Raw genomic sequence first — 57,671 nt, forward strand, 5'->3', positions numbered from 1 at the left:
ATATACAATGCTGTTTTTCTAATGGCGGTCATTAGAAAATGACAAGAAGCTTTTTCTAATGACCGATTTGGGTTAAATATTTTCTTTTCGCACGCATTATTGCCATCTTTGGGCGGCTAAAGCATTAAGATAAGCCTGTAATTTGCATGCTTTAATGCTGCTGAAGCATGCGAATAATACCTCTAATACATGTTTCCAAGACCGTTAAGTTAATGTTTCAGCTTGAAAAGACGTTTATTTTGCCAAAATCAGCCCATTTTTGAAGGGCATTTGCCTATTGATTTTTTCTATTTTGAAGATTTTCAATGGCTGATTTTTGGTAAAATAATAAGACAGAAACAATAAATTCTTTTGCTAAAAATGATATGAAAACAACATCATCACTTACTACACCAAAGTAATCGTATTTTTGTTACAGTAAGGACAAGCTGCTCATGTCTCCGTTCAAGGAAATATGAGACGGAGGACTCATCTTGCGTTAGTAGTCGCGCGAACCGTGCTTTTCCTCGAAAGACCGCTTGCATACCAGCGGACAGAAAGCCTTGTATCCCACCTTTGTCAATCGTGGCAACAACTTCTTGCTGGATGAGGGCGACCCCAAGCTCTTCATCATCAAGTTCCATGCGAAGAAGTCGGGCAAGCTGAACCTGAAGATGCGCGACGGCATGTTGGTTGACCGCAACTTAGGCGTGAGCAACTTCTAACCGCGCATGGAGCCGTGGGGTGGTGAGCCACGAGAAAAACCTGATGAAACCAATTCTTCTATCTTATGGTAAGACAGATCTTTTGGTTTCATCAGGTTTTATTTATGGTTCAAACAAACCTCGCGGTTCAATTAAGCACCGTGGAAGAGATATTCGGCTTGAATGTCTTTGGTGAGCTCTGTGAATAACCGCTCTTGCAGCTTGTCGGCTACGCATAGCGCACGAGTCAACACCTTGTCAGAAAATTCTTGCAACATGTCTTTTGCACGTAGCGGCTGTGTTTTGTATATACGCAAATACTCTTCTTCCATTTCACGTTGCCGTTGGTCGGTTTCCTCCTCAAATTTGCGGTACGTCTCTTTAATCATTGGCGCATATTTGTTGTAGTCCACCATGCCCAGCGCCATCACCTTACGGAATTTCCAATAAGCAGAATCGGCACTCGACTGGTCGGTTCCCTGCGTATATTCAACTGGATATGAGCTGATGCCCTGATACAGCGGCAAGAACAAACCTAAGTCGGCCATACCCATGGCAACGTAAGCAACGCAGCCAATGGCCTGAGGCAGTTCAGGACGCACCTGTAGGATGTGGGTCTGTGTGGTCCTGAAGATAGATACTGGGCGATAAGGTTCTTTTGGATTGCTATGTAGATAAGGGTCGTGTTCGGTATTGTCGTAGTGGAAACGGAATGCCGTACGTAAGTCTGTTATGCTGATAGGCTTCTCGGCTTTGGCGTAAACAGGGAATGTATTTTTAGTGACGTCATTCTTTATCGCTGGCGAAAACATCTGTTGCAGACCCCATACGCGCGGATAGTTATAGGTGGTGTCGAGCTTGACGTCGCGCGCATACGATACATGGAAATCAAATTCGCCCTTCTTCGGGTCGTGTAATCCATGTTTCTCTGCAAACTCAATCAAGTCGGCGGATGCCAAATAGTTTTCTTTATCGTTAGGGTCGTACTGGCGGAAACGGCTCTGGTTGCCCGTGACGAAATATTGCTCTTTCGGCATTCTGCAAGCCAACCAACGATGTCCGCAGGCCGTTTCCAAGTACCATATTTCTTGTGCGTCTACGAATCCGATGCCGAAACCTTCTGCAATACCATGTTTCTCGATGAGCATGCCCAAGCGCTCTACGCCTTCGCGTGCAGTGTGAACGTAAGGCAGTACGACATTGAACACGGCATTCTCTGCCAACCCCGTTTCTACCAAGGGGTCATGTTTTAACACCTCATCGCTGCTGAAAATACTTTCAGTCGCACTCATGCCCACGCCGGCGGTGTTGAATCCTGCGCTTCCCCAGTGGCGTGGTAAGTTGAAGGGTGCCAATGCACTGTAACCCAATGCTTCGTTTGGCAGTTCACAGCGGAACGGACTGTCAAGGGCGATAAATTCTTTTGGTCCCTCTTTCGTATCTTCGTACAGTTCGTAGTTTTTGGCTTCCATGGCATCCCAGTCTTCCGAACGGGCTACAATCATGGAACCGTCGGCTGTCATCTCTTTTCCTACTATAATGGTAGTACACTCTGATGGTAATTCACTTACTTGGTTTTTCTTTTTTTTCATAGGTTGTTGTGTGTGATATGATGTTTAAAATATAATGTTGTGCGGTATTAGACTCCGCCATTTGCAAATTTAATGAATATTTTTTAGATGATGTATCAATAGGGTTGTAAAATTTTCAAGAATTACACGGCTTTTTCATTTAATAATGTTGGTTTGTGTATGCATCCTATCAAACGGAACGTTCTTCGTTAAAATGGCTTCTGCTGCAGCGACTTTTTAACACAAATGCTGGGTGTTTTTTCAACCAACTTGCTCACTCGGTGAAAATATGCGAAAAATAGAGGTGTTTTGTTATTTTGCTGATTGTTAGATGATTATGCGATTTGAAAACCTAAAACACCATGAAAAGGTGAAGTGGTTTGAATGTGAGATACCTTCTTTTAGTACAAAAAGGCTGGCTATAGGATGTAAATTGGGACTTAAAAGCATGCACATTAAGCGCCAAGAGCATACCTATTGTAAGGAAAAAGCATGCATATTGCCGATTTGGTCTGTGTGAATGTGGTAAAAAATGATGATTTCAAGGCTTTGAACACCTAAATTACCCTCCCAGTTTATCTATTTCGCAATTTTGTTTTGTCAAAGAAAATGAATTGATTTAACAAACGAAAGGTTTATTAACGCATGCGGGTAGCGATGGCTACATCTATAACATCATCCACAATGACACAACAGGGGAGCTTGCCAAGCACACAAGGCATAAGATGAAGTATAGGCTTCGTCCCAAGGGCAGACATCTTCCAATCAAGGACAGGGTGAGTATCCATGAAAGAAGTAAGGAAGTTGACGGGAAGAGATTCGGAGATTTTGAGATGGACTTAATCGTAGACCCTGACCAGCACGCCATACTCACGCTGGTGGAAAAGTCCACCAATATGCTGCTTATGCAGAAACTGCCATTTGGAAAGCAGTCAAAGCCTCTGGCAAAGGTAGTTAGGAAACTGCTGCTACCATACAAGGACATTCTGAAGACCATTACAACAGACAACGGACCTGAATTTGCGGCACATAAGGACCTTACCAAGTTTTTAGGTGTGCCAGTGTACTTCGCCGATCCATATTGCTCATGGCAAAAGGGAGCGGTTGAGAATACAAATAAACTAATCAGACAATATATACCGAAAAAGGAGTCGTTTGAACGTTATACGGACAAGAGAATTATGTCGATACAAAAGAAATTGAACGAAAGACCGAGAGAAAAATTAAACTTTTCTACACCAAAACGAGAGTTCTTCAAACATGTTTTATAATTTTGCACTTGCTGGTTGACTCTACAAGGCACTTTCTTTGTCTTACTGGCATATAAATCACCGTTTTTATGTACATTTGTGACAGTTATTGCATTTAACTTGTTCAACAACATCCATTTTAATTATTCTTCTCATGAAAATATTTGCCGTTGGAATGAATTATGAGGAGCACAATAAAGAGCTCCACGAACCGTTATCTAAAACAACAAGCCCTGTCATTTTTATAATGCCAGATTCGGCTTTATCCAAAGATCACAAGCCATTTTTCATTCCAGATGACTTGGGTGTGATAGAATATGAAACAGAAGTTGTGGTGAGAATCTGCCGCTTAGGCAAAACAATTTCATCCCGATTTGCGCATCGTTACTATGATGCGGTGACGGTAGGAATTGACTTTACGGCTCGAGAGTTGCAACAGCAGTTGCGTGCCAAAGGGCTTCCTTGGGAGCTTTGTAAAAGCTTTGATGGTGCTGCAACGATAGGAGATTGGATAGATATTGATAAGTTTCAGGACATTCAGCGGCTTCAGTTTCACTTAGATGTGAATGGAACTACAGTACAAAAGGGGTTTACGGGTGATATGTTCTATAAAATAGACGAATTGATAGCTTATATCAGTCGTTACTTTACGCTAAAAACTGGTGATTTGCTCTTTACGGGTACGCCTGCGGGAGTTGGACCCGTACATATAGACGACCATCTTGAAGGGTATCTCGAGGATTATAAGGTTCTTGATTTCAATTGCAAATAATAGTGGAGTAGTAAAACGTGTTGCGAAGGATTAAATATATATGCATTGTTTGGATGCTCTTGACAAGTCCGTTTTTAATGGCTCAAGCGCATTTTTTTAACTTGACAGCTAACGATGTCAAGATAGATAGTGTCTTACCCTATTTCTCTCATTCGTTTGAGTTGAATGAGTGCTATGCCGATTCTATCTACACAGTCTCCATTCTTTATCCTGAATTTATCGACATGACAACAGCGGATGTTGCACGCTATCAACAGCTTTCAGGCGCACCCCTACCCGCTCTTCCCATTCCTCAGCACAAGATAGCAGTAAACAGAAAGAGAGGTTTGCTGCAGGTTGGCTTCTCTCCTTTGGTTTATCGAAATCACCGTTACCAAATTTTGGTGAGCTTCATGCTGCGCATCGAAGCCAAACCGCTCATGTCTTCGATGAAAAGAGACGCGGCGAAAACCCGAGCAAGCAGCACCAATCGGTATGCCGACCATTCTGTTTTGGCATCAGGGAAGTGGGCAAAAATACGTGTACCTTCAACGGGTGTGTACCAACTTACGGACGAGTTGATAAGACAAGCAGGCTTTACAGACCTTCAGAAGGTAAAAGTTTATGGCTATGGAGGACGACTTCAGAATGAGCAATTGGTATCTGAGGAGCTCATTGCAACAGACGATTTGAAAGAAGTTCCTACTTGTTGGGTCGATGGGCGTAAGCTCTTCTATGCCTATGGCACCGTGTCATGGGATTCAAACACAGCCACTCGACGCACTCGCAATCCTTATTCGGATACTGGCTATTATTTCTTAACCCAGTCAGAAGATACGCCTGTTGTCCTTGATTCCACCGCTTTTATCCACTCTTTTTATCCCTCGCCCGACTATTATCACACCTTATATGAAGTTGACGGCTATTCATGGTATCATGGTGGGCGCAATCTGTTTCATCCAAAAGCGATAGATGTAGCGGAAAGTGCTACTTACACCATCCCCTCTTTGGCATCTAAAGGAAAGGCGAAAATGGCAGTCAACGTGTCGGCTGGCAGTGCTTCGCGAATATCTGTCATGCACAATGGAAAGCAGTTGGGTGAACTCGCCATTGCTCTAAGCAAGAATGACAAGGGTAATGAGACGTCGGGCATTTATCAGATAGAGCGAACTTCCACGACCGACACCGTGAAACTAACCACTCGGTCGGGTTCTCCTTCACGATTGGATTACATTTCTTTTATATGGCCGGAGCCCCTTCCTGCTCCTCATCTCAAAGGAGGCAGCTTCCCAGTACCCGAATTTGTACAAGCTGTTACCAATCAAGACTTGCACGCTCACGGCTTTGCAGATATGGTTATTATCATTCCTTCCAGTCAGAAGTTGAAAGCACAGGCAGAGCGTCTCAAGGCTTTTCATGAGAAACATGACGGTTTGCGTGTACAAATTGTTTCTGCAAACCAGCTGTATAACGAATTTTCGAGTGGCACGCCCGATGCAAATGCCTACCGCAGGTATCTTAAGATGTTGTACGACCGTGCCACGACAGCGGCAGACATGCCTAAGTATCTTTTGCTCTTTGGTGATTGTGTGTGGGACAACCGTATGCTTACTGCGCAGTGCCAGTCGTTACATCCAGACGATTATTTACTCTGTTTTGAGAGTGAGAACTCTTTTAATGAGGTCGATTGCTTTGTAGACGATGGCTTCTTTTGCGCCCTTGACGACGGCGAAGGACTGAACAAGGACTTTAGCGACCAACAAGATATTGCCGTGGGGCGTTTCCCTGTAACGACCGAAGCAGATGCCAAGGTCATGGTAGATAAAGTAATCGCCTATGTTACGAACAAAGATGCAGGTGCATGGCAAAACACTTTAGTCTTTATGGGCGATGACGGAGATAACAATTTGCACATGCAAGACATTGACAAGACGGCAAACGCTATTTCAAGTCAATATCCGAGTTATCTTGTGAAGAAAATTATGTGGGATGCGTATCAACGCGAAACATCATCTTCAGGGAACACTTATCCCGAAGTCTCGAGAATCATAAAACAGCAACAAGCGGCAGGTGCGCTCATCATGGATTACGGTGGACATGGCATGGCGACCCAAATTTCGCACGAAAAAGTATTAAACTTGCACGACTTCCAAACATTCCAACATCCTCATCTTCCACTTTGGATTACAGCGTCTTGCGACATTATGCCTTTTGATGGTGAAACTCCAACCATTGGCGAAGTGGCTGTTCGGAATCCACGAGGTGGGGCAATCTCGTTTTTTGGTACCACACGTACGGTGATAGCCCATTACAATGCGCGTATCAACACATCGTTTTTGCAATATGTGTTGAGTAAAAATGCCCATGGCAACCCTGTGACGATAGGAGAAGCACAACGTTTGGCGAAGAATGAAATGATTACCGGCAGGAAAGACCTTACGTGCAACAAGTTGCAATATGCACTTTTAGGCGACCCTGCTGTTGCACTTCATCAACCCTCTTACAGCATTGTCGTAGATTCTATCAATGGCAAAGCATTGGCTTCAACGCCAACTGTGGCATTGCAGGCAGGAAGTACGGTAACGGTGAAGGGACACATCGAGGGCGTATCCGATTTCCAAGGTCTTGTTTTTGCTACCGTTCGTGATAATGAAGAAAAAATCGTGTGCCGTCGCAACGATCAAAAAGAAACCAAGGAGGCACTCACCTTTATGGATCGGCCAAGGACCTTGTATAATGGAGCAAATAAGGTGGAGAATGGTAAGTTTAGCTTTGTGTTTGCTGTGCCGAGTGATATCAATTACTCCGAAGGCTCTGGTAAACTCAATCTTTATGCCATCAGTGACAATCACCAAATGCGAGCAAGCGGTGTGAGCGAAGCCTTTACGTTAGGAGGTGGTGCAGAATTGACGACAGACTCGCTTGGTCCATCGATTTATTGTTATCTCAACAGTCCCTCTTTTGTCAATGGCGGCAATGTCAATAGCACCCCTTATTTCGTAGCAGAGATTAAAGATGACGATGGAATTAACGTATCGGGAAGCGGTATCGGTCACGATTTGCAGTTAATCATTGATGGAGATATGTCGAAGAGCTATAATTTGAACGCTAACTTTACGTACAATTTTGGCAGTTATACGGCTGGCTCAACCTTCTATCAGTTGCCCGAATTAGCACCCGGTCCTCATCAATTACTCTTCCGAGCATGGGATGTGCTTAACAATCCTTCAACGACCAAGCTCTCCTTCAATGTCGTACGAGGCATGGAACCGCAGTTGTTCTCTATCGATTGTACCAACAATCCTGCTCGCGAAGCCACCACATTTATCCTTGAGCACGATCGTGCAGGAGCAGTGGTTGATGTGGAAATTGAGGTTTTTGACTTGAGTGGCAGACTGTTGTGGCATCATCAAGAAAGCAGTGTGAGTTCAACCAATACGCAAACTGTCAACTGGAATCTTACGGTTGAGAATGGAAATCGCCTACAAACTGGCGTTTATCTATATCGTGCCCGCATCTCTTCCGAAGGGAGTGCCAAGGTTTCCAAGGCAAAGAAACTCATTGTGGTAAGCAATAATTAGCAATTATTTTCGTTAGGAAAATACCAATCGCATAGAATCGCAATAGAATGAATAGATTTTCAAAAATAAGTGTCCTCTTCGTATTTATCTTGTCGGCGCTCTCCTTATCCGCCCAAGACAAACGAAACATGTTTAATCCAGTGAACTACTCGGTCACCTCACAGATGATTGCACCTGATGCACGTGCGGCAGGTTTAGGTGATGTAGGTGCTGCCACCGACCCCGATGTGGTTTCGCAGTTCTGGAATCCTGCCAAATATCCTTTTACCATTAGTCGTGCAGGGGTGGCATTGAACTACACTCCTTGGCTCAGACAGTTGGTGAATGATATTGACTTGGCTTATTTGGCTGGTTATTATCGCATTGGCGACTACAGTGCAATCTCTGGTTCTTTTCGTTATTTCTCTCTTGGCGAAGTAAACACGTACGTTGGGCAAACCAAAGACGGAGGAATGACAATTAATCCTTATGAAATGTCCGCAGACATTGCGTACTCTTTGATGTTGAGTGAACACTTCTCGTTGGGAGCTGCCGTTCGTTGGATTTATTCAGATTTAACGTACGATTTTAAGGAAGAAACTACTCCCGGTTCGGCTTTTGCTGCCGATATTGCTGCCTATTATCAGAATTATATCAACCTCGGAGCACGCGAAAGTCAGTTAGGCATTGGGTTGAATATCTCTAATATCGGAAGTAAAATTACTTTTGGAGGCAGTGACAACAGTGAGTTTATCCCCACCAACCTACGTTTGGGTGCTTCTCTCATGGTGCCTGTTGATGAGTATAACCGTTTTACAATAGCGGCAGATGCGAATAAGTTGTTGGTTCCGACCTATCCTAAACAGGACGAAGGCGAATCAACCGAAGCTTATCAAGAGCGGGTGCAAAAAGACTATTATGATGTTTCGAGCATTGGAGGCATCTTTAAGAGCTTCGGTGACGCACCAAACGGTGCAAAAGAGGAGTTACAGGAAATCCAATGGAGTGTTGGAGCAGAGTATGTTTATCATGACCAATTCTCCCTTCGAGCAGGTTATCATCACCAATCGGAGAATAAGGGTAATCTAAAATATTTTACTGTGGGAGCAGGTTTCAAGATGAGCGTGTTCTCATTGGATGCAGGTTATGTCATTGCTATGGCAAAGAGTAATCCGTTGGATCAAACCCTTCGCTTCTCTTTAAGTTTCGACATGGACGGTATCAAAGACTTGCTGAAGAGGTAAACCGTCCTACTCTTATTCCTCACCAAAAGGGAGGGAGCCGTTACATTATTTGTAGAGACGTCCTCTCAACTTGTCAACTCGTCAACTTGTCACCTTGTAAACTAAAAAAACTTATCAACTCATCAACTCAAAAACTCGTCAACTCGTTAACTCGTAAACTTTAACCATATGTCTTTTCCTTCATTTCGCATTGGCTTTGGGTATGACGTTCACCAATTGGTAGAAGGTCGCGCCCTTTGGTTGGGTGGTATCAAGATTAGCCACGACAAGGGATTGCTGGGACACAGCGATGCCGATGTATTGATTCATGCTATTTGTGATGCACTCTTGGGTGCAGCAAATCTACGTGATATAGGGTATCACTTTCCCGACACAGCCCACGAAACCTTAAATATGGATAGCAAAGTTATTTTGCAAAAAACAATGCAGCTCCTTGCTTCCAAGGGATATCAACTGGGTAATATAGACGCCACCATATGCGCCGAACAACCTAAGATAAACCCGCACATCCCAGCAATGAAGACCTGTTTGGCACAAGTCATGAATACCGATGAAGACAATATCTCTATCAAAGCTACAACCAGCGAACGCATGGGATTTGTTGGGAGGCAAGAAGGAATGGCGGCTTATGCAACCGTACTTATTGTGAAACAGAACTAATGTTTGATAGTTGAACTTCTCTTTACATCATCCTCCAACACTCGCATCCTTGGAATCAATTGCTCGACTTCATCGCAAATAGGAGCAAAATGCAATCGTTTGAGCCACAGCGAGTCCACTTTTCAACACTTGTTCATCTAAGTATCAAAAAAAGAGGTGCACATTCACTTAAGAATTGTACACCCCTCTTCATATTGTTTGGCAGTATTTCTTATATCACTGCGGTCTGTTCTATAAGTTGTACCTTATAAATATGTAGTCATGAGAATACGTTCAAAAGGTCTATCTCTTACAGTCGGCTGTCCAAGTTTCGCCACCTTTCACCATTAAGATGTGGAGTTCGGAAGCTGTAATCTTTATACCTTTTAGACCATCTGAACCAAGACTAACAAATGTATTGTCATCTTTTTTCTCAAACTTGATGCCTGTCAAATCAGGGATACCATTGTCAAATCTGAACGAATAGGTGTCACCTAACTTGCTAACGATAACCTTGCCATCGTCTGCACTAACTTTCTTACCTGACCCAATATTGAGATAAGTAATCTTCCCCTTATACGAGTCTACAAAAATGGTTTGGTCTGTGGGGTCTGTATCATCGCTACATGCGACAAACCCTGTTGTTAGAAACAGCGAAAAAAGGAAAAGTGTGAATAGCTTTAATTTCGATTTCATATTAATAATGTTTTTGTTACAATTCGCAAGGTACGGAAAAATTGTTACAATTACGAATACAGAAACAAATTATTGATAAATAATTGTCATTATTCATCTAAATTAATATTTTGTAAAAAATATTCACTGTGAACAACTATGCTAAGAACTTTACCTTATCATCACGGCTCTTTCATTGAAAAGTCATGAAAGAGACATCAGTAATTTGTTACTTGATTCAAAATTAGGACATAGATACTACAATCACACAAAAGAGAGGTTTCATAAAATTTACTCACAATATACGGCGGTATTTTATAGAATAAGTCCTAAAAAAGCAGCAATATTGTCCAACGATATTTACATGGGATCGACATCGTAATACATTTGTAGGGCTGCATACCGTTTGTCTTGCAAGAGTTGTTGTTGCACACTTCGCAAATATTGCCGCACAGCTTGATAGTCGATACCATTCTCCAACTTGATAACGATTTTGCGGATATACAAGTTTTTAACACGTGCTATCGAAGGTTTGTCTGGTCCTAAAATACGCTCACCCAATCCTTGTCGTAGCCTGCTTCCCAATTCTACTGCCGCAGTTTCTACCACTTGTTCGTAACGATGCCTCAAAAACACATACACCAAGCGATAAAAAGGAGGATAGGAAAACATCTTACGTTCGTCTAACAGTGCCTTAAAAAAGCCTTCATAATCATTCTCTACCACCTGTCTTATCACGGGCAAGTCTTTATTTTTAGTTTGCAGCAACACCTTGCCACGTGCGCCTTTCCTGCCTGCCCTACCGCTTACCTGCGCCATCATCATGAAGGCATGCTCGTAAGCGCGAAAGTCTGGATAATTCAGCATGGTATCCGCATTCAGTATTCCCACCACACTAACACGATCGAAATCCAAGCCTTTGCTCACCATTTGCGTACCAATGAGCAAATTAGTGTGTCCACAAGAGAAGTCGTCAATCAATCGTTCGTACGCATTACGTGTGCGAGTGGTGTCTAAGTCCATACGGGCAACACGAGCTTCAGGAAACAGTTGCCCTACATACTCTTCCACCTTTTCGGTTCCATAGCCTCTGCCACGCAAATCGGTTGCGCCACATGCAGGACATACCGTAGGAACCTGATAAGTATAACCGCAGTAATGACAAGTCAATAAGTTCATGCGTTTGTGCATGGTGAGCGATACATCACAATTGGTACACTTAGGAACCCAACCACAAGTGCGGCACTCTATCATGGGTGCAAAGCCACGTCGGTTTTGAAATAAAATCACCTGCTGGTCGTTTTGCAAAGCTTCGTTAATGGCAGCAATGAGTGTGGGCGAAAATGGTCCCGTCATCATCTTGCGTCGCTGCAAGTCTTTCGTGTCAATGACTTGTATTTCGGGTAATTCTATTCCTTGATAACGAGTGGTCAAACTCACCAAACCATATTTGCCCTGTGTCGCATTATAATAGCTTTCTGCCGAAGGTGTAGCCGTCCCCAATAAAGTCTTGGCACCATACATTTGAGCCAACATGATAGCTACCGACCGTGCATGATAGCGTGGCGAAGGGTCTTGTTGCTTGAAAGAGGTTTCGTGTTCTTCATCGATAATCACCAATCCAAGCTGCTGAAAGGGCAAGAATACGGCACTACGTGCACCCAATATCACCTCATAGGGATGAGATGAAAGCTGTTTCTTCCATATTTCAACTCGTTCGGCATCACTATATTTAGAATGATAGATACCCAATTTGTTGCCAAACACGTGTCTTAGCCTACTGGTAATTTGCACTGTGAGAGCAATCTCTGGTAACAAATACAACACCTGCTTTTTCTCATCGAGTGCCTTTTTAATAAGGTGTATATAAATTTCTGTTTTGCCACTCGAGGTTACTCCATGCAATAAAACGACATTCTTTTTAAGGAACTGAAAAACAATTTGGTTATAAGCATCTTGCTGCGCTTGGTTCAGACGCTTGATATTTTCTACATGTTCTTCGCCCGCATCGCCGATCCGTCCTACCTCTCGCTCGTAAGTGAACAAGATTTTACGCTCTACCAACCGCTTCATCACCGCATACGAACAGCGTGCCACATTCATTAATTCCTCACGAGTAATGTCCACGACAGGCTCGCTCATTACGGTTCCTTGTAAAGTCTCCCAATGCGAAATGCGCAAAAAGTGCGTCAACACCTCTTGTTGGTTTTGCGCTCGCTTCAATAAGTCGAAAGCTACACTCAACGCTTGCTCCGAACGATAAGGCGGACACAAGTCGATATACGTCTCCAAGCGAGGCTTATAATTCTCTTCTACCTTCAAACCTGCGGGTAATGCTGCATTATAGACATCCCCAAGGGGTGCCATATAGTAAGCCGATAGCCATTTCCACAGTTGGTATTGCTGCGTTAAGAGCATCGGTTGGTCGTCTATAACATCAATAATCGCCTTCACCTTAAAATCAGGCACATTGTCATGTACGTGAACAACGATAGCCGTATGCACCTTTGAGGTGCCGAACGTTACGGCAACACGTACCCCAAACCGCACCCTATCCCTTAAGTTTTCGGGTACAGCATAAGTAAAAGAGCCTTCTAATGGCAACGGAACGATAACATCTACATATTTCATGAGCCGACCACAAAGTTAAAAGAAAGTAAGGAATACCCCAAGAAACAAACACAGATATTTCTTCCAACGAAATTGTGCCTTACAGATTCGTGTACCAAAGCGAGCCTAAAATATAGTTAGTAACAGTCACTTTAGGCATGAGGTAAGTGTGAGGAGTGGTATTGATACAAGCGATAACTACCTTAAGAAATTATCATAATAATCCGTTCGAGAATGCAAAAGAACCCTGTATCTTTGCTTTGGATATCAGTTATTTACAGGACTGGTAATTATTTACAGCGTTGACACAACACTACTGTTACAGTCTCAGAAAACCACAGTTAAAATTAAAAAATAAAAAAGATGATGACCATTTATTGTATTGCAGCCGAGATTATCGTGTGTACCTTATTATGTGTTGGAATTGTGAAATGGAACGATCGCCATTAGTCGTCCCTATTGCAACACATCTTTTAAGGTAAAGTTTGTCAAGATGCTGGTAGACTGACACAGCATCTTGATAAACTCTTGCGCAGAATGCTTCATATAAGCATCCTTCAAGAAGTGTATGCACCCTTCCATTTGATTGTCTGGCGTATCCAGAGGAAGCGCTTTCAATCCTTCCTCATGTACTACCGTGGACTCTGCCAAGATAGAAATATAATTGGAACGATGCAACAGCTGGAATATCAAGTCGATAGTATTCACTTCAACCTTAACTTTTAACTCTAAATCTTGATGACTTATCAGTCGCTCAAAGGCATGGCGAGCCAAGAGGCCACGTGCAGGCAACACCAGTCCAAAGCGTTCCAATTCCTTTAAGTGGATACGCTGCTGATTTGCCAAGGGATGATTTTGGTTAACGATGGCTGCCAGACGGTTAGTAAAGATAATGCGACTATCAATTTCTTTGTCTGACTGAAGCGGTAAAAAGGCTAAAACAAAATCTACCTTCCTGCTCTTTAACATCTCCAAGAGTTCGTCCATCGAATGATAAAAGATATTGAGCTTCACACCGGGATAGTCTTTCATAAAATCTACCATCGTATCCATCATGATAGTACTAAACGAGTAAGTCACACCGATGTTCAACTCACCCGTTACCATTTGCTTTAAGTCTTCTATGTGGGCGATGCAAGAATCGGTGGCAACAACGGCTTTCATGGCATAAGGTAACAGTTCTTTGCCGGGTTCTGTGAGATAAACCTCATGACTATTTCGCTCAAACAGTGGCAAACCAATCTCCTGTTCCAGATGACTGATTTGCTGAGAAAGCGTACTCTGCGTTATAAATAACCGCCGACTTGCTTCAGAAAAATTGAGCGTTTCGGCTACTTTGAGAAAGTATTTCAACTGTCTAATTTCCATATCATCTTTTTACCATGAATGTAAAGGTATGTCTTGATTTACAATCCATGCCCACACACTTAATCAAACTATTGTATCTTGACATCGATATTCTCAATGTCCATGTGTTTGCGTTGTATCAATAAACGATATAATTTTATTTTTCGTCGACTGTACAGCATACTATGTACAAAGATGTTCGGAATAGCCACCCCAATGGCAATAACCAAAATAACCAAAGAAGCAAGCATGAAGTTGTGCATACCAACCGTTACTTCGCCCACTACTCCTTGCATATCTACAAAAGCGAACACTGCTCTGTACATTAAAACTCCTGGTACCATAGGGATAACACTGGGTATGGACAGGCATTGATGAGGCGTATGAAACCAGTGCATTGCCATGGTACATATCAAACTGATTAACGTTGAGCCTGCCAACGAGCCTATTATAAGCCCTTGATCCAATCCTATATTACCCGTACTGGGACCCAAGTTGACAAAATTACGATTGCACACTGCGATAATACCTCCTATGGCTATCATCGGCAAAAGGCGTTTGGGGGTATTAAATATGGTAGAGAATCCCATGGCAGAAATAGCAGCCGCAATAGCAAACTCCCAATAAGTGTGGTGAGGCGTCATTGACAAATCGCGCACAAAGTTATCAATTCCGCAAACCTTAATAGCAAAACCGATACCAAAGACCATGGCTACAATCATGAGAAAAACGTTAAGTGCACGGATTAACCCTGTCTGTATGTGTCCACCAAGCATGTCGCTCACGAAATTGATGAGCGGAACACCTGGCACAATGAACAAAGCACACGCCAACAATGGATGCCAAGGAGTGTTGGTAAGCATGAACGATGGTAACAAAGAGGCTATGCTTGCATTTAGCGAAAGGAACGAGCTGAGCCATGCCACAATCGTGGAAATGAATGCACCCACGCAAATACAAATGTATGTGTTGGCACCCTTCGCTCCCAAAAACATACGCAATCGGAAACCAAGGATAGCCGCCAATGATGCATAAAAGAAGGCCGGCCAATCACAACCAAACTGTATACAGAAACCACCACAGGCAAAGCCTGCGGCAGTGGCTACCTGCCAAGGCGTGTAATAACGTGGTCTCTTCTTGATTGCATCTAATTTTTCCTGATACTCATCTAAGCTGTAATTATACCGAATCGCATCCCATGTAAGATGACTTACTCGAGTAATCCCAGCCATATCAATGGCATGGCGATCGCATTTGCGAAATCTTGTATAGGAAGTACTTTCATCACTGTAGTTCACCAAAATAACATTATAGTTGATATACACGTGAAGAAACTGGCTCTCTAACCCCAAATATGCCTCTACACGCTTCATATCTCGAACTATCAAGGTAGTATCAGCAGAACAATCCATCAAGTAGCACCCTACTTGTAACAATAAATCCAGTTTACGATGCACCAGCTGTGCATCTGTCGTTATTTGTTTATTCTTAGTCATCTATCAAGAAACTTTATCCAAACACAAAAATCATCATCTGTATTGTCAGAATTCTTAGGAACATGGCAAACGGATATACGGTGGAATAACCTACCGACGGAGAATCGCTCTGTGTCATATCATTGACATAAGCCAATGCAGGAGGGTTGGTATGAGCACCCGCCAGTACTCCCACCAGCGTGAAATAATTAATGTGGAATACATATCTACCTATGATTCCCCCGAAGAGGATGGGCAACATTGTTATCAACAAACCGTATAAAATCCATTGCATACCCGACTGTGATACAATGGTTTGGACAAAGTCCTCACCTGTTCCGAGTCCCACACAAGCCAAGAATATACACAATCCGAAGCGGCGCAACATGAGGTTGGCACTGATGGTGTTGTAAGTCACCAAATTGTATTTAGGACCAAAATAACCAATCAAAATAGCCACAATGAGAGGACCACCCGTCAAACCTAAGCGTAGACTTGCCGAAATACCCGGAATAAAGAAAGGTACATTTGCCAAGATACATCCTAAAACGATACCCAAGAAGATAGGAATTAAGTTAGGACTGTTGAGACGCTTCATAGAGTTGCCCAACACTTGTTCTACATGACTGATGGAAAGTTCATTGCCCACCACCGTCAGTTTATCACCCATTTGCAGTTTCAATTGTCCTGTTGCCACCAAGTCAACACCCGAACGATTAACACGTGTCACGTTCACACCAAAGGTGTTTGGTATTTTCATCTGCTCTAATGTCTTGCCATTGACCGATGATTTGGTGATTAAGATGCGACGAGATACCATTTGTTTCCCGAACTTCTTCCAGTCTATTTCCTCTTTTGCGCCCAACAAAGCACAAATTGGTTCTTCATCTTTCGGTCGACTGACGATGAGTAGGCTATCTCCGAGCTGAATCGTTGTCTGTGCACTGACGATATTTTGATGTATCTGAGTTCCCTCGCGATAAATGCGAGAAACCATAAAATTGCGTTTCAACAGCTCTCTGAGGTGCTTTACCGTCACCCCTTGCATCATCTCGTTGCTCACTATCACCGCAAAAGTATTAACCGTCACCTCTTCTAAGTGTCCCACACCGACCAAAGCGGCAGCCTCTTCTTTTTTCACATTAATCCGAAGCACCCACTTCAAAATAATGAACGAAATGATAACTCCCAATACACCCATGGGATAGGTCACAGCATAACCGCTGGCAATGGTAGGAGCATCAATGTGACGCAGGTCACTGTAAGCCTGTTGTGCAGTACCCAAGCCAGGCGTATTCGTTACAGCACCCGACAAAATTCCGGCGATAGTGGTAATCGGTGTATCCGATATGTAATAAATGGAAATGGCGATAACCAAGCTCATGGCTATCACTATTGTCACCAACCCAATGAGCGTATTGCTGCCTCGTCTGAAAGAAGAAAAGAAACCAGGTCCTACTTCAAGCCCAATCGAATAGACAAACAATATCAAGCCAAATTCTTTGAGAAAGTGAAGTAAATGTTCGTCCAAATTAAACTGGAAATGCCCGAACAGCAAACCTGCAAACAATATCCAAGCCAAGCCCAGCGACACCCCGTGTACCTTCAGCTTGCCTAATGACAAACCAATCGTGATAACCAACGATAATATCATCACCGAATGGGCAACTCCTCCGCCCCAGAGTTCAGGAAATCCCCTGAAAAGATTCTCTATTACCTCCATTGCATATATTATAGTATTCGCTTACAAAGGTATCGAAATTAATAAACGCCACCAAATGGCAGCCATAAATTTTAACGATGTTCGTTATCATACTTTTCAATACCAACTTTTCGTCGTGAAGACAGCTGCTGTTTTTGTCCAATCATTTTACCAAAAAACGACCATCTAAAATCTTCAAAATAGAAAAATTTAATAGGCAAACGCCCTACAAAAATGGGCTGATTTTAACAAAATAAGCGCATTTTTAAGCTGAAACATTGAGTTTACGCTCTTGGAAACATGTATTAAAGGTGTTATTCACATACAGTAGCAGCATTAAAGTATGCAAATAGCAGGCTTATCTCAATGCTTCAATCGCCAAAAGGTGGTAAAAACACGAATGAAAAGAGACGACATAAGTATAACACATTAAATAACAACAAGTTAAGAAAGTCGCTCAAAATTCGCGTATTTGCGACCAACTTTGCCGTTGGTTGTTTTTACGCGAGTTATGAGAGGCACTTTGTAAAGAAAATTCAGCATTAATTATCCTTCAATCCTGCGTGTTGTCAATCTTACTATATGCTGTTTTATGGATGCTTTTCTTTATAAAAACATCAGTCCAAAATGATAGAGCTGTGGCTGATTCTTATCATAAGAAAACCGTTGCTTGTCTCTCTATCTCACGGAAGATGAACAAATGTGGCATGATAAATATTCGATACGAAAGGAGCAGCGGAAAAGAGGAATACATTTATAAATATGTTAAAATCGAAGAAAAAGCTATAATTATGGTTATTATTTGCATTATTATGGCTAAGAATTGATTGCATTTACAGATTTATTAGTAATTTTGTAATGTTTACAAACGAAACAAATCGTTTGTTCATTACATTACATAATCATAAAATAAAAACAATAAAAATGGAAACAATTATCAACGCACAAGTACCTGAGTTTAAGGTTCAGGCATTCCAAAAAGGAGAGTTTAAGACAGTTTCAAACGAAGATATCAAGGGCAAATGGGCAATCTTCTTCTTCTACCCAGCCGACTTCACCTTTGTATGCCCTACAGAGTTGGTTGACTTGGCAGGCAAATACGAAGAATTAAAGAAGATGGGCGTAGAGGTATTCTCTGTCAGCTGCGATACCCACTTTGTACACAAAGCATGGTATGACACATCTGACAGCATCAAGAAGATTAACTACACCATGCTTGCCGACCCATTGGCAGTATTGGCAAAGGGCTTTAGCGTGTACAAAGAGGATGAAGGTGTAGCTTATCGCGGTACGTTCTTAGTAGATCCAGAGGGCAAGATTAAGATTGCAGAGATTCAAGACAACAGTATTGGCCGCAACGCAGACGAGTTGGTACGTAAGGTATCAGCAGCACAGTTCGTAGAATCTCACCCCGGTGAAGTTTGTCCAGCGAAGTGGAAGCAGGGCGAAGAGACACTGAAACCAAGTATCGACTTGGTAGGAAAACTATAAAAAGACACAAGAACCAAACTTGACTGGTAGCTGAAAGAAAATACCTACGAACCAAGTATCGTTGTTGTTTTCTCCAGCTACCTTTTTTTATTCCTTTTGCATTTCCGCAAGAAACGCAAAGAAAAACAAACTACCCTCACATAATAAGTTATAGCACAATGTTAGATACAACCATCCTACAACAGGTTAAAGATGTCTTCAAAGACATAACCCACCAATATACTTTCAAAGTAACGGCGCATCCGCAACATGAAAAAGCCGCAGAACTAAAAGAATTTATCAACGACTTTGTTTCCACATCCCAGCTTTTTAAGGCACAATTTGTGGAGACCGATGACATGACTATTCAGTTCTCTCTGCTGAAAGACAATGAAGAAACAGGAGTAATGTTTCGTGGCATACCCAACGGTCATGAGTTTACGTCACTTCTTTTGGCTGTCCTAAATGCCGATGGCAAGGGTAAGAACCTGCCCGATGAGGCGATTTGCAAGCGCATCCAACGTCTCAAAGGAAACATCAAACTGCAAACATACGTCTCGTTAACCTGCACCAACTGTCCCGACATCGTACAGGCGTTGAACGTCATGGCGCTAATCAGTCCAAAAATTACGCACGAAATGATAGATGGCGCCTTGTTTCAAGACGAGGTAGAGCGCTTGAATATTCAAGCGGTGCCAACGGTATATGCCAACGGAGAGTTATTGCACATTGGACGAGGTAGCTTGGGAGAGCTGCTCACCAAATTAGAAGACATGATTGGTAGCGAAGAAGATGAGAACGAAGAACCAGTGAAACGCCATTACGATGTTGTAATTGTGGGAGGTGGTCCTGCTGGAGCGTCCGCAGCTATTTATTCTGCACGCAAGGGTTTGCATGTAGCTATCATTGCAAATAACATCGGTGGGCAGATGAAAGATACGGTTGGCATAGAAAACTTTATCTCTGTTCCCAAGACAACGGGAGCGAAGATGGCTGACAACCTCCTTACCCACCTCAAGGAATATTCTATTGATGTGTTTGACAACAGAAGGGTTGACAAGGCATTTTTCGACGAAGAACTAAAGAAGATACACATAAAAGGCGGTGAAATATTTATCTCACCTGCGGTTATCATTGCCACAGGTGCAAGTTGGAGAAAGCTCAACGTACAAGACGAAGCTAAATATATGGGGCATGGCGTACACTTCTGTCCCCACTGCGACGGTCCTTTTTATAAGGACAAGCATGTGGCAGTGGTCGGAGGAGGTAACTCTGGCGTAGAAGCGGCTATCGATTTGGCAGGCATCTGCAAACAGGTAACCTTGCTTGAATTTGGTGAGACCTTACGAGCTGACACCGTTTTACAAGACAAAGCGAAGAGCTTGGATAACGTGGAAATATTCACCATGGCACAAACTACAGCTATCGTGGGCGACGGACAGAAAGTAACAGCCATTCGTGTGAAGGACCGCAACAACGATGAAGAGCGTGATATAGCGGTAGACGGCATCTTTGTACAGATAGGATTGGCTGCTAATGCCGACCCTTTCCGTGAGGCGCTTCCGTTAAATCAACGTCACGAGATAGAGGTGGACAACTATTGTAGGACGTCCGTATCTGGTGTTTATGCCGCTGGAGACGTGACCAACGTACCTTATAAACAAATCATGATTGCCATGGGCGAAGGCGCCAAAGCTGCTCTTTCAGCCTTTGACGATAGGATTAGGGGCGTAATACCACGTCTTCAAGAATAATGCACGTTATCTCCATTCATGCAAATTGACATGAATGCTATAGATTGAACATTGTGAACAAGATTGACGAGAGCGATTGGTGGCATTGCACAACCCCAATCGCTCTTCTTGTTTCGTCATATATTTTATGGAAAGCTGCTCGGTTATATCACAGAAAAATTATTTTGGAATGAACTTTCCATACCTATCTATATACCCATCTTCATTGCCACGAATAGCCTCAAAATAAGGATATTCATCTCGCAAAGAAATATCATCATACTCAAAAGGAGCGATGATAGTATCCTTTCCATCGGGAAGTATCAGTCCCATCTTGTCCCCTTTTTGCACAATTACAGGCATAGTCATGAGGTCATCAACATAAACATAACACGTACGAACAAAATCATATATGGGGTGAACCATGATTTCTCCCTGATAATTCTTGAGACCAAATTTGCCTTGCTCCTCAATTACCTCATGATACCGAATGTATTTACTCTTCACACGCTCCAAATAAAACGCCATTTTACGTTCATCATGCATCAATGTGAGCAAATAGCTGAATGTATCACAGTAATTAGCCATGGCACGTGCCACCACTATTTGCCAGTCTAACCCGCTCAACACCTTGCGGTTTAAGTCAATATAACGAGCAATGGCTTCTTCTTTTTGCGGAATAGTCAGCGTAGACAAATTTGCTTCAAACTTTTCCATCATGGTCTTTGAGCCAGACATTGCTTTGATATAGCGGTGTATCTGGCGTGACATCTCATCACAAACAAACTTATCTATTTGTCGCAACTCAATGCTGTCTACGTATTTATCTGATAAATTATCTTGTGTTTTCTTTTCCATGGTTTGCTCTCCTTTCGGTCCAAAGATACTCAAAAAAAATAAATTGTACCACGAATGTCATATTATTTTGGTTTTTTTGAGCAGATAATCACTAACTTTGCAATCTATAAATGTGAACATTTAACAGGTGTCATTCCGAAAAATGGTATATGTTCATTGAACGAAAACTCATATTATCAAAGTTATGAAGAAAATATTAATCAGTTGTGTTTTATGTTTATGTGCCTTAATTACTCAGGCACAAGTAGAAAGACCCAAATTAGTTATCGGATTAGCAGTAGACCAAATGCGATGGGACTACCTGTATTATTATTACAATGAATTTGGAGAAGGCGGCTTCAAAAGACTTCTCAACGAAGGTTTCAGCTGTGAGAAAACGCTTATCAACTACACACCAACGGTCACAGCTATTGGACATACAAGCATTTATACAGGAAGTGTTCCCGCACTTCACGGTATTGCAGGCAACAATTTCAGACTGAATGGACAACCCGTGTATTGTTGTTTTGATAAAAATGTCAAGAGTGTGGGAAGCAATAATAGTGCAGGGCAGATGTCACCTCATAATCTACTTGCCACAACAATAGGCGACCAGCTAAGGATTGCCACCAACTATCAATCAAAAGTGATTGGCATTGCATTAAAAGATCGCGCTGCAATACTTCCAGCAGGACACGCTGCGAATGCTGCCTATTGGTGGGACAAGAAAGCTGGACACTTTGTTACAAGCTCGTTTTATATGGATAAGTTGCCTAAATGGGTGACCAAATTCAACAAAGACAATCAGACAGAACCAGGATTCGATATGCTTGCCGACACGAAAGGAATTACCATGACCTTTAAGATGGCAGAAGCTGCACTCCAAAACGAACAGCTTGGCAAGGGAAATACTACGGATATGTTATGCGTTAGTGTGTCCCCAACGGATATTATCAGTCATATTTATGGCACTCGACGCCCTGAAGTAAAGGCTGCTTATCTGCAATTAGACAAAGAATTGGCACAATTTCTAAAGACATTAGATGCACAAGTTGGTCGTGGCAACTATCTTCTTTTCTTATCTGCTGACCATGGTGGTGCTCACAACCCTAATGAGATGAAGGCTCAGCGCATACCAGCAGGTGGATACGATGCAAATGCCACCATGGATAAGTTAAACGCTCATTTACAACAAAAGTTTGGCGTAGACAGCTTATTTAATTGGTTTTACGCTTATTCCCTGCACATTAACCAAGGAGCTATTGCAAAAGCAAATCTTCAAATTGACAAAGTTAAGCAAGAAGCTGTCAACTTTTTAAGCAAAGATCCACAATTCGCATTTGTTGTAGATATGCAAAATTTGAATGCGACCACTTTGCCTTCCAAACTAAAAGAACAATTAGCAAACGGTTATCATCTTCATCGTAGCGGAGACATTCAAGTTGTTTGCAACCCAAACGTAGTGGCTGCTAAGGTAGATGAGAAGTACATTGGCACCACACACAGTGCTTGGAATCCATACGATGCACACATTCCTCTCATCTTTATGGGCTGGAAAGTTGAACATGGACAAACAGCAGAGACTACACACATTGTAGATATAGCCCCCACAGTCTGCTCCATGCTCCACATACAAGAGCCGAATGCTTGCATTGGAGAGGCGATTGAAGAAGTTGCCGACAATGATTAAAGCTTTGTAAAGGATGATAGTGCGTTACATAAAACGCCACATTAGCACCATTATAGCAAAAGGCTTGATAAGGAAATCCTTGTCAAGCCTTTTGCTGTAAGTGTTTATCTCTCCACGAAAGGAAAAGGGATTGAGAACAAAGGTAGGGTTAGTACCTGAAAGAACTACCACCTAAAAACTCCCGAATAAGACTTGTAGGAGGCAAATCTCTGTGAGAAATCGGTTTGATGTACGCTAAGAACTTCCGCAATCTGTAAGCCTCCGCATATTCTTCGCAATTCTCTGGCACCTGCTCTAACAATGGGACAGCTTGCGACTTGATGACGGCAAGCTCGTAAAGCATGGCAGTATTAAACATGATGTCCGCATTCTCTTGATAAGGAAAAATCCATTTTGTCTCGCCAGCTCTTACACTTGGCCATCGTTTAATGGTCTCTTGCGCACTCACGCCACGATATTTATTATCCCGAATGATACGCCTCAACAACCGATTGTCTGTGGTTGGAATATAATTATGGTCATCTAAAAGAATCGTTGTCAATGCAGATATATATACTTTAAACTTCTGTTCGTCGGGAATTTGAGCGGTCAATTCAGGATTCAAAGCATGGATTCCCTCAACCACCAGTACCTGTCGCTCCTCCAAACGCATTTTCTTTCCACTCTTTTCGCTTTTTCCTGTCAGGAAATTATATTTGGGTAATTCCACTTCATCTCCACGGAAAAGCGCACTAAACTGCTCGTTGATGAGTTGAAGATCCAAAGCATAGAGACTTTCATAATCAAAATTTCCATTGCTGTCTAACGGTGTTCGATGACGATCTACAAAATAGTCGTCAAGCGAAATCTGCACAGGACGAATGCCATTGGCTAATAATTGGATGCTCAATCGCTTGCAGAATGTTGTCTTCCCTGAAGAAGAAGGACCAGCGATGAGCACCATTCGAACATCTGGATGCATGGCAATGCGGTCAGCTATCTGTGAGATTTTCTTTTCCTGGAGTGCCTCACTGATGTTTATCATATCGGTAGCATGTCCCTGTTGCACAGCTTCGTTAAAATCGCCAACGGTACTTACCCCTAATATGTGCTGTCTTCGATGCTGCTCCAAGAATACTTCAAACATTTTGTCTTGTCGTATCAATTCGCCTAACTTTGCTGGGTTTTCTTTAGAAGGAATACGCAGCAACAGTCCCTCGTAATATTTTTCCAGTCCAAAGAGATAGATGTCTCCCGTGTTTGGCAATAAGGAACCATAATAATAGTCCACATAATCATCAATCTGATGATACACTGTGTACAACGAGCCGATGCTCCGCAACAGTTTCACCTTAGCCTCATCCCCTTTTTGTTCAAACATCTCGATGGCATCTTCTGTAGGAACTTGATAGCGCACAATGGGGATTTTAGCATCAATAATCTGTTGCATGCGCTCACGTACACGCACAGCATCCTCTTCACTCACCTCATGTCCTACCTTTAGATTAATGTAATAACCATTCGATACAGGGATATCAATCACTACTTCCGACCCTGGATATAAGTCGTGTACAGCCTTACAAAGTATAAAAAACAAAGTTCGCGTATAGTTACGTTGTGCAGAACTACTGTGCATATCCAAGAACTCAACATCCTTGTTATGATATAGACACAAGTTCATCCCGCAAACTTTATTATTCACCTTTGCACAGATGGGTCCAAAGGGCATTTCTAATTTAAATTCATCAAAAACTTCAGAAAGTGTGCTTCCGATGGCTACATCTTTAATTTTTTTATTATTTTTGCAACGTATATGCAGCATCTGTTTCATTTGGTCTACTGATTTAAGTTCGTGAAAGTTATACGATGTAAAGTTAATCATTTTTCTCGAAGTACAAAAATATATCGCATTACAATACAATTATGATGACAACGAGTGAGTACTTAGCTATTTTTTTTAAGATTATTGGTTCTCTATCCCTGCTCATTTATGGCATGAAAGTCATGAGTGAGGCATTACAAAAAATGGCGGGCGCACAGTTACGTCACATCTTAGGAGCCATGACCACCAATCGATTCACTGGAATGCTCACTGGAACATTCATTACCTGTGCCGTTCAGTCGTCTTCGGCTACCACGGTCATGACGGTTTCGTTTGTAAATGCAGGCTTGCTCACCTTGGCACAAGCTATATCAGTCATCATGGGTGCGAATATTGGTACCACGCTCACCGCATGGATTATGTCGTTGGGCTACTCCGTAGACTTGACAAGTTTTGTGTTTCCTGCCTTTTTGGTCGGCATTATCCTCATCTACAGCCGTAAGATGCGCTATATAGGTGATTTCCTCTTCGGACTTTCCTTCATGTTTTTCAGTCTTGTACTACTTAGTGTCGCTGGGAAAGAACTACAATTAGAGAACAATCCAGCAATCATCGATTTCTTCAAGTCGTTTGATGTAGATTCCTATCTTACCATTCTTTCCTTTTTATTGATTGGTACTGTTATTACCTGTTTAGTCCAATCTTCTGCTGCCGTCATGGCGATTACCATCTTATTATGCTCCACTGGCGTACTACCGATTTATCTCGGAATAGCCTTGGTGATGGGTGAAAACATTGGTACTACAGCCACTGCCAACCTTGCAGCCTTAGGGGCAAACACACAAGCTCGGCGTACAGCCTTGGCACATTTGGTGTTTAATGTCCTCGGAGTGATTTGGGTACTTTGTGTTTTCTATCCTTTTGTAAATGGCGTTTGTAGTCTTGTTCATTACGATCCCACCAATCATGTCCTGACACAAGAGCAATTAGCCGTGAAACTTCCTATTGTTTTGGCTGCTTTTCACACCTCTTTTAATGTGTTGAACACCTCTGTTCTCATTTGGTTCATTCCACAAATTGAGAAATTAGTATGTGCAATGATTAAACCAAGCAAAAAAGATGATGAAGAAGACTTCCGCTTACGCTTCATTCAGATGGGCATTATGAAGACTCCAGAGCTATCTGTTTTGGAAGCACATAAAGAGATTCAATCCTTTGCCGAACGTATCCAGCGCATGTTCAACATGGTCAGAGAGTTGTTAGGAATAGAGGATGAAAACAAGTTTGCAAAACTTTTTGACAGAATAGAGAAGTATGAGGGCATCAGTGACAACATGGAAATAGAGATTGCCAACTATTTAGATCAGATTGGAACGGCACATCTCAGCGATGACACCAAGTTGAAAATCCGTTCCATGCTGCGACAAATTACCGAGATAGAAAGCATCGGGGACAGCTGTTACAATATTGCTCGTTCATTGAAACGTAAACGTGCAGGTAAAGAAGAGTTCACGGAGAAACAATATGAGCAGATGCATCAGATGTTTGAGTTGACAGATGACGCACTTACTCAAATGAATGTGTTGTTATCTGGGCGCAAATCTAACCTTGACGTCAATCGCTCTTTCAATATCGAAACCGAGATTAACAACTATCGCAATCAACTCAAAACAAAAAATATCACAGATATCAATAACCACCTATACACTTATGCTATTGGTACTATCTACATGGATATTATCCAAGAATGCGAAAAACTCGGTGACTATGTCGTGAACGTGGTTGAAGCGCGCATGGGTATTCGCCAGCACAATGTGTAGTGATTCAAGGCACCTTAGCTGTCGAATACTCGTAAAAGCCAAAACTACAAGTTGAAAGTGAAACTTTAATCCTTGATTTCTCCCATCTCCGCCCATATTTTCAAAAAGCGTTGATGGTCTACTTTCTTTTCACAATTCACTTTCACACCAGCGTCTTCCAGCCATGCATAAGCCTCTTGACTCATCACATCGGCATAGACTTCTACCACGCCCCCTTCGGTCATGGCACGTGCGGCTGTTTTTCCTACCGCCTTCACAGCTATCTTAGATTTTAAGAGAGATTCGGGTGCATCGTTCAAAAGGTGGTAGAGCGTCCGAACCCCACGCCCCTTAAAAGTGCGAATATTCCCCTCGTGTAGCAACACCATTGAGCAATCCTCGGTGTGTAACATATCAATTAATTCACTCATCATAAGCATTCCCCCTCCTGTTGATTGAACTCTTGAGTCGTGTAATGAAGTTTCTTTGTCTACATCATTATGATGTCTATCGCAAATATACGAATTATTTTGGAGAACATCAAACTTTTCACCGTTATTTAAGGCTGGTTCTATAAATTACCACCACACATAGTCATCAAATGTTTATGAAATACGTTTTGTTATCTTTTGGCTTCTTTTTGGTTCAAAATGTAAGTTCGTTCAGTCGTGTAGCTCGCTACACTCCTTCACTCTCTTGCATTTTGGCCTCAAAAATAAACTCAAAATCTAACAAAGCTAATTTATAGAACCAGCCTTAACAGACTGTTTTGGTAAGGAAAACAGTCTGTTTTGCGCTCCAAAATAGACTGTTTTACCGAACTCATGCGTATCTTTAAGCAGACGAGAGGATGCAATTAGATTGTACACCTCATCGTTTGTCCCACTTCCACTCGCCCACAAGAAGCGGCTAATCCAATATCCGAAGCAAGTCTTTCATCCCCTCGCTCGCCCCTTTTTGAATGTGTTCGAGGCGAGCAATACCACTGGTTCCGACATGATCGGGATCAATTAAATAAATTGGACAACCTGATTTTGTATATCTCACCAATCCAGCAGCAGGATAAACATTAAGAGAGGTTCCTATGATGACAAAGATATCAGCTTGTTGAACATACTGTGCAGCTACAGAAATCATGGGCACACTCTCACCAAAGAAAACGATGAAAGGACGCAAAAGAGAACCGTCATCGGCTTTTGCACCGGGAGTAACCTCCGCATTTTCTTTCGTAAGTTCGCGAATGTAAGCCTCATTATAAGGCTCACGACTGGAGCAGACCTTTGTCAATTCACCATGTAGATGAACAACCCGTGACGAACCAGCTCGTTCATGCAGATTGTCGACATTCTGTGTGATAACAGTTACATCATACTTCTCTTCCAACTGTTGTATCAATCGATGCCCTTCGTTGGGCTGAGCATCATACAGCTTTTTACGAAGCATGTTGTAAAAGTTAGTTACCAGCGTAGGATTGGCTTCCCAACCTTCATGAGAAGCCACCTGCTCTACAGGATAATTCTCCCAAAGTCCATCACTACCTCGAAAGGTCTTAAACCCACTCTCCACTGACATTCCAGCGCCTGTTAAAAACACTATCTTTTTCATGATTATATTGTTGTCTATAAATTTATTTTCCCAAAAATAGACATTATTGTGCCATTTCATCATCATAAAAGTAAACCGACCGAACACAAACAAGTTTACTTAGTTTGTTGAGGCGCAGTTTAATTTTTACAAAAATAGTATTTTTTTGATAAATAAATCCCGTCTATGATAGTTTTTTGTTATCTTTGTCCCTGTTTTAAAACAATACATACCAACTATAATTAATTGAATATGGACAAAGTAAGTTACGCTTTGGGGCTCGGTATCGGTCAACAGTTATCTGATATGGGTGCCAAGGGGCTTAATATAGACGATTTTTCACAAGCCATTAAGGATGTAATCGCAGGTACAAAACCACAAATTAGCAACGAGGAAGCACAAACCTTGGTACAAACTTTCTTCCAAGAACAAGAGGCCAAGCAGCGTGCGGCTGCCGCAGAAAAAGGAAAAGTAGCCATGACAGAAGGACAAAACTTCCTTAACGAAAATGCAAAAAAAGAGGGAGTGATTACTTTACCATCAGGCTTACAATATCAAGTGCTTTCAGAAGGTACTGGTAAAAAACCTAAAGCTACCGACCAAGTGAAATGTCATTACGAAGGAATGTTGGTAGACGGAACCCTTTTCGACAGTAGCATTCAGCGTGGAGAGCCAGCTACATTTGGGTTAAACCAAGTCATTGCAGGTTGGACAGAAGGCTTACAACTGATGAAAGAGGGTGCCAAATACCGCTTCTTCATTCCCTACCACTTAGGTTATGGCGAGCATGGTGCAGGTTCTTCTATTCCTCCTTTCGCAGCACTCATATTTGACGTAGAACTCATCGAAGTAATTTAATAAAACAATAAACAATGAAAAAACTAACTTTTGTAGCCGCTTTGGCTATTGCTGCTGCAACATTTACAGGTTGTGGCAATTCAACTCCTAAAGCAGATCTAAAGACCGATATTGACACCCTGAGCTATGCCATGGGTATGTCACAGACACAAGGTCTGAAAGACTTCTTGGTAGCTCGTATGAACATCGATACCACTTATATGGATCAGTTCATCAAAGGCTTAAACGAGGGTGCTAATGCAGGCGATGATAAAGCTCGCGCTGCTTATTATGCAGGTATCCAAATTGGACAACAGATTAGCAACCAAATGATTACTGGTATCAATCAAGAAGTATTTGGTAGTGACTCTACCAAGAGTATCTCCTTGAAAAACTTCATGGCTGGTTTCATTACAGGAACAACTGGCAAGAAGGGTTTGATGACCATTGAACAGGCTGGCGAGACAGCTCAAAAGAAGATGGTTGCCATTCGCAGCAAGATGATGGAAAAAGAATACGGCCCCAACAAGGCAGCTGGTGAGAAATTCCTTGCTGAAAACAAGAATAAGAAAGATGTAAAGACCTTACCAAGCGGTGTACAGTACAAAGTTATCAAAGCTGGTAACGGTGCAATGCCATCTGATACCTCTATGGTAAAGGTTCACTATGAAGGAAGAACCTTGGATGGGAAAGTGTTTGACAGCTCATACAAGAGTGGAAACCCTGTGACCTTGCGTGCCAATCAGGTCATCAAAGGCTGGACAGATGCACTCGTTCACATGCCAGTAGGTTCTGTTTGGGAAGTGTATATCCCTCAAGACTTAGCTTACGGAGAGCGTGAACAGGGACAGATTAAGCCATTCTCTGTACTCATCTTTAAGATTGAATTACTAAGCATAGAAAAATAAGTTGCTGTTCGCAACATTATCACATTTACAAAGGCTCACCCTGTATGTGCTGGTTTCTGATACAAATAGGAAACAGAGCAATTCATATAAGGTGAGTCTTTCTTAATTTTACCATTAAATTATGAAGAAAATCATTCTCTTTTCGCTATGCTTCTTAGCCATATCCATCAATTCATGGGGTACAACTGACAAAAAGAAGCATCAAAAAAAACAGACTAAAAGTACAGCACAAGCCATCTTAACCCCGCAAGATTCGTTGAGCTTTGCTACAGGTATGGCAGCAACCAACGGACTACTTCCTTTTTTACAACACGAGTATGGGGTTGATGAAGCACACATGAACGAGTTCTTAACCGCTTTTCAAGAAGCATTGGAGCAGGTAGATACGCCTGAGTTTAAGGCTCGTCATGCAGGTCAAGCCATCGCACGAATGGTAAAAAGCCGCATTCTTCCACAAACTACTGAGGCTTTCAAAGGAACTCCAGAAGAGATAAATACCAAAATCTTTGAACAAGGATTTATGGCAGGAATACAGAACGATACAACCATATACACTGTGAACCAAGCCTCTGAACTGTTCCGTGAGCGTGCAACTGCTGCCAAAGAGGCTAAAGAGAAAGCTTATAAGGATGCAAACACGGCATGGTTGAAAAATAATTCAACACAACCAGGCGTTAAGACAACCCAAAGTGGATTGCAATATAAAATCATCACTGCTGGAACAGGAGAAGTGCCACAGAAAGAAGATAAGGTAACGGTGAAGTACGAAGGCAAGACTATTGACGGAAAGATATTCGATAGTTCTTACCAACGCAATCCACAAACCACTTCGTTTCGCTGCGATCAGGTGATTAAAGGTTGGACAGAAGCCCTCTCTATGATGCCAGTAGGTAGTAAATGGGAATTGTATATTCCACAAGAATTGGCATATGGCGCTCGTCAAGCAGGACAGATACAGCCATATTCCACTTTGATTTTCACAGTAGAACTTATCAGTGTGGAAAAAACAACAAAGCCAGAAAGTAAGAAATAACTGTCTTTTTTCGTATTCGCCATACGCCCCAAAGGGTGTAACAACGCTGAATACAGACCATACATATGAACCTATTGTCCAAAAAGTATAAGTATTTTTGGCAATAGGTTTTTTACTTTTTACAACAATAGTTCCTACTTAAGGCTGGTTCTATAAATTAGCTTTGTTAGATTTTGAGCTTATTTTTGAGGTCAAAATGCAAGAGCGTGAAGGAGTGTAGCGAGCTACACGACTGAACAATCTTGCATTTTGAGCCAAAAAGAAGCCAAAAGATAACAAAACGTATTTCATAAAATTTTAATGACTATATGCGGTGGTAATTTATAGAACCAGCCTTAATTCTTCTCATCCACAGGTTATAATGAGCGGTAAGTGTTATTTTTATAGACCATTTGTTGATTTTTTCAATTAAAATTCTTATTTTTGCTATCACATTAACTTAAACATAACAATAACAAATGGGAAAAGACTCAGAAAAAATTGATAATCTTGACAAGAAGATTTTAAGCATCTTGGCAAATAACGCACGCATGCCATTCAAAGATGTTGCAGCAGAATGTGGCGTTTCTCGTGCAGCTGTTCACCAACGTGTGCAACATCTCATAGAGAATGGAGTCATTACTGGTAGTAGTTTCAACGTGAACCCTAAGAGTTTAGGCTATTCTACATGCACCTATATTGGGCTCAATCTGGAACGTGGAAGCATGTACAAAAAGGTGGTTGAGCAACTCCAAGGAATCCCAGAGGTAGTAGAATGTCACTTTACCACAGGTTCTTACACGATGCTACTCAAGTTGTATGCTCGCGACAACGAACAGCTGATGGACTTACTCAACAATCACATACAGACGATTGCAGGTGTAATGAGTACCGAAACCTTGATTTCATTAGATCAAAGTATTAAACGTGAAGTTCCAGCTAACGTGGACGAACTATGATAGATTTCGATCTTCGTGCTGATTTAGACCGTATTCATTCATCTTTTCCACCCGCCAAGCACCGTCCCATCATTGGCATTACCACCAATTATGCCGATGGCGATGCTTCTATACGCGAACGTTACTACCAGCAAGTAACCGAGGCTGGAGGCACGCCATTGCTCATTCCACCGATAGAGAATGTCGATGTAATGATCAATACTCTTGAAAATATCGATGCGTTGATACTTTCGGGCGGGGCTGACCACAACCCTTTGTGGTTGGGTAAGGAGCCAGAAAAAGGATTGGGGCATATCAATGCCACCAGAGATTTACCTGAATTGCGGCTTGCTGTATTGGCTTATCATCGACAAATCCCAATGCTTGGCATTTGCAGAGGAATGCAAACGCTTGCCATTGCCTTGGGAGGAGAGGTGACACAAGACATCCACACGCAAATTAAACACGATCAGGATGCCGATAAAAACGAACCGACACACAGCATTTCGATTGAAAAAAACAGCACGCTCTATCATATCTATCCATCTGAAAAGCTATTTGTTAACTCTTTTCATCACCAAGCGGTAAGCAATACGGGAGACAGATTTGTTGCCACAGCTACTGCTCCAGACGGCATTATTGAAGCAATGGAGAGTACTGAATATAAATCTATCTTGGGCGTTCAGTGGCATCCAGAATGGCTGGAAAAGGCAGGTCTTCCTCTTTTCGAGTGGCTTGTCAAGCGTGCAACAGAATTTGCAACTGCCAAAACCCTACACCAACGCATCCTCACCCTCGATTCACACTGCGACACACCTATGTTTTTTCCGCAAGGCATACACTTTGAGCAGCGTGACAGTCGTATCCTTGTAGACCTGCACAAAATGTCTGAAGGTCACCAAGATGCTGTGACCATGGTGGCTTACCTGCCGCAAACCATGCCCGGAGAGACATTTGCAGACATCGCACCTTTTAAGGTTGAAGGTCCTAAGGCATACGCTGACCTTATCTTTGACAAGATAGAAGAAATAGTAAAATCAAACAACAAGTACCTTGCACTTGCTCGTCATCCTGAACAACTCTACGAAAACAAGCAGCAGGGGAAAAAGAGTATCGTGCTTGGCATTGAGAATGGCCTTGCCATAGAAAACGATATTCGTAACGTACAACATTTTGCGCAGCGGGGTATTACCTACATTACACTGTGTCACAATGGTGACAATGCCATCTGTGACAGTGCTCGCAAGAGCACGAACACGCATCACGGTGTGTCCGATTTTGGTGAGAAAGTGATTCAAGAAATGAACAATTGTGGCATTATGGTCGACCTCTCGCATGGTGGCGAACAGAGTTTTTACGATGCGATAGACATCAGTAAGTCGCCTATTGTATGCAGCCACAGCAACTGCAAGGCTCTCTGTGATGTCCCACGCAATCTCACCGATGACCAACTGCGTGCTATCGCCAAGGTGGGAGGTGTGGTACAGACGACTTTCTACCATGGATTTTTGCGCTCCGACAGCGTTAAAGCCAGCATCCTTGACGGTGTACGTCACTTGGAACATGCTATTGAAATCATGGGAATTGACCACGTTGGCATAGGAACTGACTTTGACGGAGACGGTGGGGTGTGCGGTATGGCTGATTCATCGTATATGATCAACTTCACTATTCAGTTGTTGCGTCGCCGTTACAGCGATGAAGATATTGCCAAGATATGGGGCGGCAACTGGCTCAGAGTCATGCGACAGGCACAAGAACTGAAAATAAAATAGACGCACAGGCTGGCACATCACAACGAATAACCAAGCATAGAAATGAAGAAAAAGAAAATAATCATGGGAGTAGGAACAGGAATCCTTTTGGCTGCTGTTGCTTTTTGGGGGTGGCATTCCACACAAGCAACTTCGACAGAAATAACAAATGAAATGGAAAGCGCCATGCACAACGAACCTGTTGGTCCTGCTTTTGAAGCCGATTCTGCATACCATTATATTGAAGCACAATGCAGTTTCGGGCCTCGCACCATGAACAGCGAAGCACACGAACAATGTGCGGAGTGGATTATTGAAAAGTTCAAGGCATTTGGTTGTCAAGTAAGTACTCAAAAAGCCGAACTGAAAGGCTACGATGGTACCTTGCTAAAGGCTACCAATATCATGGCACAATACAAACCAGAAGCACAAAAGCGCATCTTGCTATGCGCTCACTGGGACAGTAGACCATGGGCGGATAACGACCCAGATAGTACCAATTGGCACAAACCTGTAATGGCTGCTAACGACGGAGCCAGCGGAATAGCGGTGATGTTGGAGATAGCCCGACTACTTAGCAAAGACTCTACGCTGAATTACGGGATTGACTTCGTTTGCTTTGATGCTGAAGACTGGGGTACTCCGCAATGGGCAGAGCAACAGGACGGAGAAGATGCATGGGCATTGGGGGCACAGTATTGGTCGAAAAACCTCCCTGACAACTACCGACCCCTCTATGGCATTTTGTTGGATATGGTGGGGGGTCAAGGAGCAAAGTTCTACCAAGAATTGGCATCCAAACGATATGCGCCAGAGATTATAAATAAGGTGTGGTCGGCTGCAAGTGCTGCTGGCTATGGAAGTTATTTTATAAAACAAGATGGAGGTTATATTACCGACGACCATATCCCTTTGAACGAAAATGCCAAAATACCTACCATTGACATCATCCCCTATTATCCCGACTGTGCGCAAAGCAGCTTTGGTCCCACTTGGCACACCATCTACGACACGATAGAGCATATTGACAAGAATACGCTCAAGGCTGTAGGACAAACCATTATCCAAGTACTGTTTAGCGAAGAAAACTGAACTTCGACATGTGCTATCGACAAACAGCTTGAATAGGCGTTGTCATCAAGCCAATAAATCTCACAACCCATAAGAACCACTACATACGACTGGTGGTTCTTTTTGTTTGTCATTTGTAAAAAATATATTTAATATTTTTTATTAATTAAATACTCCAAAAAGCGCACTGCTTACGATAAAAAGCTATAAATTTGCTACCTGTTAACCTTTTGACTTTACATTTTTACAATGATTGTTCATTAATATTAACCAATAACCTTATCAAAAAATGTGTAACCTAATGACTATTGACGCTAAAGCAAGAAGCTTGTTGCTCGTCTGTGCCATTGCTTTACCATGTTTGGTCTTTGCTAATCATGGGCAGATGGTACTTCCAAAACAAACAATCGCAGCCTCTACCCAACAAAATGGAGTGAGAGGAAAGGTAGTAGACAAGGCAGGTGAGCCTCTCATAGGTGTAACTATTACCGAAGTAGGTACTGCTAACAAAACCATAAGCGATGCTGATGGTAATTTTACTCTCACGCTCAGCAAGAAAAACAATCGCATCACTTTGTCGTATGTCGGTTTTACCGACCAGACGGTAGTGGCTACTGACGGCATGATAGTCACCTTGCAACCACAGGAAACTGAACTTTCAGAAGTAGTAGTGGTAGGCTATGGAACTCAACGCAAAGAGAGTTTGACGGGTGCCATGGCTAACATTAAGAGTGAAAAGCTCAAAGATATCACATCTGCCTCTGTAGAAAACATGCTTAATGGAAAAGCTGCAGGAGTCTATGTTGCACCAGGAAGCGGTCGACCTGGGACTTCGGGAGCAATTGTGATACGTGGGCAAACCTCTATCAACGGTGCTACAGCCCCATTATGGGTCATCGATGGCATCATCGTTGGTAACAGTCCTGGAGAATTGAACCCTGCAGATATTGAGAGCTTAACTGTCTTGAAAGATGCTGCCTCAACAGCCATATATGGTTCGGAAGGTGCCAATGGTGTAATAGTTGTAACCACAAAAAAGGCTAAAAGTGGTCGAACAGCCTTCAATATCACAGCGAAAACAGGTATCAGCACGCTGAGTCGCGGTCACATGCAAATGATGGACGGTGCCGAGTTCTACGATTTCTACAAGTCGTTTGCCAATGTAGACCAAGTTAAGTTCAAGAGATGGACGCCAGACCTTAGAAACCAAAACTTCGATTGGTTTAAGTTGGCTACACAAACAGGCTTCACACAAGACTACAACCTGACTGTTTCAGGTGGAGATGATAAGTTGAAATCATTTTTCTCCTTAGGGTATTACAATGAAGAGGGTGCGATAAAAGGCTACGATTACGATCGATATTCGGCTCGTATGAGCCTGTCGTACCAGCCAGCTCGTTGGCTTAGCATCACACCTTCGTTCAGTGGCTCGCTTCGCAACGTTTCCGACAAGCAACACGATGTAGGCTCAATGTTCTACATGATGCCTTGGGATAGTCCTTATGACGAGCAAGGAAACTTGGTACCTAACCAATATTCGGGTTGGGTAAACAGCAAGGGAACCAACTATCTATACGATTTACAGTGGAACCACAACGAAGAGAAACAATACGAAGTGGTAGGTGGATTGGATTTCAAGGTAGATTTTACCGATTGGTTGTCGTTCACATCGTCTAACAACTATCGCTATAGTAACCTTGAAAATCATGGATACTACGACCCACGTTCGAGCGCAGCAGGAGGAGATACACATGGACGTATCACTGAATGGAGAGAAAGTTGGGTTCGCAGATACTCCAGCCAAATCTTAAGATTTGAAAAAATGTTTGAGGCACATCGTGTTTCCGGTATGCTCGCATACGAGTTCAACGACTACGAGCATAATTATATTGACGCATACGGTACAGGATTTGTACAAGGGTTTGAATCTCTCAGCACAACCTCTAAGCCTGAAAAACTGAAAGGCGCACCAACAGCATGGGCAAAGCAGTCTTTGTTCACACAATGGAAGTATTCATACGATGACAAGTTGTTTGCAGAACTTTCGCTGCGTCGCGACGGTAGATCCAATTTCGGTATCAACAATCGCTATGGCAACTTCTTCTCCGTCAGTGGAGCGTGGAGTATTAACCGCGAAAAATGGTTCACATTAGAATGTGTGGACTTGCTGAAGCTGCGTGCATCTTACGGTTCTGTTGGTAACGTTCCAATTGAGTTGTATCCCTCTTATTCGCTTTACTCGGTAGGTGTAAACTACGATAGTATGCCTGGTGCACTCATTAGTCAGGTTGGAAACCCCAATCTTACATGGGAAAAGACATTCACCTCAGGCATTGGCGTAGACTTGTCGCTTTTCAAAAACCGTATTCGCCTGACGTTAGACGGATATGTTAAGAATACCAGCAACATTCTCTACAAGGTACCCGTCACTGGATTGACTGGCGTGACCAGCATTTGGAAGAACATAGGTAAGATGCGCAATACAGGAGTAGAGCTAACCTTAGGTGGTGACATCATCAGAACCAAAGATCTTACATGGGCTGTTGACTTGAACCTTACACACAACGCCAACGAATTGCGTGACCTTTACAAACAGTTGGATAAGAACGGTAACTACATTGTAAAGCCTGTTTTGATTAGCGATGGAACAACCATTGCTGGTACAGCACAGCGTATTTTGGAAATTGGAGAGCCTGTTGATACATATTATATGAAAGAGTGGGCAGGCGTAAACAAGGAAGACGGACGCCCTATGTGGTACACTACAGACAAAAACGGCAATAAGGTAACCACCTCGAACTATGCCAAGGCATCGGATTTCAAATGCGGTAAAGCCTCGCCCGACTTATTCGGAAGCGTCTCAACAGCTCTTTCTTATAAGAACTTTGACTTGCATGCCAACTTTGGTTATTCCATTGGAGGACAGATATACAGCTACTATCGACAAGAATTCGACTCGGATGGAGCATACGCTGGCGACCGCAATCAGATGAAATTACAAAGCGGATGGACACGTTGGCAAAAGCCCAACGATGAAGCTACGCACCCAAGAGCCTTGTACAACAACCAAGATAAAGGTAACCAAGCTTCATCTCGATATCTTGAGAGTAGCGACTACTTAAAGTTGCGCTCACTCACATTAGGTTATAATGTAGACATGAACCGCTTTGGCATTAAGAATATGCGCATATCACTAACGGGAGAAAACCTATTTACCATTACCAATTATTCTGGAGTAGATCCTGAATTACCTGCAGGAACTAACGACAAGGGTGTACTGAGCGTGATGAATACTGGAGGAACCTATGTATATCCCATGGTACGGAAATTTATGCTGGGACTTAATCTAACATTCTAAAGACACTTATCTACAATGAAAAAAATATGGATTATATGGCTGGCAGCCATTTCACTGACAGCTTGCGACCTCGAAAGGTTGCCTGCAACACAGATGCAGTCTAAACAAGTAGAAGAAAATCCGAGTGAAAATCTCGACGCCTTAGTAACAGGCATGTACGCACAACTCAAGTCGTGGTCAGACCCCATGCACAGGTGTGGCGAATATGCGGGCGACAACATGATGATACGTGGTTCTTCTACAGATGCTTTCTTTGAGTTTATTTCCTTCTCAAGAACCCCCAACAACTACCGCTTGCAAAGCTTCTGGGATCAGGGATACAAAGCCATAGCACAGGCTTCGAATATCCTCAAAATGGTAAAGGAAGGACAAGGAAAAGAGATAGACAACCAGTTAGGGGAATGTTATTTCGTGCGAGGCATGATGTACTTCTATCTTTGTCGCGCATACGGTAGACCTTATTATCAAGCACCCGACAAGAATTTGGGCGTTCCCATCGTCAACGGTACACCCGATGACGTATTAGAAAACCTTCATCTTGACAACCGTGCCACTGTAAAGGCTACCTATGAACAAGCTATCAATGACCTGAAACAAGCCGAAAAGCTAATGACTATTGACAAAGGTCCTGCCTATGCATCAAAGGAAGCAGCGCAAGCGTTACTGTCGAGGGTTTATCTCTATATGAGCGGTACCTATGAAAACCCAAACCGAGAGTATGCCAAGTTGGCGGTAGAATACGCTGATAAGGTCATCAACTCAAAGAAGTACCAACTGCTGTCACGCGATAATTTTATGAAATATAACACCTTTGCACCAGAAAATAACAAGGAGTCTATCTTTGTAGTTAAGCGAGTAGCATCTGAATTCTCTGGCTACGACCACTATTACGGCATTGGTGGAATGTACGCCAACATAGGTGGAATGGGTTGGGGTGAAATGTATGCCAGTGCCAAATATATTGACCTGCTCAACGAAACAGGTCGAAATGACTGGCGTCCTGGTCACTCTCGCATCATAGATGCACGCGCCGCCTTCATTGAGCCTACCTACGGGGATAAGAAGACTGAAGTTTTTCGGTTTGTTTACCAAAACGAGAAAGGCGATCGCAACTATGCGCAGTTTGATATTCAGCGTAATGGAAAAGATGTAAAATGTATTGAAAAGACTGAAAAGGAGAGCACAATCACTTATGACCTGAAGCCAATAGACGAGCAACAGGAAACGTATAAGATTGTGTATCACGGAAAAGAATATGCTGGTATGATTGATTATTACATCAATCTAAATCGTGCCTACCCTCAATTCTACATCGTGAAATGTTCACGTGAGGGTGAAGATTCACACCTTCATTCACCTATCATCAGTCGACTGGGCGAAATATACTTGAATCGAGCTGAAGCTTATGCGAAGTTAGGGGAATACGAAAAGGCACGCATTGACCTTAACACCATTAGAGAACGTTCTATACCTAATGCTGGGTATCCATCGCTTGATGCTTCGAATGCTGGTATGAGAATAGACAAAGAACGGCAGTTAGAACTGGCCTTCCAAGCCGAACGCAGCTATGACGTGTTCAGAAACGGAAAATCCTTGACGCGCCATTACCCTGGACCACATCGACAACAGGAAGACATTCCCGCTACCGACTACAGAGTAACCTATTACATACCACAAAAGGCGATTAACGCATATCCTGGTACACTGACCCAAAACCCTACGGACAATAGTGGTGTAGTGCTGAAATAATCGATACATGTAAATGCTACAACCTTCTTAAATAGGATAAGCTCATTAGAGAAATTCGATAATGGGCTTATCCCTTGTGTTTTCGCTTTCAATAGTCCTTGCTTCTATTATAGGGAAATTCAGCTAATTCCCTATGTACCTACAATATTCTTTTTTGCGCTTTTTGTCAACATTTCTGACACTTTTTAGGGGTCTCCAAAAATGCTAAAATAGAAAAGAATAGACGGTTTTTTGTCAAGTTTTAAGCCTTATAAACAGCAAAAATATGTCTTCACGGACTTAAAGCATGCAAATAACGCTCCTAACATAAAGAGTTAAGGACACTAACCCATGCGAATAAGCACCTTATCCCATTACTTTTGTGGCGTTATCTCATTGCTTTATCAGCACACTTTTGCACACTTTTTTCATACACTATTGTGTATCAGGAAGATAGAAACTTTGTCAAAACTCGCGTATTTGCAAGCAATCTATAAGTTGGTGAAAAATACGAGGAATATGAGAGGGGTCGTGTAAAGATATTTCAGCATTCAGAGAAAGCAAAAATATCGTGCAAACTGAAAGCGTAGAGGGATGAAATATCGTGAGAAAAATGAACTATAAAGCACTGCGTTCTTCACAAAAAATCTGATACAAGTTGATAGTCGCCCTCGTTTTTATCAAATCTTTAGAGCCAAAAATGAACATTACAGTTGCCCCGCCTCCACTTGCAACACAATGCGTTCGGTGAGACGATCTACGCCCTCGGCATCGTATTTCTTGGTAAGACTTGCTCCGAAAGCCCAGGCAAATGCCTGCCAAAAGCCAGCGCGAATAGGTCCCATAAACGCTTGTATCAGCTGATAAGAAGACGAGTCACACTCACGATACACCAACTTGATGAGCAGTTTGCCTTGTTGGTAACTGAGTTTTTTCATGCGTGGCGTGTACTGCTCCTTGATACCCTGTTCCACTCGCTTCATATGTTCGTCTCTTGCCTTCTTGTTGGGCAATGTCTGAAGGTAGTCACCTGTCTCGATAATGATGCGATTTACTTCCTTGGCAATGGGCAATACCTTCTTGATATTGCGCACCAATCTGTTATATGCCATGCGTTGCTGTGCACTCTTGAACACTGGTTGCGGATACACATAGATATTATTAAACTCCATGTATTGAATAGAGTCACGCCCACGGAGCACTTTTCCTACCTTGACCATCGGTTCAAAAGTTGGGCTATCCATATCTACCTCACGCTCTTCGGGGTGAAGGGGCGTACTTGGAAGTGGATTCTGTGCACGTGCTTGCAAAGCTGCCAACAACATGACTATCAATATAACCGTGATGTTTCTATTCATAAAGCACAGCAAATGTAATGATAATTTCGGACTGCAAGAAATAATTTTATTTTTATTTGCGTTATTAAGTTTTTCACATTATTTTTGTTGAACTATTGGAAAACAGCCTTCAACCATGAAAAAGAAATTACTCTTTGGCTTGTTTTGGTTTTGCTGTACATGGCTTTACGCCCAAGATATTCCATCTTGGCAAACTTATTTAGAGCAACTTAGTGATGTAGAAGGTATTGAATCGGGTGACTTGGAAGAGATGTATGAGATGCTGAGCGAGCAAGCTGCACATCCCATTGACTTGAATCACGCCACTCGAGAGGACTTGGCACAGCTGCCATTCTTGACCAAACAGCAAATAGAGGAGCTCGTGGAATATATTGACCAATACGCCCCACTGCGGAGTGTTGGTGAATTGGCGATGATTGAATCATTGGACTTGACTCGGAGAAAGCTGCTTTCCTACTTCGTCACCATTAACCCTTCCCCCACTTCTGCCTTTCCTTCTATGAAAGACCTCTTGCAATATGGGCGCAATGAATTGATTGCAACGGGCAAGATTCCTTTTTATAGGCGCAAAGGAGATGATAATGGCTACCTTGGTTACCCATACAAACACTGGTTGCGCTACCAGCTATCGTATGGACCGTATGGCAAGATGGGCTTCGTTGCCTCGCAAGATGCTGGCGAACCCTGGTTTGCAGGGCGCAACAAATGGGGCTACGACTATTATTCTTTCTATGCGCAGGCTAATAAGTTAGGCAAGATAAAGTCGTTGGTCATAGGGAGATACCGCGCTAAATTTGGACTTGGCGTGGCTATGAATCGTGATTTCATGCTCGGGAAACTCACCACCTTGGCATCATTGGGTAACCAGTACAATACTATTCGTGCGCACTCGTCACGTTCGGAAGCCAATTATTTGCAAGGAGTCGCTGCTACGGTGCAGGTAGCGAATGGACTTGACCTCACTGGTTTCGCATCCTATCGATACATAGACGGTACACTGAACAAAGACAGTACCACCATAGCCACCATTGTCACATCGGGCTATCATCGCACAATGCGAGAGATGAGCCGCAAACACAACACTTCTGAGTTTGTAGCAGGAGGACATTTGCAGTATTTCAGTCATGGCTTTCATGTCGGAGCAACCGCATTTTCAACGACTTTGGACAAGGAGTTGCAGCCCAATATTAAACAAACGTATCGGCAATATGCTCCTCAAGGCAAGTCATTTTGGAACGCCAGTATCGATTATGGATACATTAGCAGGCGACTTTCCATACAGGGAGAAACCGCAACCGGTAACCACAAAGCACTCGCAACCATTAACAGCATTAGCTACCAATGCCTCCCCAATTGGTCGGTGATAGCCATTCAGCGATTTTATTCCTACCGATATTACGCTCTTTTGGGGCGAAGTTTTAGCGAAGGTGGGCATTGTCAAAACGAAAGTGGCATCTTTCTCGGCACCAATTGGCAGCCTTTTCGCCATTTATCGATGATGACTTACGTTGATTTTGCCTATTTTCCATGGGCTCGGTATCAAGCATCACAGTCAAGTCATGCTTGGGATGCAATGACACTTGCCACTTATCAACATAGACAATGGAACTTGCAGGTGCGCTACCGATACAAGATGAAACAAAAAGACACCGCAGACAAGTCGGCTCTCCTCAATACCTACACGCACCGAGCACGTATCGCTGCCATGTTCACCCACAGCGCATGGTTTACAAAAACACAGATTGACGGGGTGTATTATCAAGGTGCAAAACACAGCACTGGATACATGGTGACAGAAAATGTGGGTGGAAAGTTCAAACGGTTACAGGCATTTGCCACACTGGCTTATTTCCACACCGATGATTTCAACAGTCGTCTGTATTCTTACGAACGTGGCATGCTCTACACCTTTGCATTCCCTATGTTTGCTGGCAAGGGCGTTCGTGGGGCTTTCAACACACGCTTCAACCTCAACGAACAGCTAATGGCGGCTGTCAAGATAGGAGCTACACATTATTTGGATCGTCAGAAGATGGGCACTGGGTATCAAGAAATCAACGGCAACACACAGACCGACTTGGAAATGCAGTTGCGTTGGAGATTTTAAGACAAATAACCAGACGGTTTGCGCAAAAGAAATAAATAATTTGTTACTTTTGCAAATACTATACGAAAAGGCAATGTCATGATATTATTGAGTTTCGACACCGAAGAATTTGATGTACCCAAAGAACACGGCGTGAACATCTCGTTAGAAGAAGGGATGCGTATTTCTGTTGAAGGCACAAACAAGATATTAGACTGCTTACAACAAAATGGAGTACACGCTACTTTCTTTTGTACGGCAAACTTTGCCGAACAGTCGCCTCAAACCATTAGGCGCATTATGCAAGAGGGGCACGAGGTGGCTTGTCATGGTGTGGACCATTGGCAACCTAAACCTACAGACGTGTTTGAATCCAAACGCATCGTAGAAAGCGTGGCAGGTACACAGGTGCATGGCTATCGACAACCAAGGATGTTTCCCGTGTCAGACAAGGACATTGAAAAGGCGGGCTATCTGTACAACTCTTCCCTAAATCCTGCCTTTATTCCTGGCAGATACATGCACCTCACAACGCCTCGTACATGGTTTATGCGCGGAGAAGTGATGCAGATACCAGCATCGGTAACACCTTGGGTACGCTTTCCGCTGTTCTGGCTGTCGTTACATCTCTTACCACAGCAACTCTATCACTGGATGACAAGGCGAGTACTGCGACACGATGGCTATTTTGTAACCTACTTTCATCCATGGGAATTCTACGACCTCAACGCACACCGTGAATACAAGATGCCGTATATCATCCGCAAAAATAGTGGCGACAAAATGGTTCAACGATTGAGCAACCTCATCAAGATGCTGAAAAAAGAAGAGGAAGTGTTTGTTACCTTTACCGAATTTGCAAAAAGTAAATTGAACAAAGCATGATGAGATTAGCCACCATATCCCCCTGCTATAACGAAGAAGAGGTGCTGGAAAACTCGGTAGCCCGATTGACAACCCTCTTTAACGACCTCATACAACAGGGACACATCAGTGCAGACAGCATGATGGTATTTGTCAACGACGGCAGCAAAGACCGTACTTGGGAGCTTATTTGCAAGTTGCAACAAACCAACAAGTTTGTGAGAGGCATCAACTTGGCAAGCAACGTGGGACATCAAAACGCCATGATGGCTGGCATGATGACGGCTCGAACATGGGCAGATGCGGTCATTACGATTGATGCCGACATGCAAGACGACCTGAATGCCATTCCGCTGATGATTCACGAATACACTCACAATAATTGCGAAGTGGTGTATGGCGTGAAGACTTCACGACAGGCAGACCCGCTATTGAAACGACTGAGTGCCACCGCCTTTTACCGATTGCAGGACAAACTGGGCGTGAAAAGTGTGTTCAATCATGCAGATTTCCGCTTAATGAGCCGCCTTGCACTTGACATCCTATCCACTTATCAGGAACGCAATTTGTATTTGCGCGGATTAATACCTATGCTGGGACTGCCATCGGCATGTGTCGACGACCCCATCAGCGAGCGACAGGCAGGTAAATCCAAATACACACTGCGCAAAATGCTAAGCTTGGCACTCGATGGCATCACCTCGTTTACCGTACATCCCATATACTTCATACTGTATGCTGGTTTGCTTTTCATCTTTCTAAGCATCGGCATTGGCATCTATGTCATTCATGCATTAGTCGTGGGAACAGCCTATCCGGGTTGGGCATCAATCATAATGAGCATTTGGCTCGTAGGAGGATTCATCTTGCTGTCAATAGGTATTGTGGGCGTTTATATCGGAAAAATTTATACCGAAGTGAAAAACAGACCGCTATACCATGTGACCAAAATTGTTGGAGCGGATGAAGAATAGCTTCAAAGCATACGGAGAAAGACACCCCAAACTGCGAAAAGATGCAGGACGCATCGTTCGTTTTGGGTTAGTAGGTACGCTCTGTTCGCTGATTCATTATGGCATTTATTGCCTGTTCTTGATGTTTACCAATGCGAATGTTTCCTACACGGCAGGCTATGGGGTGGGATTGGTGTGCAACTATGTACTCACTACTTATTTTACCTTCCACAAAAAGCCCACAAAGTCCAATGCAGCGGGCTTTGTGGGGAGTCATATTGTCAACTATCTTATGGAGATTGGCTTGCTGAATGTCTTTCTTTGGTTGGACGTGAGCAAATGGCTTTCGCCCATATTGGTGATGGTTGTGGCTGTTCCTATCAACTTTTTAATGCTTCACTTTGTGTATCTACATCAACGGAAGCATAATTCTTGAACATCATTTCATAACATAGTTTCAGCCAAACCAAAGTACATGGTAGGGCTTTCAACGAATATACTTGTATCAAGTCGTGCCGTATACAACGAGGATAGAGGTCGGACGAGCCAAATCCTGATATCATTAACACCAACACCATGAAGATTATATCCCAACGATTGCGTTGCCACGGAGCAGACAGATACCATATACAAGCCCCACTAATGGCAATAATGTACGAACTACTCTCACTGCCTGTGCTGAAAAGCACGACGAACAGCAACACCGATGCAAGATAGGTTTGGCGAAACATCGCATTTCTGTATTGCGAAAAGCGAAAATAAGGGATGAAAAACAACACCAACGCTGGAGCGATAAGCCACAAATCGGAATAAAAAAGATTGCCCGTAATGCGGCGAACCATACCCAACAAAGAGATATTTTGAGCAATAGATTGGAGGTTTTCTCCATTCTTTTCCAACAAGGTGACATACCATTCGTGATATTGCCCTATCACATAGTCGGCATTGCTTATCAGCATAGGCGCAACGAACAGCACAACAGCCCACAATAACAACGACAAAACGAACCGTCCTTTGTGCTTGGAGAAGAAGAAAAAAGCCAGTCCTACCACCCCATATAGCTTGACAAACGTTCCTAACACAATGAGGAATGCCGCCCAAAAGTCACGCTCTCGCTCTATCAAAAAGTACGAAGCAATGATAATGGCAGCAATGGCAATGTTGAATTGCTGCATGAACAAGGACGTTAGCAACGTCTCTGCACAAAACCAATAAATAAAGATTTGCTGTTTGTACTTGAGTTGCGACCTGCTAATGGCAACATACAAGCAGAGCGAGAGTGCTACATTCCAAAACAACATGCCTAACCATACGGGCATTACAGCAAAGGGAGCGACAACCAAAGCGAACAAAGGTCCATAATGATTTACATCAAAATATTCGTTGGGGTACGCCTCATACAGCGACGTTTGGTTCACTGTATGCCAAAAAACGCCACGGAATATCAGATAATTATTGTTGCGATGCAACTTGAAAACAGTGGCGACAATGGGCAAAAGTGTCCACAGCCACAACAATGTTCGCTTGTCGTGAAAGAAAGGTTTGGCTAAGAATGCCCTGCATTTGCATTGGATTGAGTTCTTCATGCTTAATTATTATAACTTATAATTGCTGCAAAAGTAAAAAAAATATATAATAGTTTTATATGATATTACTAAAAAAACATATCTTTGCAAATAGATACATCATATTCACATTATGCAAGCCGAAAATCAATTTATGTATCCACAAGACATAAGTAGAAGTAAAAAAATATGGAATGGGATTGTAAATTTCATACAACAACATTTTCGCTTCATCATGTTTATGCTGTTTATCAATATTCCATACCTATTTAATATGTCATCGTTTGGTCGTGGCATACACCATTTTTTATATATGTGCTTTGCCATTGTTTGCTTAACTCTCATAATATCACTTATTCCATATAAAAGAGTTATGCGTATAACCAAAAGCATCATTGAGTTATTATCGGTTTTATTACTATTTCTCTTTTTGCATTTTCTATATTATTATCGCAGCTTGCCAGATAGTGCAATTTTCGAAATCCTTTTAGCTACTAATTATACCGAAGCAATAGAATACCTGCAAGCCAACGTATTAAACATACGGTTGTATGGAAGCATTTGTGCAGTCATCTTTGTTTTATCGGCATATATCCTGTTAATACTAAAATTAGAATATAAGCGTTCAGCTATTTTATTCGTATCAGCATGGCTTACTTTTGCATCATTTTTCACAGTAGTCAACCTTATAAAAGATATTATAAAACAGAAAACAACTACACGAGATAGGTTATTACACCAATGCTGTTCTGTCGTTTCTACCGTTTTCCTTACACGTGACGCTATCAACGACATGCAACAGTTAAAGCAAATGAGACAGAAGGGGAATACACACCCTAAGCTGTTAAAGAACAATAGTACCATACCTTATGTTGTTTTTATATTAGGAGAATCTACCACAAGGAATCATATGGGGATATACGGATACCATCTCCAGACAACACCTTATCTAAGTAGTCTTGAAAAGACTGGCGATTTAGTCAAATTTACCGATGTTATCAGTCCAAATGGACACACAATTAAGGTGTTAGAGAAATTATTTACATTTTATAGACAAGGTGCAAAGGAGAAGTGGTATGAATATACCGACCTATTTAGTATCTTAAATCAAGCTGGTTATTATACCACTTGGTTGTCAAATCAAGAATCTTCAGGCATATACGGTAATAATGGAAGATTCTACGCAGAGCGATGCAAATCAAATTCTTTTGTGTGCATTAGAGATACCAAAAGTGACTTTACAGAGCCTTACGATGAGCATTTGCTACCCTTATTAGACCAAACCTTAAAGCAAACAAAGCCTAAAAGATTTATTGTACTTCATCTTATTGGTACTCACATGGCATACGAAAACCGCTATCCAAAAACATTTAAGGCTTTTAGTACAAATGTAGAACAAGGCGAGAATAACAAAATAAAAGAAACAAAAGCAACTTACGATACCGCTGTGCGCTACAATGATAGTATCGTCAACGCTATTATTAACCGTTTTAAAGACAAAAACGCACTGATTATCTACACCTCTGACCACGGTGAAGATGTGATGGAAATCAACAAAAAAATAGCTGGACACGGTGACATTGATATCAATAATCAGAAAGTAGAAATCCCCATGTTGGTGTATATGTCTAAAACTTTCCAGAAAAACTATCCAAATATTACAAATAGAATTCGTCTATCGGCACACCATCCATTCATGACAGATGATATGATACATAGCATTCTTGATCTTATGGAGATACAAACCAAAGAATATCGTCCTTCACTTAGCATTTTTAACAAACAATTTAACTATAAGAGGAAACGTATTTGTGCAGAAAGACTTTACCCTATAAAGTAGATTTATGAGCCACACTAATTTGGAAAAGAAAATTTCTGTTGTCATCAACACCTATAATGCCGAGAAACATTTGGCACAAGTAATAGACTCTGTAAAGCACTTTGACGAGATTATTGTGTGCGACATGGAGAGCACCGACGATACAATAACGATAGCGAAATCAATGGGTTGCAAGGTTATTACCTTTCCAAAAGGCAATTACAATATTGTAGAACCAGCTCGACAGTTTGCTATTGACCACGCAACTCACCCTTGGATACTGGTTGTAGATGCCGACGAACTGATTAGCGAGCAGTTAAGAGCGTACCTATATCGCCACATTGCTACCCCAAATTGTGCAGACGGCTTATATATTCCACGCAAAAATTATTTCATGGGACAGTTCTTGCATGCCCATTATCCCGACTATATCCTCCGCTTCTTTCGCAAAGAGGTGGCTCATTGGCCTGCTGTCATCCATGCAGTACCGCAGATAAACGGTACTATCTCTTATATTCCCAAGCGCAACCACGCTTTGGCGATAGAGCATTTGGCAAACGACAGCATTGCTACCTTATTCAAGAAGACAGATACTTACTCCGACTACGAGGTGCCACGTCGTCGCCATAAGAATTATGGAGCAGGCAGTTTGTTAACACGTCCTGCATTCAGATTTTTCAAAAGCTATATTCTCAAGGGTGGTTTTCGTGATGGTGCGCCCGGTTTTATCCATGCCGTATGGGATGCGTTCTATCAATTTGCGGTCGTTGCCAAATTGATAGAAGAGCGACAAAACAAGTCATAACACCCCTGCAGTTACTTACTTTCCAAGAGTTTGCAAAAAGCCTCTCTGTTTGCTTCGAATGTAAATAAACGTTTGTGTGCTGCTCTTCCTTCAGCAAACTGCTGCTGCATTTTTTTATCTGTCAATGCTTCATGCATGGCTTTGGCTAATGCTTCTATATCGCCAACAGGGGTTAGAATACCCGCTTTACCACCATTTAAGATTTCTCGAGGACCAGTTGGACAATCGGTGGCTACTATCATTTTATCCAACAACAACGCTTCTATCATAACTGTTGGTAATCCTTCGTACTGAGAGCTATGCACAAATATCTCACACCGTTTTATATAGGGGTAGGGATTCGACATAAAACCTAAGAAATGTACATGGTCTTGAACACCACACTCTATTGTTTTTTGTTGAAGTTGCTGTAAAGACGGACCTTTACCTATTATATACAATTCTTCTGTATGTCCGTAATATTTTCGCAAAAGTGCGTAAGCAGCAATTAAAGTAGAGAAGTCTTTTGGATATTCCTCTAAGCGTGAAATGCTCAAAATATAAGGTTTTTCCATACGCTCATCTGCGACAAACTCTTCTGAAGCTCGTTGCAACTCGTCTGTATCTACCGAATTATAAATCATACAAATACGGTCTTTCACCTCAGGATAAAATCTACAAGCCTCTTGATACATGGCTTTAGAAATAGTTACAATATGATTGTAAGTGGGTATTTTTCGCTTTTGTTTTTCTCCTTCCTTCGGATCGCGCTTGTAATTTTCTTCTATCGCACTATGTATGAAAACAATTTTATTGGTTTTTTCTTTTCTTAAAAAACTACCTTGTGAACTAATAAAATCAACAACAGCATCTGCTTTTTTTACCAATTTATGTAAATTGCGTGATTGCACATAACGCCTAATGGGATTGATGAAAATCTCATCCGTTAGTTTAATTATCTTATTAGCGGGTTTACGGCACTTGTATTTTAGCAAAATGGGATTAGTTACCAAATATACCACTTTCACTTCTTTGGGTATTCTGTTGTGATATACTTCTACCTCATCTATCTTATAAGCTATTGCTAACGTTAAATCATAAGCTTTTGTCTTTAATAAATTTCTAAGATATTCTATCAATACGGTTTCTACTCCACCATCTAAGAAATAACTAATTACAAAAAGTATTTTCTTTTTCTTCATCTTTTTATATTTCATACTTGTCCAAACCATTCTTACACCATGTCAGTCGTTCTCGCTGCACACGCTCCAATTCTGCCAAATGTCGTCCCTCGTTGCTCTTAGACGCCTCTGGATGATAGAGATGATACACATTACCACCCATTTTCAAGGCTCGCTTGTGCACACCAGCATAATGCAATCGGAAAGCCAACTCGCTGTCTTCGTGTCCCCATTGCAACAGGTCTTCGTTATAACCATTTACCTTGAACAGATCTGAACGCCAAAAAGCCATGTTGCATCCTCGCAGGTGGTCTATCTTGCGTGCATATCTATCTGCCAAAAAGGCGCGCAAGCGTCTTGACCGAAAACTATTAAGAACAAAACTGAAAGGCAACTTCCAAGGACTCAACTCAAACTTCTGATGAGACAAGAGCCGCCAAGTCAACACTATTCCAAGCTTCACTCGAGAGCCACACACGAAGCAATTGGGTTGGCAGACCTCTAAGTGGTCACTCACAAAGTAAGGCGACAGAATAACATCACCATCCACTTGTAACAAATAGTCGCCCGAAGCAGCCACGATAGCTTTGTTCATGATTTCTGTTCGTCGAAACCCTTTGTCTTCATGCCACACGTGTATCACAGGCACACTACTTTCCTTTTGCAGCTGTTCTATCACTGCCCGCGTATCTTCTCCTGACCCATCATCGGCTATAATGATTTCATCTGGCAGTACGGTTTGGGCAAAAATGCTGCGTACACATAGGTTCAATGCTTCCTTCCAATTATAGGTAGAAACAAGGAGAGATACTTTGGGATTGGTTGTTTCCATGTTGTTATTCACAAAGTTATTGATAAAACATCTTTCATGAAGGCTTCACACGCTCATATATACATCTTCAAAATGAACGAAGTCATTGTTTTCCAACGTCTTATTTGCATCCATAATCCAATATAGGGGGATGTCGCGATAGAACGATGCCCACAGAGAGAAGGTGCTCTTAACGCCCATGAGATAGTCGCACTGGCTAAGCAACTGCAAATCTTCGATACCAGAACCTTTTGAAAGATACACATTCGGGCAGGCCTGGCGATACTTGTTGATGTCCAACCGTGCATCGTTAGTACAGATAAACACATTGATTTTCTGTTGGGGATGTAAAGCTTGAAATTCTTGGATAAGTCGCACATATACCTCATCTCCAAAAAAATACTTCCCTCCCTGCCACGTTTTATAGTCACCTCGACGTATATGGACGCCCAAGTTGATATCGGCTTTTGGATGCTCTTGCATCCAGTTGTTCACCTTCTGCTGAATGGCAGGTTTGATACAGAATAGTTGTGCTATCTCCGACCGATACTTCCGAAACAATTCGTCATACCTACAACCCCAGCCGCCACACGCAATGAGAGGGACTTGTGCAAACTTGCGGTCTATCTCTGGAGTGTTAACGCCCATGATACAGTCCACCAAACGCAGCCGTATCAACAGCTTTGCCAGCAGATAAGTCATCGGACGGTGATACCACTTCTTGCAAATCGCGAAATAACGATATTTATACGAGAAACGCATGGATATGACTTTTACCCCATGCTCACGCCCAAAAGCGTACAAATGCGCATATTGCAGAATGTTATTGCACATCTGCCCATAACCCTTTACCAATATCATGGCTTTGACTCCTTCTCTCTTTTTTCAGACATAATCGTTTCTAAATCACGCAAATCCACCCTCCCTGTCTGCGCATCATACCGTAAGTTGAACTCTTCTCTGGTTCGCTTCCAACGGTTATGGCTCCATAAATAGAGGTCTGGGTCATGCTCTATACTGGCTTGCAAACATTCAAAATAGCGATCGGTTAGCTGGAAATCAGCCCATGTCTGTGGTGTTGTAGTGATTAACTTAAACTCACAGGTATAGTATCCACGCCGTTCACGTCGCACATCGGCATAAAATACGGCTTGTCCCAATCGTTTTATCATGCGCTCCGTACCTGTCAGCACGGGCGTATCCTGATGCATGAAGTCAACCCAATGGTGTATGTTGTTCCAGAAAGGCACCTGATCGGAAATATATCCCAAGACGAGCGGAATATTTTTCTGTCGATATTCCACCACTTTTCTCAACGATTCTGACATCGAAATGCACACGGCTCCTCGCTTTTCACGCATGTGCTTCACCATTTTGTCAAACCATTTATTCTCTAAGGGATGGTATATCTGGGCACATTGTGCTTCATTAGAAACCCAAAAAGGGAGCGAAGTGATCCATTCCCACTGACCATAATGCCCCAAATAGATAGCCGCAGACTGCCCTTTTGCTATCACTTTGTTGACTTCCTCTGTACCGATAAATTGCATTCTTCGCTGCATTTGCCGCTTGCTCATTGACATCATTTTGAGCGTCTCCACAAAGTAATCGCACAACCAATGATAAAATCCTCGTATCATAGCCTCTTGTTCCGCCGCTGAAGAATGCGGAAACGATGCCATGACATTACGATGTATCACCTCATACCTATAATGCATCAAACGATAGAGTATGAGATAAATGATATCAGATGCCACATAAAGCACCCTCAACGGTAGCATGGACAGCAGATAGGAGATGCCAAAGCCTAACCTGTAAAGTAGATTCATGCAAAGATATTTGGTGACAAATATACGCATTTCACCCCTTTCCTCCAAGTTTTTGTTTCGTTTAGTTGTTTCATTGGCTATTTTCATCTATCTTTGAAGTTCAAACAGCTTGTCATGAACCACTCAAAATTACTGCACATAGGCTTTGATGCCAAACGAATTGTACGCAACAAAACAGGATTGGGCAACTACAGTAGAACCTTGGTAAAAAACCTTCTTCACGCCCAAGACCTTGACTTGGACATCCGTCTGTATGCGCCCAACGCAGGAAACGAAGAGTTGCGCAACCAAATTCCTGCGCAACCATGTGTGCGCTATGTTTACCCCACGGGCAAAAAACATCCACTGGCGCAAGCTTGGTGGCGATTTACGGGCATCGTTGATGACCTGAAGCGCGACCACATCGACCTCTATCATGGGCTTTCCAACGAGCTGCCACGTGGCATCAAGGCATCGGGTGTAAAGGGTATCGTAACCATTCACGATCTTATTTTCCTACGTTTTCCAAAATATTATCATTGGTGGGATGTGCTGATTTATCGTTATAAGTTTCGCATGACCTGTCGCGAAGCCACACATATTATTGCCATTAGCGAGTGTACCAAGCGAGACATCGTGAAATATGGACACGTTTCGCCCGACAAGATTACGGTCATCTACCAAGACTGTGACGAGGTTTTCAAACGCCCTTGCACCGAAAGACAACTGCAAGAAGTTCGGGAGAAGTACCATTTGCCCACTCGTTTCATCCTCAACGTAGGCAGTATTGAAGAGCGCAAGAACGTACTGCTGGCAGTAAAGGCACTCAAAGACATGCCTACCGACATTCATTTGGTGGTGGTGGGCAAGTCTACACCCTACACAGAGAAGGTGAAAAATTACATTGCACAACACCATCTGCAAAGTCGCATCACCCTGTTGCACCATGTTCCCTTTGTCGATTTGCCTGCTATCTATCAGCTGGCTGGGTGTTTTGTCTATCCCTCTCGCTACGAAGGTTTCGGCATTCCTATCATTGAGGCTATACACAGTGGACTACCTGTCGTGGCTTGTACAGGGTCGTGTCTCGAAGAAGCTGGAGGAGCAGAGTGCTTATATGTTCATCCCGATGACGTTCAAGCCATGCGAGAAGCATTGCTAACTTTGCTGAACGATACGGAAAGGAAGGGTCGCATAGCTCGAGCCAAGGCATATGTGCAACGATTTGACACCGAAAACGTAACTCGCCAGCTAATCAATCTATATAGGCTGGTTCTATAAATTACCACCGCATATAGTCATTAAAATTTTATGACATACGTTTTGTTATCTTTTGGCTTCTTTTTGGTTAAAAATGTAAGATTGTTCAGTCGTGTAGCTCGCTACACTCCTTCACACTCTTGCATTTTTAACTCAAAAATAAGCTCAAAATCTAACAAAGCTAATTTATAGAACCAGCCTACAAAAAGTGCATGGAATAAATGCCCTTTTTTGTCCTAAAAAAATACCAAAAAACAGTCAGAAAAAATCTTCAAAATAGACGAAGATACGCCCCATTTTTGTTCACAAATGTTGCTAAAACAGCTCAAAATATGCGTTGATTTTGTTAAAGCAATGGGTGAATGCCCTTAAAGTAATACTTTTGGAGTGCTGTAAACATGGGATAAGGGGCTTATCAACATGACTTAACGCCCTTAAAGCATTGCTTTAGCGACTAAAACAAAGGAAAGAAAGGCGACGTTATCTGTACTTTTCAAGATAAGTAACTCATATTCTGACACTTACAAAACTCTTCAAATACTGCGATATTTGCGAGCAACTTATCATCTGCGTGAAAATATTGAAGTTATGGAAAGCCTTTTGTTAAGTTTTTTGACAGTTTTGCAGGGTGTTTTTTGGGGCTTCAATCACCATGCAAAACTTCAACAAAAACGCTATCCTTTATCGCCTCACGACTCCATGCAAAGAGTTTGCACACATCAAATCACAAATCACTGGTGCAAAACTATGGCATCAGCTTGTCGTGTACCATTCTGTACATATATTGCCAAATGATAGCTTTTAGCTCATGTTCCATCTGTGCTTGCTCTTTCACCTTTCCCAAAAGGTTGTGCTGCATGAGCTTGTCGTCTAATCGATAGATGGCTTTGGTGTGTTGCCCATCAAATTGCAGCACGTAGCCATATTTACAATACTGATAAATACCGTTGAGATAGTTCACAGCATATGTCTCCTTCATGGGGGTTGTCATGAGATCGCAGCCAAAAGAGAGGAAAGGCTTGTTGTAGCCCAATATGCTGAGCACTGTTGGCAATATGTCTATTTGCTGTGCAATGCCTGGATAAATGCCTGACTTTACCTCACCCGAGGGGTCGAAGATGACAATGGGTGAGCAAAAACCGCCAATATCGGTCTGATATTGCTGATGGTCGCTCAGGTTGGTATGGTCGCTGGTTAGCACAAAAATCGTATTCTTGTACCAAGGTTGCTTCTTTGCGGTTTCGAAAAACTTACCGATAGCCATGTCGGTATAGCGAATACATTTGTGTATCACAATGCCCTCTTCTGGATATTTCTTCTTATATTGATCAGGAATCACATAAGGAGTGTGGCTTGTCACAGTAAAGCAAGCCGTCATGAAAGGCTCTTTTAGCTCACCAATCTTCGTTGCCCAATACTGTAAGAACGGTTCATCCCAAATGCCCCAGTGTCCATCAAAGTCGGCATCTCCGCCAAATCGTTTGTCGGCAGCATAGTCTTGTCGTCCGAAGTATTGCTGGAATCCTACTTTGTTAGCAAATGCCATAAATCCCATGCTACCACGATTCGCCCCATGGAAGAAAGCAGTGTGATAGCCTTCCTTGCCCAAAAGTCCTGCCATACTGGTGTAATTGTTCATCGAAGCGGGCGACAACACGAAGGGTTCTTTGAACATTGGAATGCCACAAAGCACAGATGGCATTCCGTCGATACTCTTACGACCGTTACAATAAGAATACTGGTAGGTGGCACTCTGCTGAATGAGTTTGTCTACATGGGGGGTATATCCCTTATAGTTGCCATTTTCTAAATCCTTGTTCAGGGCTCCAATATACTCTCTTCCAAAGCTCTCAACAATGAGTACCACCACATTCTTTTTCTGAAACGGATGAGTAGAGACAGGACGATGAATGGGTGAGAATACTCGTTCGGCAGCCTCGAGGTTTTCAAAGTAAGGTGGCACCTCGAATACATCTTTTCCAATGGTGCGGATAAGCGCAAAGGGTGTGTTGAGAACAATGGCACATTCGGTGGGTCTGCTGACATATTGGTTGGCATTGTTCACGGTAATGGGGCGAATACCCGACTCAAGTCCACCTCTGCATGCACCTATGGCAAGCGGTGTAATGGCGAGCAACAAAAGCAACTGCACCACTCCGAAGCCGATGCGACTGCCCAGCGTGGCATAATAGGTGTGATTGGTGCGTGGCATGAGATAGAGTTTCCACATCAACCATACCACTGCAATGGCGAGCAATAATAAGTACCAATGTCCCCATAGTTCGCCCCAGAACACATCCAGCAAGTTGTTCTCGTTGCTGAACTCACGAAATACGCTCGTAGTAGTACGACGCAAGGTGTACGGAAAATACACCGCATCACAAAGATTGATGACCAAAGTAAGCGTATTGACGGCCACAAAGACCCATTTGCACAACAGATGATAGCCTCGACGTTCTTTGATCCACAAAGGGAAGAGCATCATGACGATGTACAAGGAGTTGGTGTAAGTGATGGCAGAACGGTCGAAAATATAGCCACCCCAAAACCATTCGCCCACTTGGGAAAAGGATAAACCTTCAGAGAAATAACTGAAATTCTCTAAAAGGAATGCCACCCGGGCAATGAGATACACCACAAACGCCATAAAAATATTCACCACTAATGACACGAATGGTGCCATGTACTGTTTAGCTCCTTTGCTTTTAGACGATTCAACGCTGTATTTCATCTTTTCCATTTCACTCTTTAGCTTTCGTTTTTCTGTATATCATCGTTCCTGCATATCGTGCAGTTTCTTGTAATAACCATCCTTATTCATGAGTTCTTCATGCGTACCGCGCTCTACAATGCGTCCTTCGTGTAGCACACATATTTCATTGGCGTGCTTGATAGTAGACAGTCTGTGGGCTATTGCCACCGTTGTGCGTGTGCTCATGAGCTTCTCCAGCGCATCTTGCACCATGCGTTCGCTCTCGGTGTCAAGCGCACTGGTAGCCTCGTCGAGTATCAAGATAGGCGGATTCTTCAAGATGGCGCGTGCAATGGACACACGCTGACGCTGCCCACCACTCAACCTTCCGCCTCGATCTCCAATGCAGGTATCGAATCCATCTTCTGATTCCATTATGAAGTCATAAGCATTGGCAATACGA

Annotated in this window: 42 protein-coding genes and 1 pseudogene (1 of these 43 running past the window's edge); 25 read left to right on the forward strand and 18 right to left on the reverse strand. The window is 42.6% G+C overall.

Annotated features, from left to right (window positions below):
* Window positions 1-518 precede the first annotated feature (518 nt).
* The gene (locus DEM91_RS02235) at window positions 519-704 is read left to right on the forward strand and encodes a hypothetical protein (RefSeq protein WP_249857839.1); all 186 of its coding nucleotides are present in this window, start codon (window positions 519-521) and stop codon (window positions 702-704) included.
* A 131-nt stretch (window positions 705-835) separates the two neighbouring features.
* Here DEM91_RS02235 and DEM91_RS02240 read toward each other — a convergent pair whose 3' ends face one another.
* Window positions 836-2,275, reverse strand: a complete 1,440-nt coding sequence (locus DEM91_RS02240; protein WP_195252954.1) for a C69 family dipeptidase — start codon at window positions 2,273-2,275, stop codon at window positions 836-838.
* Window positions 2,276-2,919: 644 nt separating this feature from the next.
* Between DEM91_RS02240 and DEM91_RS02245 the strand changes: the two are divergent.
* The 5 genes and pseudogenes from DEM91_RS02245 to ispF form a co-directional block, all read left to right on the forward strand.
* Window positions 2,920-3,525 (forward strand): annotated as a pseudogene (locus tag DEM91_RS02245) (IS30 family transposase); the annotation flags it as partial.
* Between the two features lie 133 nt (window positions 3,526-3,658).
* Entirely contained in the window at window positions 3,659-4,276 is a 618-nt protein-coding gene (locus DEM91_RS02250; RefSeq protein WP_249857840.1) for a fumarylacetoacetate hydrolase family protein, read from the forward strand.
* Between the two features lie 77 nt (window positions 4,277-4,353).
* Window positions 4,354-7,836 (forward strand): type IX secretion system sortase PorU, encoded by a 3,483-nt coding sequence (porU, locus tag DEM91_RS02255; protein WP_249857841.1) that lies wholly within the window; start codon window positions 4,354-4,356, stop codon window positions 7,834-7,836.
* Between the two features lie 47 nt (window positions 7,837-7,883).
* On the forward strand, window positions 7,884-9,059 hold the full coding sequence (gene porV / locus DEM91_RS02260) for a type IX secretion system outer membrane channel protein PorV (protein ID WP_102187776.1): 1,176 nt from the start codon (window positions 7,884-7,886) through the stop codon (window positions 9,057-9,059).
* Window positions 9,060-9,227: 168 nt separating this feature from the next.
* Entirely contained in the window at window positions 9,228-9,719 is a 492-nt protein-coding gene (gene ispF, locus DEM91_RS02265) for a 2-C-methyl-D-erythritol 2,4-cyclodiphosphate synthase (RefSeq protein WP_249857842.1), read from the forward strand.
* Window positions 9,720-10,001: 282 nt separating this feature from the next.
* Here the strand turns inward: ispF and DEM91_RS02270 are convergent, their stop codons facing one another.
* The 5 genes from DEM91_RS02270 to DEM91_RS02290 all read right to left on the reverse strand — a co-directional run bounded on the left by DEM91_RS02270 (window position 10,002) and on the right by DEM91_RS02290 (window position 17,528).
* Complete coding sequence (locus DEM91_RS02270; RefSeq protein ID WP_008125060.1) at window positions 10,002-10,394, reverse strand: hypothetical protein; 393 nt, start codon at window positions 10,392-10,394, stop codon at window positions 10,002-10,004.
* Window positions 10,395-10,733: 339 nt separating this feature from the next.
* Window positions 10,734-13,004 (reverse strand): primosomal protein N', encoded by a 2,271-nt coding sequence (gene priA, locus DEM91_RS02275; RefSeq protein ID WP_249857843.1) that lies wholly within the window; start codon window positions 13,002-13,004, stop codon window positions 10,734-10,736.
* A gap of 435 nt (window positions 13,005-13,439) precedes the next feature.
* Window positions 13,440-14,351 (reverse strand): LysR family transcriptional regulator, encoded by a 912-nt coding sequence (locus DEM91_RS02280; protein WP_025072990.1) that lies wholly within the window; start codon window positions 14,349-14,351, stop codon window positions 13,440-13,442.
* 68 nt (window positions 14,352-14,419) lie between these two features.
* On the reverse strand, window positions 14,420-15,826 hold the full coding sequence (locus DEM91_RS02285; protein WP_195252957.1) for a threonine/serine exporter ThrE family protein: 1,407 nt from the start codon (window positions 15,824-15,826) through the stop codon (window positions 14,420-14,422).
* A 13-nt stretch (window positions 15,827-15,839) separates the two neighbouring features.
* Entirely contained in the window at window positions 15,840-17,528 is a 1,689-nt protein-coding gene (locus tag DEM91_RS02290) for a putative transporter (protein WP_249857844.1), read from the reverse strand.
* A 903-nt stretch (window positions 17,529-18,431) separates the two neighbouring features.
* Between DEM91_RS02290 and ahpC the strand changes: the two genes are divergently transcribed.
* Both ahpC and ahpF read left to right on the forward strand, forming a co-directional pair.
* Window positions 18,432-18,998, forward strand: coding sequence for an alkyl hydroperoxide reductase subunit C (gene ahpC, locus DEM91_RS02295; protein WP_249857845.1), 567 nt, complete (start codon window positions 18,432-18,434; stop codon window positions 18,996-18,998).
* A gap of 158 nt (window positions 18,999-19,156) precedes the next feature.
* The gene (ahpF, locus tag DEM91_RS02300; protein ID WP_249857846.1) at window positions 19,157-20,731 is read left to right on the forward strand and encodes an alkyl hydroperoxide reductase subunit F; all 1,575 of its coding nucleotides are present in this window, start codon (window positions 19,157-19,159) and stop codon (window positions 20,729-20,731) included.
* A gap of 159 nt (window positions 20,732-20,890) precedes the next feature.
* Here the strand turns inward: ahpF and DEM91_RS02305 are convergent, their stop codons facing one another.
* A complete protein-coding gene (locus tag DEM91_RS02305; protein WP_249857847.1) occupies window positions 20,891-21,568 on the reverse strand; it encodes a hypothetical protein in 678 nt (225 codons plus the stop codon).
* Window positions 21,569-21,752: 184 nt separating this feature from the next.
* Here DEM91_RS02305 and DEM91_RS02310 point away from each other — a divergent pair, with 184 nt between their 5' ends.
* Window positions 21,753-23,237, forward strand: a complete 1,485-nt coding sequence (locus DEM91_RS02310; protein ID WP_249857848.1) for an alkaline phosphatase family protein — start codon at window positions 21,753-21,755, stop codon at window positions 23,235-23,237.
* 148 nt (window positions 23,238-23,385) lie between these two features.
* On the opposite strand, the gene DEM91_RS02315 is transcribed toward DEM91_RS02310, so the two are convergent.
* Window positions 23,386-25,047: a nucleoside kinase gene (locus DEM91_RS02315; RefSeq protein ID WP_249857875.1), complete on the reverse strand. Its 1,662-nt coding sequence runs from the start codon at window positions 25,045-25,047 to the stop codon at window positions 23,386-23,388.
* A gap of 95 nt (window positions 25,048-25,142) precedes the next feature.
* Between DEM91_RS02315 and DEM91_RS02320 the strand changes: the two genes are divergently transcribed.
* Window positions 25,143-26,858, forward strand: coding sequence for a Na/Pi cotransporter family protein (locus DEM91_RS02320; protein WP_249857876.1), 1,716 nt, complete (start codon window positions 25,143-25,145; stop codon window positions 26,856-26,858).
* A 65-nt stretch (window positions 26,859-26,923) separates the two neighbouring features.
* Here DEM91_RS02320 and DEM91_RS02325 read toward each other — a convergent pair whose 3' ends face one another.
* Window positions 26,924-27,277 (reverse strand): DUF1893 domain-containing protein, encoded by a 354-nt coding sequence (locus DEM91_RS02325; RefSeq protein ID WP_036893210.1) that lies wholly within the window; start codon window positions 27,275-27,277, stop codon window positions 26,924-26,926.
* A gap of 469 nt (window positions 27,278-27,746) precedes the next feature.
* On the reverse strand, window positions 27,747-28,442 hold the full coding sequence (locus tag DEM91_RS02330) for an SIR2 family NAD-dependent protein deacylase (RefSeq protein WP_249857849.1): 696 nt from the start codon (window positions 28,440-28,442) through the stop codon (window positions 27,747-27,749).
* A gap of 231 nt (window positions 28,443-28,673) precedes the next feature.
* On the opposite strand from DEM91_RS02330, the gene DEM91_RS02335 reads away from it, so the two are divergent.
* The 8 genes from DEM91_RS02335 (at window position 28,674) to DEM91_RS02370 (ending at window position 40,048) form a co-directional block, all read left to right on the forward strand.
* On the forward strand, window positions 28,674-29,279 hold the full coding sequence (locus tag DEM91_RS02335) for an FKBP-type peptidyl-prolyl cis-trans isomerase (RefSeq protein ID WP_249857850.1): 606 nt from the start codon (window positions 28,674-28,676) through the stop codon (window positions 29,277-29,279).
* Between the two features lie 14 nt (window positions 29,280-29,293).
* Window positions 29,294-30,166: an FKBP-type peptidyl-prolyl cis-trans isomerase gene (locus DEM91_RS02340; RefSeq protein WP_249857851.1), complete on the forward strand. Its 873-nt coding sequence runs from the start codon at window positions 29,294-29,296 to the stop codon at window positions 30,164-30,166.
* 121 nt (window positions 30,167-30,287) lie between these two features.
* Window positions 30,288-31,199, forward strand: a complete 912-nt coding sequence (locus tag DEM91_RS02345; protein ID WP_036925658.1) for an FKBP-type peptidyl-prolyl cis-trans isomerase — start codon at window positions 30,288-30,290, stop codon at window positions 31,197-31,199.
* Between the two features lie 458 nt (window positions 31,200-31,657).
* A complete protein-coding gene (locus tag DEM91_RS02350; protein ID WP_249857852.1) occupies window positions 31,658-32,137 on the forward strand; it encodes an Lrp/AsnC family transcriptional regulator in 480 nt (159 codons plus the stop codon).
* The gene (locus DEM91_RS02355) at window positions 32,134-33,891 is read left to right on the forward strand and encodes a membrane dipeptidase (RefSeq protein WP_249857853.1); all 1,758 of its coding nucleotides are present in this window, start codon (window positions 32,134-32,136) and stop codon (window positions 33,889-33,891) included. The genes DEM91_RS02350 and DEM91_RS02355 overlap by 4 nt, the downstream gene beginning before the upstream one ends.
* Window positions 33,892-33,933: 42 nt before the next feature.
* Window positions 33,934-34,962 (forward strand): M28 family peptidase, encoded by a 1,029-nt coding sequence (locus tag DEM91_RS02360; RefSeq protein WP_249857854.1) that lies wholly within the window; start codon window positions 33,934-33,936, stop codon window positions 34,960-34,962.
* Window positions 34,963-35,242: 280 nt separating this feature from the next.
* Complete coding sequence (locus DEM91_RS02365) at window positions 35,243-38,299, forward strand: SusC/RagA family TonB-linked outer membrane protein (protein WP_249857855.1); 3,057 nt, start codon at window positions 35,243-35,245, stop codon at window positions 38,297-38,299.
* A 15-nt stretch (window positions 38,300-38,314) separates the two neighbouring features.
* On the forward strand, window positions 38,315-40,048 hold the full coding sequence (locus tag DEM91_RS02370) for a RagB/SusD family nutrient uptake outer membrane protein (protein WP_249857856.1): 1,734 nt from the start codon (window positions 38,315-38,317) through the stop codon (window positions 40,046-40,048).
* A 686-nt stretch (window positions 40,049-40,734) separates the two neighbouring features.
* Here DEM91_RS02370 and DEM91_RS02375 read toward each other — a convergent pair.
* On the reverse strand, window positions 40,735-41,352 hold the full coding sequence (locus DEM91_RS02375) for a DUF4294 domain-containing protein (RefSeq protein WP_249857877.1): 618 nt from the start codon (window positions 41,350-41,352) through the stop codon (window positions 40,735-40,737).
* A gap of 148 nt (window positions 41,353-41,500) precedes the next feature.
* On the opposite strand from DEM91_RS02375, the gene DEM91_RS02380 reads away from it, so the two are divergent.
* The 4 genes from DEM91_RS02380 (at window position 41,501) to DEM91_RS02395 (ending at window position 45,724) form a co-directional block, all read left to right on the forward strand.
* Entirely contained in the window at window positions 41,501-43,492 is a 1,992-nt protein-coding gene (locus tag DEM91_RS02380) for a ComEA family DNA-binding protein (protein WP_249857857.1), read from the forward strand.
* Window positions 43,493-43,570: 78 nt separating this feature from the next.
* Entirely contained in the window at window positions 43,571-44,356 is a 786-nt protein-coding gene (locus tag DEM91_RS02385) for a polysaccharide deacetylase family protein (RefSeq protein WP_249857858.1), read from the forward strand.
* Window positions 44,353-45,309: a glycosyltransferase family 2 protein gene (locus DEM91_RS02390; protein ID WP_249857859.1), complete on the forward strand. Its 957-nt coding sequence runs from the start codon at window positions 44,353-44,355 to the stop codon at window positions 45,307-45,309. Before DEM91_RS02385 ends, DEM91_RS02390 begins: the two co-directional genes overlap by 4 nt.
* Window positions 45,299-45,724: a GtrA family protein gene (locus DEM91_RS02395; protein WP_102187754.1), complete on the forward strand. Its 426-nt coding sequence runs from the start codon at window positions 45,299-45,301 to the stop codon at window positions 45,722-45,724. The genes DEM91_RS02390 and DEM91_RS02395 overlap by 11 nt, the downstream gene beginning before the upstream one ends.
* Here the strand turns inward: DEM91_RS02395 and DEM91_RS02400 are convergent.
* Window positions 45,669-46,874 carry a glycosyltransferase family 87 protein gene (locus DEM91_RS02400; protein WP_249857860.1) on the reverse strand — a complete coding sequence of 402 codons (1,206 nt, stop codon included), beginning with the start codon at window positions 46,872-46,874 and terminating at the stop codon, window positions 45,669-45,671. The genes DEM91_RS02395 and DEM91_RS02400 overlap by 56 nt on opposite strands.
* A gap of 112 nt (window positions 46,875-46,986) precedes the next feature.
* Between DEM91_RS02400 and DEM91_RS02405 the strand changes: the two genes are divergently transcribed.
* Together DEM91_RS02405 and DEM91_RS02410 are read left to right on the forward strand one after the other, a co-directional pair.
* Entirely contained in the window at window positions 46,987-48,693 is a 1,707-nt protein-coding gene (locus tag DEM91_RS02405) for a phosphoethanolamine transferase (protein WP_249857861.1), read from the forward strand.
* A gap of 4 nt (window positions 48,694-48,697) precedes the next feature.
* Window positions 48,698-49,477 carry a glycosyltransferase family 2 protein gene (locus tag DEM91_RS02410; protein ID WP_249857862.1) on the forward strand — a complete coding sequence of 260 codons (780 nt, stop codon included), beginning with the start codon at window positions 48,698-48,700 and terminating at the stop codon, window positions 49,475-49,477.
* An 11-nt stretch (window positions 49,478-49,488) separates the two neighbouring features.
* On the opposite strand, the gene DEM91_RS02415 is transcribed toward DEM91_RS02410, so the two are convergent.
* From DEM91_RS02415 to DEM91_RS02430, 4 genes are read right to left on the reverse strand one after another with little or no spacing between them, the layout of a single operon-like run.
* Entirely contained in the window at window positions 49,489-50,658 is a 1,170-nt protein-coding gene (locus DEM91_RS02415) for a glycosyltransferase (protein ID WP_249857863.1), read from the reverse strand.
* A 4-nt stretch (window positions 50,659-50,662) separates the two neighbouring features.
* Window positions 50,663-51,469 (reverse strand): glycosyltransferase family 2 protein, encoded by an 807-nt coding sequence (locus DEM91_RS02420; RefSeq protein ID WP_249857864.1) that lies wholly within the window; start codon window positions 51,467-51,469, stop codon window positions 50,663-50,665.
* A 45-nt stretch (window positions 51,470-51,514) separates the two neighbouring features.
* Window positions 51,515-52,309 (reverse strand): alpha-1,2-fucosyltransferase, encoded by a 795-nt coding sequence (locus DEM91_RS02425; RefSeq protein WP_249857865.1) that lies wholly within the window; start codon window positions 52,307-52,309, stop codon window positions 51,515-51,517.
* The gene (locus DEM91_RS02430; RefSeq protein ID WP_249857866.1) at window positions 52,306-53,277 is read right to left on the reverse strand and encodes a lysophospholipid acyltransferase family protein; all 972 of its coding nucleotides are present in this window, start codon (window positions 53,275-53,277) and stop codon (window positions 52,306-52,308) included. Before DEM91_RS02430 ends, DEM91_RS02425 begins: the two co-directional genes overlap by 4 nt.
* A 114-nt stretch (window positions 53,278-53,391) precedes the next feature.
* On the opposite strand from DEM91_RS02430, the gene DEM91_RS02435 reads away from it, so the two are divergent.
* Window positions 53,392-54,537, forward strand: a complete 1,146-nt coding sequence (locus DEM91_RS02435; RefSeq protein WP_249857867.1) for a glycosyltransferase family 4 protein — start codon at window positions 53,392-53,394, stop codon at window positions 54,535-54,537.
* A 724-nt stretch (window positions 54,538-55,261) separates the two neighbouring features.
* Here DEM91_RS02435 and DEM91_RS02440 read toward each other — a convergent pair.
* Together DEM91_RS02440 and DEM91_RS02445 are read right to left on the reverse strand one after the other, a co-directional pair.
* Window positions 55,262-57,256: an LTA synthase family protein gene (locus tag DEM91_RS02440; protein ID WP_249857868.1), complete on the reverse strand. Its 1,995-nt coding sequence runs from the start codon at window positions 57,254-57,256 to the stop codon at window positions 55,262-55,264.
* 30 nt (window positions 57,257-57,286) lie between these two features.
* Window positions 57,287-57,671: the end of an ABC transporter ATP-binding protein gene (locus DEM91_RS02445; RefSeq protein ID WP_249857869.1), read on the reverse strand. 1,448 nt of this gene lie beyond the right edge of the window; only the last 385 of its 1,833 coding nucleotides appear in the window; the start codon falls outside the window, past its right edge; the stop codon is at window positions 57,287-57,289.

It is taken from the genome of Prevotella sp. TCVGH, from assembly GCF_023522295.1.
Classification (GTDB): Bacteria; Bacteroidota; Bacteroidia; order Bacteroidales; family Bacteroidaceae; genus Prevotella; species Prevotella timonensis.

Coding starts and splice junctions, on each gene's coding strand:
- DEM91_RS02240 (WP_195252954.1), bottom strand. CDS start 2,275: ATGAAAAAAAAGAAAAACCAAGTAAGTGAATTACCATCAGAGTGTACT.
- DEM91_RS02250 (WP_249857840.1), top strand. CDS start 3,659: ATGAAAATATTTGCCGTTGGAATGAATTATGAGGAGCACAATAAAGAG.
- porU (WP_249857841.1), top strand. CDS start 4,354: ATGGCTCAAGCGCATTTTTTTAACTTGACAGCTAACGATGTCAAGATA.
- porV (WP_102187776.1), top strand. CDS start 7,884: ATGAATAGATTTTCAAAAATAAGTGTCCTCTTCGTATTTATCTTGTCG.
- ispF (WP_249857842.1), top strand. CDS start 9,228: ATGTCTTTTCCTTCATTTCGCATTGGCTTTGGGTATGACGTTCACCAA.
- DEM91_RS02270 (WP_008125060.1), bottom strand. CDS start 10,394: ATGAAATCGAAATTAAAGCTATTCACACTTTTCCTTTTTTCGCTGTTT.
- priA (WP_249857843.1), bottom strand. CDS start 13,004: ATGAAATATGTAGATGTTATCGTTCCGTTGCCATTAGAAGGCTCTTTT.
- DEM91_RS02280 (WP_025072990.1), bottom strand. CDS start 14,351: ATGGAAATTAGACAGTTGAAATACTTTCTCAAAGTAGCCGAAACGCTC.
- DEM91_RS02285 (WP_195252957.1), bottom strand. CDS start 15,826: ATGACTAAGAATAAACAAATAACGACAGATGCACAGCTGGTGCATCGT.
- DEM91_RS02290 (WP_249857844.1), bottom strand. CDS start 17,528: ATGGAGGTAATAGAGAATCTTTTCAGGGGATTTCCTGAACTCTGGGGC.
- ahpC (WP_249857845.1), top strand. CDS start 18,432: ATGGAAACAATTATCAACGCACAAGTACCTGAGTTTAAGGTTCAGGCA.
- ahpF (WP_249857846.1), top strand. CDS start 19,157: ATGTTAGATACAACCATCCTACAACAGGTTAAAGATGTCTTCAAAGAC.
- DEM91_RS02305 (WP_249857847.1), bottom strand. CDS start 21,568: ATGGAAAAGAAAACACAAGATAATTTATCAGATAAATACGTAGACAGC.
- DEM91_RS02310 (WP_249857848.1), top strand. CDS start 21,753: ATGAAGAAAATATTAATCAGTTGTGTTTTATGTTTATGTGCCTTAATT.
- DEM91_RS02315 (WP_249857875.1), bottom strand. CDS start 25,047: ATGAAACAGATGCTGCATATACGTTGCAAAAATAATAAAAAAATTAAA.
- DEM91_RS02320 (WP_249857876.1), top strand. CDS start 25,143: ATGACAACGAGTGAGTACTTAGCTATTTTTTTTAAGATTATTGGTTCT.
- DEM91_RS02325 (WP_036893210.1), bottom strand. CDS start 27,277: ATGCTTATGATGAGTGAATTAATTGATATGTTACACACCGAGGATTGC.
- DEM91_RS02330 (WP_249857849.1), bottom strand. CDS start 28,442: ATGAAAAAGATAGTGTTTTTAACAGGCGCTGGAATGTCAGTGGAGAGT.
- DEM91_RS02335 (WP_249857850.1), top strand. CDS start 28,674: ATGGACAAAGTAAGTTACGCTTTGGGGCTCGGTATCGGTCAACAGTTA.
- DEM91_RS02340 (WP_249857851.1), top strand. CDS start 29,294: ATGAAAAAACTAACTTTTGTAGCCGCTTTGGCTATTGCTGCTGCAACA.
- DEM91_RS02345 (WP_036925658.1), top strand. CDS start 30,288: ATGAAGAAAATCATTCTCTTTTCGCTATGCTTCTTAGCCATATCCATC.
- DEM91_RS02350 (WP_249857852.1), top strand. CDS start 31,658: ATGGGAAAAGACTCAGAAAAAATTGATAATCTTGACAAGAAGATTTTA.
- DEM91_RS02355 (WP_249857853.1), top strand. CDS start 32,134: ATGATAGATTTCGATCTTCGTGCTGATTTAGACCGTATTCATTCATCT.
- DEM91_RS02360 (WP_249857854.1), top strand. CDS start 33,934: ATGAAGAAAAAGAAAATAATCATGGGAGTAGGAACAGGAATCCTTTTG.
- DEM91_RS02365 (WP_249857855.1), top strand. CDS start 35,243: ATGACTATTGACGCTAAAGCAAGAAGCTTGTTGCTCGTCTGTGCCATT.
- DEM91_RS02370 (WP_249857856.1), top strand. CDS start 38,315: ATGAAAAAAATATGGATTATATGGCTGGCAGCCATTTCACTGACAGCT.
- DEM91_RS02375 (WP_249857877.1), bottom strand. CDS start 41,352: ATGTTGTTGGCAGCTTTGCAAGCACGTGCACAGAATCCACTTCCAAGT.
- DEM91_RS02380 (WP_249857857.1), top strand. CDS start 41,501: ATGAAAAAGAAATTACTCTTTGGCTTGTTTTGGTTTTGCTGTACATGG.
- DEM91_RS02385 (WP_249857858.1), top strand. CDS start 43,571: ATGATATTATTGAGTTTCGACACCGAAGAATTTGATGTACCCAAAGAA.
- DEM91_RS02390 (WP_249857859.1), top strand. CDS start 44,353: ATGATGAGATTAGCCACCATATCCCCCTGCTATAACGAAGAAGAGGTG.
- DEM91_RS02395 (WP_102187754.1), top strand. CDS start 45,299: ATGAAGAATAGCTTCAAAGCATACGGAGAAAGACACCCCAAACTGCGA.
- DEM91_RS02400 (WP_249857860.1), bottom strand. CDS start 46,874: ATGAAGAACTCAATCCAATGCAAATGCAGGGCATTCTTAGCCAAACCT.
- DEM91_RS02405 (WP_249857861.1), top strand. CDS start 46,987: ATGCAAGCCGAAAATCAATTTATGTATCCACAAGACATAAGTAGAAGT.
- DEM91_RS02410 (WP_249857862.1), top strand. CDS start 48,698: ATGAGCCACACTAATTTGGAAAAGAAAATTTCTGTTGTCATCAACACC.
- DEM91_RS02415 (WP_249857863.1), bottom strand. CDS start 50,658: ATGAAGAAAAAGAAAATACTTTTTGTAATTAGTTATTTCTTAGATGGT.
- DEM91_RS02420 (WP_249857864.1), bottom strand. CDS start 51,469: ATGGAAACAACCAATCCCAAAGTATCTCTCCTTGTTTCTACCTATAAT.
- DEM91_RS02425 (WP_249857865.1), bottom strand. CDS start 52,309: ATGATATTGGTAAAGGGTTATGGGCAGATGTGCAATAACATTCTGCAA.
- DEM91_RS02430 (WP_249857866.1), bottom strand. CDS start 53,277: ATGAATCTACTTTACAGGTTAGGCTTTGGCATCTCCTATCTGCTGTCC.
- DEM91_RS02435 (WP_249857867.1), top strand. CDS start 53,392: ATGAACCACTCAAAATTACTGCACATAGGCTTTGATGCCAAACGAATT.
- DEM91_RS02440 (WP_249857868.1), bottom strand. CDS start 57,256: ATGGAAAAGATGAAATACAGCGTTGAATCGTCTAAAAGCAAAGGAGCT.